49 protein-coding genes and 2 tRNA genes (2 of these 51 running past the window's edge) are annotated in these 57,304 nt (G+C 66.9%); 20 read left to right on the forward strand and 31 right to left on the reverse strand.

Annotated features, from left to right (window positions below; genetic code table 11):
* Positions 1–1,344: the 5' portion of an amino acid permease gene (locus tag AC5RW2_RS05765; protein ID WP_494073750.1), read on the reverse strand. Its footprint begins 63 nt before the window's first position; only the first 1,344 of its 1,407 coding nucleotides appear in the window; it begins with the start codon at positions 1,342–1,344; the stop codon falls past the left edge of the window.
* Between the two features lie 100 nt (positions 1,345–1,444).
* Here AC5RW2_RS05765 and AC5RW2_RS05770 point away from each other — a divergent pair, with 100 nt between their 5' ends.
* The gene (locus AC5RW2_RS05770) at positions 1,445–1,918 is read left to right on the forward strand and encodes an Lrp/AsnC family transcriptional regulator (protein WP_493979767.1); all 474 of its coding nucleotides are present in this window, start codon (positions 1,445–1,447) and stop codon (positions 1,916–1,918) included.
* Here AC5RW2_RS05770 and AC5RW2_RS05775 read toward each other — a convergent pair.
* A complete protein-coding gene (locus AC5RW2_RS05775) occupies positions 1,857–2,432 on the reverse strand; it encodes a hypothetical protein (RefSeq protein WP_494073751.1) in 576 nt (191 codons plus the stop codon). The two genes, AC5RW2_RS05770 and AC5RW2_RS05775, sit on opposite strands and share 62 nt — an antisense overlap.
* Positions 2,433–2,693: 261 nt before the next feature.
* Between AC5RW2_RS05775 and AC5RW2_RS05780 the strand changes: the two genes are divergently transcribed.
* The 6 genes from AC5RW2_RS05780 to AC5RW2_RS05805 all read left to right on the forward strand — a co-directional run bounded on the left by AC5RW2_RS05780 (position 2,694) and on the right by AC5RW2_RS05805 (position 9,484).
* Entirely contained in the window at positions 2,694–3,401 is a 708-nt protein-coding gene (locus tag AC5RW2_RS05780; protein ID WP_494000074.1) for an NUDIX hydrolase, read from the forward strand.
* A 140-nt stretch (positions 3,402–3,541) separates the two neighbouring features.
* Positions 3,542–4,870 (forward strand): quinolinate synthase NadA, encoded by a 1,329-nt coding sequence (nadA, locus tag AC5RW2_RS05785; RefSeq protein WP_494022853.1) that lies wholly within the window; start codon positions 3,542–3,544, stop codon positions 4,868–4,870.
* Complete coding sequence (gene nadB / locus AC5RW2_RS05790) at positions 4,867–6,573, forward strand: L-aspartate oxidase (protein WP_494022854.1); 1,707 nt, start codon at positions 4,867–4,869, stop codon at positions 6,571–6,573. The genes nadA and nadB overlap by 4 nt, the downstream gene beginning before the upstream one ends.
* Positions 6,570–7,472 (forward strand): carboxylating nicotinate-nucleotide diphosphorylase, encoded by a 903-nt coding sequence (gene nadC / locus AC5RW2_RS05795; protein WP_494073752.1) that lies wholly within the window; start codon positions 6,570–6,572, stop codon positions 7,470–7,472. Before nadB ends, nadC begins: the two co-directional genes overlap by 4 nt.
* Positions 7,469–8,611, forward strand: coding sequence for a cysteine desulfurase family protein (locus AC5RW2_RS05800; RefSeq protein WP_494022855.1), 1,143 nt, complete (start codon positions 7,469–7,471; stop codon positions 8,609–8,611). The genes nadC and AC5RW2_RS05800 overlap by 4 nt, the downstream gene beginning before the upstream one ends.
* Before the next feature lie 96 nt (positions 8,612–8,707).
* Positions 8,708–9,484, forward strand: a complete 777-nt coding sequence (locus tag AC5RW2_RS05805; protein ID WP_494022856.1) for a hypothetical protein — start codon at positions 8,708–8,710, stop codon at positions 9,482–9,484.
* A 25-nt stretch (positions 9,485–9,509) separates the two neighbouring features.
* Here the strand turns inward: AC5RW2_RS05805 and AC5RW2_RS05810 are convergent, their stop codons facing one another.
* The 9 genes from AC5RW2_RS05810 to AC5RW2_RS05850 form a co-directional block, all read right to left on the reverse strand.
* A complete protein-coding gene (locus AC5RW2_RS05810; protein WP_494000068.1) occupies positions 9,510–9,968 on the reverse strand; it encodes a MarR family winged helix-turn-helix transcriptional regulator in 459 nt (152 codons plus the stop codon).
* Positions 9,961–11,070, reverse strand: a complete 1,110-nt coding sequence (locus tag AC5RW2_RS05815) for an LLM class flavin-dependent oxidoreductase (RefSeq protein WP_494073753.1) — start codon at positions 11,068–11,070, stop codon at positions 9,961–9,963. Before AC5RW2_RS05815 ends, AC5RW2_RS05810 begins: the two co-directional genes overlap by 8 nt.
* Before the next feature lie 187 nt (positions 11,071–11,257).
* Positions 11,258–12,424 (reverse strand): UDP-galactopyranose mutase, encoded by a 1,167-nt coding sequence (gene glf, locus AC5RW2_RS05820; protein ID WP_494022858.1) that lies wholly within the window; start codon positions 12,422–12,424, stop codon positions 11,258–11,260.
* Positions 12,418–12,726 carry a hypothetical protein gene (locus AC5RW2_RS05825; protein ID WP_494000065.1) on the reverse strand — a complete coding sequence of 103 codons (309 nt, stop codon included), beginning with the start codon at positions 12,724–12,726 and terminating at the stop codon, positions 12,418–12,420. Before AC5RW2_RS05825 ends, glf begins: the two co-directional genes overlap by 7 nt.
* Positions 12,723–15,230 carry a family 1 glycosylhydrolase gene (locus AC5RW2_RS05830; protein WP_494073754.1) on the reverse strand — a complete coding sequence of 836 codons (2,508 nt, stop codon included), beginning with the start codon at positions 15,228–15,230 and terminating at the stop codon, positions 12,723–12,725. Before AC5RW2_RS05830 ends, AC5RW2_RS05825 begins: the two co-directional genes overlap by 4 nt.
* Positions 15,231–15,467: 237 nt before the next feature.
* Complete coding sequence (locus AC5RW2_RS05835) at positions 15,468–16,607, reverse strand: FUSC family protein (RefSeq protein WP_494012382.1); 1,140 nt, start codon at positions 16,605–16,607, stop codon at positions 15,468–15,470.
* A 33-nt stretch (positions 16,608–16,640) separates the two neighbouring features.
* Positions 16,641–19,943 (reverse strand): efflux RND transporter permease subunit, encoded by a 3,303-nt coding sequence (locus tag AC5RW2_RS05840; protein ID WP_494022860.1) that lies wholly within the window; start codon positions 19,941–19,943, stop codon positions 16,641–16,643.
* Positions 19,944–19,985: 42 nt separating this feature from the next.
* The gene (locus AC5RW2_RS05845) at positions 19,986–21,479 is read right to left on the reverse strand and encodes a malate:quinone oxidoreductase (RefSeq protein ID WP_494012380.1); all 1,494 of its coding nucleotides are present in this window, start codon (positions 21,477–21,479) and stop codon (positions 19,986–19,988) included.
* Between the two features lie 175 nt (positions 21,480–21,654).
* Positions 21,655–23,334 (reverse strand): ABC transporter substrate-binding protein, encoded by a 1,680-nt coding sequence (locus AC5RW2_RS05850; RefSeq protein WP_494012379.1) that lies wholly within the window; start codon positions 23,332–23,334, stop codon positions 21,655–21,657.
* Positions 23,335–23,461: 127 nt separating this feature from the next.
* Here AC5RW2_RS05850 and AC5RW2_RS05855 point away from each other — a divergent pair, with 127 nt between their 5' ends.
* Together AC5RW2_RS05855 and AC5RW2_RS05860 are read left to right on the forward strand one after the other, a co-directional pair.
* On the forward strand, positions 23,462–25,192 hold the full coding sequence (locus tag AC5RW2_RS05855) for an ABC transporter ATP-binding protein (protein WP_494022862.1): 1,731 nt from the start codon (positions 23,462–23,464) through the stop codon (positions 25,190–25,192).
* Positions 25,182–25,493: a hypothetical protein gene (locus AC5RW2_RS05860; protein ID WP_494000058.1), complete on the forward strand. Its 312-nt coding sequence runs from the start codon at positions 25,182–25,184 to the stop codon at positions 25,491–25,493. The genes AC5RW2_RS05855 and AC5RW2_RS05860 overlap by 11 nt, the downstream gene beginning before the upstream one ends.
* Before the next feature lie 13 nt (positions 25,494–25,506).
* On the opposite strand, the gene AC5RW2_RS05865 is transcribed toward AC5RW2_RS05860, so the two are convergent.
* The 5 genes from AC5RW2_RS05865 to bcp form a co-directional block, all read right to left on the reverse strand.
* Positions 25,507–26,472, reverse strand: coding sequence for an ABC transporter permease (locus AC5RW2_RS05865; RefSeq protein WP_494000057.1), 966 nt, complete (start codon positions 26,470–26,472; stop codon positions 25,507–25,509).
* The gene (locus AC5RW2_RS05870; protein WP_493979914.1) at positions 26,473–27,474 is read right to left on the reverse strand and encodes an ABC transporter permease; all 1,002 of its coding nucleotides are present in this window, start codon (positions 27,472–27,474) and stop codon (positions 26,473–26,475) included.
* A 147-nt stretch (positions 27,475–27,621) separates the two neighbouring features.
* Positions 27,622–29,313, reverse strand: coding sequence for an ABC transporter substrate-binding protein (locus AC5RW2_RS05875; RefSeq protein WP_494000056.1), 1,692 nt, complete (start codon positions 29,311–29,313; stop codon positions 27,622–27,624).
* 275 nt (positions 29,314–29,588) lie between these two features.
* A tRNA-Leu gene (locus AC5RW2_RS05880) sits at positions 29,589–29,673 on the reverse strand.
* Positions 29,674–29,758: 85 nt separating this feature from the next.
* Entirely contained in the window at positions 29,759–30,232 is a 474-nt protein-coding gene (gene bcp / locus AC5RW2_RS05885; protein ID WP_494012375.1) for a thioredoxin-dependent thiol peroxidase, read from the reverse strand.
* 89 nt (positions 30,233–30,321) lie between these two features.
* Between bcp and AC5RW2_RS05890 the strand changes: the two genes are divergently transcribed.
* Positions 30,322–30,804, forward strand: a complete 483-nt coding sequence (locus AC5RW2_RS05890; RefSeq protein WP_494012374.1) for a MarR family winged helix-turn-helix transcriptional regulator — start codon at positions 30,322–30,324, stop codon at positions 30,802–30,804.
* 146 nt (positions 30,805–30,950) lie between these two features.
* Here the strand turns inward: AC5RW2_RS05890 and AC5RW2_RS05895 are convergent, their stop codons facing one another.
* The 9 genes from AC5RW2_RS05895 to AC5RW2_RS05935 all read right to left on the reverse strand — a co-directional run bounded on the left by AC5RW2_RS05895 (position 30,951) and on the right by AC5RW2_RS05935 (position 40,837).
* Positions 30,951–31,355: a GlcG/HbpS family heme-binding protein gene (locus AC5RW2_RS05895; protein WP_494000053.1), complete on the reverse strand. Its 405-nt coding sequence runs from the start codon at positions 31,353–31,355 to the stop codon at positions 30,951–30,953.
* Positions 31,356–31,391: 36 nt separating this feature from the next.
* Positions 31,392–32,426 carry an aldo/keto reductase gene (locus AC5RW2_RS05900; RefSeq protein ID WP_494073755.1) on the reverse strand — a complete coding sequence of 345 codons (1,035 nt, stop codon included), beginning with the start codon at positions 32,424–32,426 and terminating at the stop codon, positions 31,392–31,394.
* Between the two features lie 133 nt (positions 32,427–32,559).
* Positions 32,560–33,333 carry a cysteine hydrolase family protein gene (locus tag AC5RW2_RS05905; protein WP_494000051.1) on the reverse strand — a complete coding sequence of 258 codons (774 nt, stop codon included), beginning with the start codon at positions 33,331–33,333 and terminating at the stop codon, positions 32,560–32,562.
* Between the two features lie 10 nt (positions 33,334–33,343).
* Positions 33,344–34,138, reverse strand: coding sequence for a gluconate 2-dehydrogenase subunit 3 family protein (locus tag AC5RW2_RS05910; protein WP_494000050.1), 795 nt, complete (start codon positions 34,136–34,138; stop codon positions 33,344–33,346).
* 46 nt (positions 34,139–34,184) lie between these two features.
* The gene (locus AC5RW2_RS05915) at positions 34,185–35,840 is read right to left on the reverse strand and encodes a GMC family oxidoreductase (protein WP_494000049.1); all 1,656 of its coding nucleotides are present in this window, start codon (positions 35,838–35,840) and stop codon (positions 34,185–34,187) included.
* Between the two features lie 37 nt (positions 35,841–35,877).
* Positions 35,878–37,062, reverse strand: a complete 1,185-nt coding sequence (locus tag AC5RW2_RS05920; protein ID WP_494000048.1) for a sugar ABC transporter substrate-binding protein — start codon at positions 37,060–37,062, stop codon at positions 35,878–35,880.
* A gap of 63 nt (positions 37,063–37,125) precedes the next feature.
* Entirely contained in the window at positions 37,126–38,163 is a 1,038-nt protein-coding gene (locus AC5RW2_RS05925) for an ABC transporter permease (protein WP_494073756.1), read from the reverse strand.
* 2 nt (positions 38,164–38,165) lie between these two features.
* On the reverse strand, positions 38,166–39,257 hold the full coding sequence (locus tag AC5RW2_RS05930) for an ABC transporter permease (RefSeq protein ID WP_494000046.1): 1,092 nt from the start codon (positions 39,255–39,257) through the stop codon (positions 38,166–38,168).
* Positions 39,257–40,837: a sugar ABC transporter ATP-binding protein gene (locus tag AC5RW2_RS05935; RefSeq protein ID WP_494073757.1), complete on the reverse strand. Its 1,581-nt coding sequence runs from the start codon at positions 40,835–40,837 to the stop codon at positions 39,257–39,259. The genes AC5RW2_RS05930 and AC5RW2_RS05935 overlap by 1 nt, the downstream gene beginning before the upstream one ends.
* A gap of 297 nt (positions 40,838–41,134) precedes the next feature.
* Here AC5RW2_RS05935 and xylA point away from each other — a divergent pair, with 297 nt between their 5' ends.
* The 3 genes from xylA (at position 41,135) to AC5RW2_RS05950 (ending at position 44,891) form a co-directional block, all read left to right on the forward strand.
* Positions 41,135–42,322: a xylose isomerase gene (gene xylA, locus AC5RW2_RS05940; protein ID WP_494073758.1), complete on the forward strand. Its 1,188-nt coding sequence runs from the start codon at positions 41,135–41,137 to the stop codon at positions 42,320–42,322.
* 89 nt (positions 42,323–42,411) lie between these two features.
* The gene (locus tag AC5RW2_RS05945) at positions 42,412–43,851 is read left to right on the forward strand and encodes an FGGY family carbohydrate kinase (protein ID WP_494073759.1); all 1,440 of its coding nucleotides are present in this window, start codon (positions 42,412–42,414) and stop codon (positions 43,849–43,851) included.
* Complete coding sequence (locus tag AC5RW2_RS05950; RefSeq protein WP_494073760.1) at positions 43,848–44,891, forward strand: aldose epimerase family protein; 1,044 nt, start codon at positions 43,848–43,850, stop codon at positions 44,889–44,891. The genes AC5RW2_RS05945 and AC5RW2_RS05950 overlap by 4 nt, the downstream gene beginning before the upstream one ends.
* A 47-nt stretch (positions 44,892–44,938) precedes the next feature.
* Here AC5RW2_RS05950 and AC5RW2_RS05955 read toward each other — a convergent pair whose 3' ends face one another.
* A complete protein-coding gene (locus tag AC5RW2_RS05955) occupies positions 44,939–46,159 on the reverse strand; it encodes an ROK family protein (RefSeq protein ID WP_494073761.1) in 1,221 nt (406 codons plus the stop codon).
* A 129-nt stretch (positions 46,160–46,288) separates the two neighbouring features.
* Here AC5RW2_RS05955 and AC5RW2_RS05960 point away from each other — a divergent pair, with 129 nt between their 5' ends.
* A complete protein-coding gene (locus tag AC5RW2_RS05960; protein WP_494073762.1) occupies positions 46,289–47,356 on the forward strand; it encodes a Gfo/Idh/MocA family protein in 1,068 nt (355 codons plus the stop codon).
* A gap of 100 nt (positions 47,357–47,456) precedes the next feature.
* Here the strand turns inward: AC5RW2_RS05960 and AC5RW2_RS05965 are convergent.
* The 5 genes from AC5RW2_RS05965 to AC5RW2_RS05985 form a co-directional block, all read right to left on the reverse strand.
* Positions 47,457–47,529, reverse strand: a tRNA-Lys gene (locus tag AC5RW2_RS05965).
* Between the two features lie 111 nt (positions 47,530–47,640).
* Positions 47,641–48,720 carry a PQQ-dependent sugar dehydrogenase gene (locus AC5RW2_RS05970; RefSeq protein WP_494073763.1) on the reverse strand — a complete coding sequence of 360 codons (1,080 nt, stop codon included), beginning with the start codon at positions 48,718–48,720 and terminating at the stop codon, positions 47,641–47,643.
* 3 nt (positions 48,721–48,723) lie between these two features.
* Positions 48,724–49,293: a hypothetical protein gene (locus AC5RW2_RS05975; RefSeq protein ID WP_494073764.1), complete on the reverse strand. Its 570-nt coding sequence runs from the start codon at positions 49,291–49,293 to the stop codon at positions 48,724–48,726.
* A gap of 156 nt (positions 49,294–49,449) precedes the next feature.
* A complete protein-coding gene (locus AC5RW2_RS05980) occupies positions 49,450–49,875 on the reverse strand; it encodes a hypothetical protein (protein WP_494012359.1) in 426 nt (141 codons plus the stop codon).
* Positions 49,876–50,023: 148 nt separating this feature from the next.
* Entirely contained in the window at positions 50,024–50,179 is a 156-nt protein-coding gene (locus AC5RW2_RS05985) for a hypothetical protein (protein ID WP_494000036.1), read from the reverse strand.
* A gap of 72 nt (positions 50,180–50,251) precedes the next feature.
* On the opposite strand from AC5RW2_RS05985, the gene AC5RW2_RS05990 reads away from it, so the two are divergent.
* The 6 genes from AC5RW2_RS05990 to serA form a co-directional block, all read left to right on the forward strand.
* Positions 50,252–51,169, forward strand: a complete 918-nt coding sequence (locus AC5RW2_RS05990; protein WP_494012358.1) for a LysR family transcriptional regulator — start codon at positions 50,252–50,254, stop codon at positions 51,167–51,169.
* A 152-nt stretch (positions 51,170–51,321) separates the two neighbouring features.
* On the forward strand, positions 51,322–53,025 hold the full coding sequence (ilvD, locus tag AC5RW2_RS05995) for a dihydroxy-acid dehydratase (RefSeq protein ID WP_494000034.1): 1,704 nt from the start codon (positions 51,322–51,324) through the stop codon (positions 53,023–53,025).
* Positions 53,026–53,381: 356 nt separating this feature from the next.
* Positions 53,382–55,283 carry an acetolactate synthase large subunit gene (locus AC5RW2_RS06000; protein ID WP_494012357.1) on the forward strand — a complete coding sequence of 634 codons (1,902 nt, stop codon included), beginning with the start codon at positions 53,382–53,384 and terminating at the stop codon, positions 55,281–55,283.
* Between the two features lie 2 nt (positions 55,284–55,285).
* Complete coding sequence (gene ilvN, locus AC5RW2_RS06005) at positions 55,286–55,798, forward strand: acetolactate synthase small subunit (protein WP_493979937.1); 513 nt, start codon at positions 55,286–55,288, stop codon at positions 55,796–55,798.
* A 35-nt stretch (positions 55,799–55,833) separates the two neighbouring features.
* Positions 55,834–56,859, forward strand: coding sequence for a ketol-acid reductoisomerase (ilvC, locus tag AC5RW2_RS06010; protein WP_494025684.1), 1,026 nt, complete (start codon positions 55,834–55,836; stop codon positions 56,857–56,859).
* A gap of 281 nt (positions 56,860–57,140) precedes the next feature.
* Positions 57,141–57,304, forward strand: the start of a protein-coding gene (gene serA / locus AC5RW2_RS06015) for a phosphoglycerate dehydrogenase (protein WP_494073765.1). It continues 1,426 nt past the right edge of the window; only the first 164 of its 1,590 coding nucleotides appear in the window; it begins with the start codon at positions 57,141–57,143; its stop codon lies beyond the right edge, outside the window.

Raw genomic sequence — 57,304 nt, forward strand, 5'->3', positions numbered from 1 at the left:
CGCGGCGATCAGCACCAGGGTCGAGAGCAGCTGGATTCCCGTTGTCGGGGAGAAGAAGCCAAGCACCAGGATGGCGGCCAGCAGGGCAAGGCCCGCGTACGTCATCGCCGGGAAGCCCCGCATCCGGAACGGCAGCTCCGTGCCTTCGCGGTCGGCCCGGCGGCGCAGCACCAGTTGGGACAGCAGGACGATCCCCCAGACCACCAGGCAGGTGGACCCGACGACGTTCAGCAACACCGGCAGGACGCGCTCGGGGAACAACAGCTCGAGAACGGCTGCCACAAAGCCAAACGCCACGGACGCCATCACCGCCCTGACGGGAACCCGCCGGGTGCTGAGCCTCCCGAGGGAAGCGGGCGCCTCGTTCCGTTCCGAGAGAGAAAAGATCATCCTGGATGCGCCGTACAGGTTGGCGTTGAGCGCCGAGAGCAGCGCTACCGCGGCGACCAGGGTGATGGCCACATCTGCGCCGGGGATCTGGGCGATCGAGAGCACCGCGGCAAAGGGCGAGGCCAGTGCCTCCGAATCCCAGGGCACCGTCAGCGCGATCACCAGCACCGAGCCGAAGTAGAACACCAGGATGCGCCAGACGACGGTCCGGATGGCCTTCGCCACGCTGGCTCCCGGGTTTTCCGTTTCCGCGGCCGCAACGGCGACGATCTCGGTCCCGCCAAAGGCGAAGATCACCACCAGCAGCCCGGCGCCGATGCCGGCGATGCCGTTGGGGGCGAAGCCGTCCTCGCCGAAGATGACGCCCAACCCGGGCGACGGGACATTGGGCAGCCAGCCGAACAGCAAGGCGGCGCCGATGGCGAGGAACGCCAGGATGGCGATGACCTTAAAGATGGCGAACCAGAACTCGAATTCTCCGTAGTTGCGCACCCCGAACAGGTTGACCGCGGTGAAGACCACCATGAACACCAGCGCGAGCAGCCAGACGGGCAGCGCCGGCCAGACCGTGGCCAGCAAGCCCGCGGCGCCCACTGCTTCGGCCGCGATCACCACCACTAACTGCAGCCACCAGAGCCAGCCGATGGTGGCGCCGGCGGTGCGGCCCAGCGCCTTCTCGGCGTACGTCGAGAAGGCACCGCTGCTGGGGTTGGCGGCGGCCATCTCGCCCAGCGCCCACATCACGATGATCACCAATGTGCCCGCGAGCAGGTAGGAGATCAACACGGCCGGACCGGCGGCTTGGATGCCCGCTCCGGAGCCCAGGAAGAGCCCGGCACCGATCGCGCTGCCCAGTCCCATCATGATCAGCTGGCGCTGCTTCATCCCGTGGCCGAGCCCGGCGGGCGGTCGGGCGCTCGGGTCGCGGTGGTGAGTGGCGGTAAAACGCGGCATCGACTGTCCTGTCGTTTGGCGAAAGCAGCCCGTAAGCTGACAATTTGTCTAGCAGTTTCCCACAACTGGCGGCACCGAACCCGAAAGGACGCACAGCGTCATGCAGATCGACTCTCTCGATGCCGATATCGTCACGCTGTTCACGGAGGACCCGCGGATGTCCGTTCTGGAAGCGTCCCGGGTGCTGAAAGTAGCGCGTGCCACAGTACAGGCCCGGCTGGACAAGATGCAACGCGCAGGCGTGACGGCGGGCTGGGGGCCGCGGCTTTCGCCCGAGGCACTGGGGTACGTGGTGCGAGCCTATTGTTCGTTCGTGATCCGGCAGGAGTCCGGGCACGACGCCGTGGCCGCCGCGCTCGCCGACATTCCCGAGGTGCTAGAGCTGCACACCGTCTCCGGTGAAAGCGACCTGCTGGCTTGTGTCGTCGCCCGGTCGAACGCGGATTTGCAGCGCGTGCTCGACCAGGTCATGGCGACCAATACGGTGCTGCGTTCGTCGTCCGTGATCGTGCTTAACAGCCACTTCCGGGAGCGGACCCTTCCGTTGGTTCAGGCCGCCGCCGATCCCCGCTGACCCCGGAGGAAAGGGCGGCGCCGCCGTCGTCGACGTCGACGTCCCGGATGACCGCCACACGGCCGAGCCCCGCGGCGGTTCCGGCAATCACCGCGCAAATGGCAGGCAGCGGAGCCGTGCCCGGAGCCAGCAGGGCGGCGGTTCCCCACGTGAGTGCGGCCAGCCCTGCTGCAAATACCAGCACATGCACCCACTGCCGCCGAACCGGGCGCAGCAGCAGGCCCAGCAGCAGCGCGAAGGGGGCGCCCAGCAGGGCGGCGAAGAAAAAGCTGATCGTCAGCACCAGGCCCCAGAAGCTGAGGGCAGCGGAGTGCGGCGACGACAGCTCGTCGATGATGCTCAGGACCAGCGAGATGACGAACCACGCCCCGACGGCGACCAGCCAGCCCTTGATGAAGGCGTAGCGGCCAAGGATGACGCGATGGTGCGGCGGGCGTTCCTTCCTGCCATACCTGCGCCTGAGGATTTCGTTGTTGTCCGGTGGTACGAACCGCCGCCGTCCCCGTGGGTGCATGGCTGAAGCCTAGCCCGGGGAGTCCGGCGCCACGCGGGCGGCCACGCCGGAATGCCGCTGTGCGTCCATTCCCTCGTGTCAGTCGGAGGTCGGTTCCGGCTTGCGGCGAGAGGAGGGCGGGAGGCCTGCCCCGGTCCGCCATAATCCCGGCGCCGTCACAAATCGCTCGCGTTGGGGTGTGATTGGGTCAACATGACCATAACCGGCTAGAATGAGTTCTAGTCACTGTGACTTTTACTCGAAACCGGGGAGGAGGCGGCCATGCCGATTCACGCGGCCAATGTGTCGGAGCGGGCGCAGCAGCCCCCTGAACTGGCCATCTCCACGGTCATCTTCGCCCTCCGTCCGGACCAGGAGGCGGGTCGCCCCACCTTGTGGCTGCCGTTGGTCCGCCGTACCCGCCAGCCCTTCCGGGACCTGTGGGCGCTGCCCGGCGGTCCGTTGAGTGCGGCCGAATCCCTCCAGGACGCCGCGGCCCGGAACCTTGAGGAGACCACCGGCCTGCAGCCGAGCTACCTGGAGCAGTTGTATGCGTTCGGCGGCCTGGACCGCTCACCGGCGCAGCGGGTGGTCTCCATCGTCTATTGGGCGCTGGTGAAGCCGGACGAGGCGGCACTGGCCCGCGAAACCGAGAACGTGCGCTGGGTCCGCGCCGATGAACTTGGCCAACTGGCGTTTGACCACAACCAGATCGTGGACTACGCGCTGTGGCGGCTGCGGAACAAGGTGGAATACAGCTCCATCGCGTATGCCTTCCTGGGATCCACTTTCACACTGGCCCAGGTCCGCGAAGTGTACGAGGCCGTGCTGGGCAAGCAGTTGGATCCCGCCAACTTCCGACGCCAGCTGCGGGCGACCCCGGACATCGAACCGACCGACGAGTACCTGCAGGGCGGCCGGCACCGGCCGCCCCGGCTCTACCGCTACACCGGCAGCGCCGCGCAGCTCAGGGGCAGCCCGCCCGCCTAACCCGCTCCCCAGCGCACCCGTGGCAACAGTCCCGCGGCAACCGCCCCGCAGGCCGGCAAGGCCCCCGCACCCGCCACCCATACCCGCAGTCCGCCACGGATTTCCCCGACCTGACCCCCTGCCCAACAACGGAGAACACCATGTCATCGGTCAACAGCACCATCCAGCTGATCACCCGCGAGGAAGCGCTTGCCGGCTCCCGCGCGCCCGCCGCCTCCACCTGCACGCCTGATCTGGCCAAGGGCCCGTGGGCCTTCGACACCGCCGCGGGCAGTGGTGCCTGGGCGCCCTCCTACGGGCCGGGCGCGTCGATGGCCGATCCGGCGCCGGCCGCCACCCCGCGGCAGGGCGAAATACCGGCAGAATACCGGCTCGCCGGCGACGAGGAGCTCGAGGAGCGGATCCTGGCAGCCAAGGCAAAGCTGGGCGACAAGCTGGTCATCCTCGGCCACTTCTACCAGCGCGACGAAGTGGTCAAGTACGCAGATTTCGTGGGCGACTCGTTCCAGCTGGCGCGGGCCGCCAAGGAAAAGCCGGAGGCCGAAGTCATCGTGTTCTGCGGCGTGCACTTCATGGCGGAAACTGCCGACATGCTCTCCGGCGAAGACCAGGCCGTGATCCTGCCGAACCTGGCCGCCGGCTGCTCCATGGCGGACATGGCGGACATCGACTCGGTGCAGGCCTGCTGGGACCAGCTCGCCGGCGTGCTTGGCAGCGGTCCGGACGCCGACGGCAAGGTCCCAGTCATCCCGGTCACCTACATGAACTCGTCGGCCGCGCTCAAGGGCTTCTGCGGAGAGAACGGCGGGATCGTCTGCACGTCCTCGAACGCCGAGACAGTGCTGGAGTGGGCCTTCGAGCGCGCCCACCGGGTCCTCTTCTTCCCCGACCAGCACCTGGGCCGCAACACGGCCAAGGCCATGGGCGTGCCGCTGGAGCAGATGCCCATGTGGAATCCGCGCCAGCCCCTGGGCGGCAACGACGAGGCGGCGCTGCAGGAGTCGCGCGTGATCCTCTGGCACGGCTTCTGCTCCGTGCACAAGCGCTTCACCGTGGACCAGATCGAGAAGGCACGCGCCGACTACCCGGGCGTCCGGGTGATCGTGCACCCCGAATGCCCCATGCCGGTGGTGGACGCCGCGGATGAGTCCGGTTCCACCGACTACATCCGCAAGGCCGTGGCCGCCGCCACCGAGCCGACCGTCTTCGCGATCGGCACCGAGATCAACATGGTCAACCGGCTGGCCGCCGAGTACCCGCAGCACACCATCTTCTGCCTCGACCCGGTGATCTGTCCATGCTCCACGATGTACCGGATTCACCCGGGCTATCTGGCCTGGGTGCTGGAAGCCTACGCCGGAACCGGCCAGCTGCCCGGCGGTGAAGTCCTCAACCGGATCACCGTGCCCGATTCGGTGGCCGTTCCCGCCCGCGTGGCGCTGGAACGGATGCTGGCAGCCAGGCCGTGAACCTCGAACCGGCCCGGCGCGTGGCGGTGGTGGGGTCCGGCATCGCCGGGCTCTACGCCGCCGCGCTCGCCGCGGAACGCCCGGACACGGCCGTCACCCTGATCACCAAGGGCGGGCTGGCCGAGTCCAACACCTGGCACGCCCAGGGCGGAATCACCGCGGTCACCGCGCAGGGAACCGCGGCCGGCGATTCCGTCGCGGCGCACATCGCCGACACCCTCGCCGCCGGCGCCTTCATGAACGACGACGGCGCCGTGCGCCTGCTGTGCGCAGGTGCGGCGGCGGAAATCGCCACCCTGGAAGAGTGGGGCGTGGACTTCGACCGGCACGGCGGTGAATTGTCGCTCGGGTTGGAAGGGGCCCACTCGGCGCCGCGGATCCTGCATGCCGGCGGTGACCGCACCGGGGCAGGCATCGCCGAAGTGCTGATCCGCGTGGTCCGCGGCCTGGCGGAGGCGGGCCGGCTGGAGATCCTTGAGCACACGATGGTGCGGCGGCTGCTCACGGCCGGCGCGCGCGTGGCGGGCGTGGAGCTGATGCCCATGGGAGCAGGCGCGGTGCCCGACTACCTGGACACCGACGTCGTGATCCTCGCGACCGGCGGCGCCGGGCAGCTGTACCCCGCCACCACCAACCCCGCCGCCGCTACCGGCGACGGCGTGGCGCTGGCCTGGGAAGCCGGTGCGGTCCTGGCTGACCTTGAGTTCATCCAGTTTCACCCCACCCTGCTGGACCCGGCGGCGACCGGCGGCAGGGCCTTCATGATTTCGGAGGCGGTACGCGGCGAAGGCGCCGTGCTGGTGGATGCGGCGGGGGAGCGGTTCATGCCGGCGCTGCATCCGGACGCCGAGCTGGCGCCCCGTGACGTGGTCTCGCGCTGCATCCACAACCAGCTCCGGCTGCAGGAGGACAACGGGCTGCTGCCGCAGGTCTTCCTTGACGCCACCGGACTCGAGCGGGAGAAGGGCGCCGGTTTCCTGGCGGCGAGGTTCCCGATGATCGACGCCACCGTCCGTTCCCTGGGCTTCGACTGGACGCGGCAACCGCTGCCGGTGCGTCCGGCCTCGCACTACTGGATGGGCGGCGTGCGGACCGACCACGACGGCCGGACCTCGGTGCCCGGGCTGCTGGCCGTGGGCGAGGTCGCCCGCACCGGAGTGCACGGGGCCAACCGGCTGGCCTCGAACTCACTGCTGGAAGGCCTGGTTTTCGCCCGCCGTGCCGTGCGCGCGCTGGACCGGCCGGAGGCCGTGCCGGTGTTCGGTGCCGTCCCGCTGGACGTCGGGGCCCCGCCGGGCCGCCCGTTGCGTGCAGGGGCCCGCCCCGGCCGACAGGACGCGCCGGCCCACACCACTGCGTGCACCCGGCAACAGATCCAGGCCGTGATGGCGGCCGCCGCCGGCGTGGTCCGCGATGGGCCCACGCTGCGGGAAGCCGCCCGCCAGCTGGCGCGGTGGCATGTGCCCGTCACCGACGCCGCCTCGGCCGAGGACGCCGCACTGCTGACGGTGGCACGGCTGGTGGTTGCGGCCGCCGCCGCGCGGCGCGACAGCATCGGCGCCCACTACCGCAGCGATCACACCCGGGCCCCGGCGCACCGCCGGCACCTGGCCTATGTGAACGCCGCCGCGGTCCCCGCCCCCGCCACCTTTTCCCCAATGTCTTCCCCCACGTCCCAGCCAGTCCTGCAGGAGCAGCCATGAACCATATCCAGCCGATCGACCGGACCGCCATGGAGCGAATCGTCGCCGGGGCGCTCGCCGAGGACGCGCCGTGGGGCGACGTCACCTCGGCTACGCTGATTCCGACCGACGCCACCGCCACGGCGGAGCTGGCGGCCCGCGAGCCCGGCGTGTTCTCCGGCGGTCCGGTGCTGGCCGAGGTCTTCCGCCAGGTGGATCCCGACGTGCGGGTGGAGCTGAAAACCGGCGACGGCGCCGCCTTCGGCGCCGGCGAGGTGCTGGCCGTCCTGACCGGAAACGCCCGCTCCATCCTGCTGGGTGAACGGGTGGCTTTGAACCTGCTGCAGCGGATGAGCGGCATCGCCACGCAGACCGCGGCCTTCGTCCGGGAAGTGGCCGGCACGGCGGCCCGGGTGGTGGATACCCGCAAGACCACCCCCGGCCTGCGGGCGCTGGAGCGCTATGCCGTGCGCTGCGGCGGCGGACACAACCACCGCTATTCGCTCTCCGACGCAGTGATGGCCAAGGACAACCACCTGGCCGTGCTCACCGCCGACGGCAGCCGGGACCTGACCGAGGCGCTGCTGGAGGCGAAGGCCAGGCTCCCGCACACCGTCCACTTCGAGGTGGAGGTGGACAGGGCCGAGCAGATCGAGCCGGTGCTGGCCGCGGGCGTGGACACCATCATGCTGGACAACTTCAGCGTGGACGAACTCCGCGCAGGCGTTGCCCGGGTGGCCGGACGTGCGATCGTCGAGGCCAGCGGCAACGTGCGGTTGGAGACCGTCGGCCGGATTGCCCGGACCGGGGTTGACGTCATCTCGTCCGGCGCGCTCACCCACAGCGTGCGGTCGCTGGACCTGGGCCTGGACATCCGCATTGCCGCGGGGCAGGCGGCCGAAGGGGCGTCGTCGTCGTGATTTATCTGGACGCTGCGGCGACCGCCCCGGTGCGCCGCGAGGTGCTGGAGGCCATGTGGCCGGCACTGACGCAGGACTTCGGCAATCCCTCGAGCCACCACACCGTGGGAGAGGCGGCGCTGCGGGCACTCGATTATGCCCGGGGCACGGCCGCCGGGGTGCTGGGCTGCCGCCCCGGCGAGATCATCTTCACGTCCGGCGGGACCGAGTCCAACAACCTGGCGGTCAAGGGCATTGCGCTCGCTTCCCCTCGGGGCAGGCACGTCATCACCAGCGCCGTGGAACACCCCTCGGTGCTGGAGGCGGTCGACTACCTGGCCAGGTTCCATGGCTTCGAGGTCACCCGGGTGCCGGTCGATGCCGCGGGCATGGTCCGCGTGGACGAACTGGAAGCCGCGCTGCGCGACGACACCACGCTGTGCACGGTGATGTACGCGAACAACGAGGTGGGCACCATCCAGCCGGTCGGTCGCATCGGCAGGCTTTGCCGGGCCGCCGGGGTCCCGTTTCACACGGATGCCGTGCAGGCGGCCGGCTGGCTGGACCTGGACGTCGCAGAGCTCGGGGCGGACGCGCTCAGCGTGTCCGGCCACAAGCTGGGCGCGCCCAAGGGCTGCGGGCTGCTGTATGTCTCCGGCCGGGTCCCGCTGGAGCCGGTGCTGCACGGCGGCGGGCAGGAGCGCGGCAGGCGGTCCGGCACCGAGAACGTCGCCGGTGCGGTCGCCGTCGCCACCGCGCTGTCGCTGGCCGGGGGCGAGCGGGCGGCCGACGCCGACCGGCTCACGCGCTACCGCGACTACCTCATTGACACCGTCCTGCGGGAACTGCCCGGCACCATGTTGACCGGTCATCGCACCGAACGGCTGCCCGCCAGCGCCTCCTTCTGCTTCCCGGGAACCTCCGGCGAGGCGGTGCTGCTGGAACTGGAACGCCGCGGGGTGGTCTGCTCCAGCGGGTCGGCCTGCGCCGCCGGCTCCGACGAGCCGTCCGCGGTGCTGCTGGCCATGGGAATCGAACCGTCCGTGGCGCAGACCGCGGTGCGGCTGACCTTCACGGCCGGCGTGAAGGAAGCCGAGATCGCCCTGGCGGCCCGCTCCGTCGTCGCCGCCGTCCAAGAGGTCCAGGCGCTGCGGCGCTAAGGTTCCCGACGACGCCCCGGGACACGGCGCGGTCCTATACCGGACCGGTCCTCCCGCTGGGTACGGTGGAGTCCTCGGACCGGAGGGGAGCGCAGCATGATCAGGCGAAGGATGCCGGGCCGGGGTGCCGCCGCGGCGCTGTGCGTGGCGCTCGTGTCCGGCTGCGGCCTGCTGCCCGACGACGGCGGCGCGTCGGCCGGAGCGAGTGCGTCGCCGTCGGGTGCGGCCGGCGGGGACGCAGCCGGACAACCCGCGGCGCCGCCCGGCAAGGAGCCCGTGCGGAAAGCGACGATCGACGGCTGGAAGGTCTACACCGATCCGGACCGAGTGATCAGTTTCGAGGTTCCGGGCGAGTGGGTGGTGCAGCGGCAGGTCAAGCCCACCCAGCCCTCGGACGACGGGCTGCACCTGGACATCCGGGACTCTTCCGGCAAGCTGGCCGCCGAACTGCACACCCGGCTCAAGCTGCCCAAGGCCGCCTGCGAGGGCGCCGTCACCGAACTGCGCGTGCTGGTCAGCGAGCCGGCGAAGGTGCCCGCCGTGCCGTCCGACGACACGGTCGAGCCGCTGTTCGTCTACCGGACGCTGCTGGGCCACCGGTACTTCGGGTCGATGGGGCTGACCGACAAAACGGCCGGCGACGGCTTCCAGGCCTGCCTGGTGGAAAACACCGTCAACGGTCCGGACCCGGTCGGCACCTACTCCTTCGGCACGGCCGTCCGCCACGGCACTCCGGCGCCCGGCGACGAGACCGGGCTGCTGGATGCCTACGGCCTCATCGCGGAGGCGGAGAGCTACGTCTCCGGCAAGCACTTCAAGACGCTGCGGCAGGTCATCATGACCCTGCAGGTCGCTGACGATCCGCCCGCCTGAGCCGCCGGCACCCCGCCGGATAACTTCAATCGTTCGCCAGGCCGGCCCGCAGCTTGTCGGTCAGCTCCTGGAGCTGTCCGAATTCCTCCTCGGACAGCAGCGGGGCGAGCATCGAATGCAGGTGCTTGACGTGCTGCCGGCCGATCTCCTTCTGCAACGCGCGGCCCTCGTCTGTCAGCGAGATCTCGATGCCCCGCTGGTCGTTGCGGGCCGTGCGCCGGAGGACCAGGCCCTTCTTCTCCAAGCGGTCGACCATCCGGCTGAGGCTCGGCTGGCTGATCAACAGTGCCTCGTTCAGCTCGTTCAGCCGGCTCCAGCCGCCCGGGCACCGGCTCAGGTTGAACAGGACGTCGTACTCGCGCATGGCGAGTTTCCTGAACTCGGGCAGCTGCTGCATCCGGCGCATTACCGCCACCTGGGTGCGGAACAGCGATTCCCAAGCAGCCGCCGTCGTCCTGATCTCAGGACCGGATGAATCAGCCATGGGACACCGACTCGGCGGGCGCTTCCTTGGCGTCGCGGGCGGCCTTGCGGCTGGCGTGGGTCGGGGCTTCCGGAACATGCGCCGGCTTGCGGGCGGCGAACTCCTTCTTCAGCACCGGGAGCACCTCTTCGCCGAACAGGTCCAGCTGTTCCAGCACGGTCTTCAGGGGCAGCCCCGCGTGGTCGATCAAGAACAACTGGCGCTGGTAGTCGCCGAAGTAGTCCGCGAAGGCCAGGGTCTTCTCGATCACCTGCTGCGGGCTGCCGACGGTGAGCGGGGTCTGCGCGGTGAAGTCCTCCAGCGACGGTCCGTGGCCGTAGACGGGTGCTTTGTCGAAGTAGGGGCGGAATTCGTTGACCGCGTCCTGCGAGTTCTTGCGCATGAAGAACTGTCCGCCCAGGCCCACGATGGCCTGGTCGGCGGTGCCGTGGCCGTAGTGCTCGTAGCGCTCGCGGTACAGGCCGATGAGCTGCATGTAGTGCTCCTTCGGCCAGAAGATGTTGTTGGCGAAGAAGCCGTCGCCGTAGTAGGCTGCCAGCTCCGCGATCTGGGGCGTGCGGATCGAGCCGTGCCAGACGAAGGGTGCAACGCCGTCCAGTGGCTGGGGCGTGGAGGTGTAGTTGTGCAGCGGGGTGCGGTGCTTGCCCTGCCAGTTGACGACCTCTTCGTCCCAGAGCTTGCGCAGCAGGGCGTAGTTCTCCACCGTCAGCTCCAGCGAGTCCTGGATGTTCTTGCCGAACCAGGGATAGACCGGGGCGGTGTTGCCGCGGCCCAGCACCAGGTCCACGCGGCCGTCGGCCAGCTGCTGGAGCATGGCGAAGTCCTCGGCGATCTTCACGGGATCGTTGGTGGTGATCAGCGTGGTGGCGGTGGACAGCGTGATCCGCTCGGTCTGCGCGGCGATGTAGGCCAGCAGCGTGGTGGGGGAGCTGGAGAAGAACGGCGGGTTGTGGTGCTCACCGATGGCGTAGACATCCATGCCGATGTCTTCGACCTTCTTGGCAATGGCGACCGACGCCTTGATCCGCTCGCGCTCGGTGGGCATGCGGTTGGTGGTCGGGTCCAGGGTGACGTCGCTGACGCTGAATACGCCGAGTTCCATGATGTACCTTTCGTGGTGCTTGCTACGCATCAGTTTACATGCATTTGCATTCACTGTGGTTAACGGCAGGCACGCGGAAAAATTCCGGGACAGGTTGTCGGACCGGTCACCGTGCCGCGGGTGGTCCCGGAATGGCTTTCCCGGCATGCGCACCGCCGGCTTGATGCGGCAAGGAGCGGGGCCGGGGTTACGTCGACGAGCGACCGAGCAGGGGGCCGATCGAGTTGTCGACCAAACCCAGCGCCGACGCTATGGCCATGTGCATGTCCAGGTACTTGTAGGTGCCGAGGCGGCCCCCGAAGAACACGTTCGGTTCCTGCCCCGCGAGGCGACGGTACGTCCTGAGCTTGTCCCGGTCCTGGCTGGTGTTGATCGGGTAGTACGGTTCGTCGTTCGCGCCCGCCGTCCGGGAGTATTCGCGGACGATCACGGTGCGGTCATCGGGGTACTGCCGTTCGGGATGGAAATGGCGGAATTCGTGGATGCGGGTCCACGGGACGTCTTCGTCGGCGTAATTCATCACGGGCGTGCCCTGAAAATCCGCGATCGGCAGGACTTCCTGCTCGAAGTCCAAGGTGCGCCAGGACAAGGCCCCGGCCGAGTATCCGAAGTAGCGGTCCAGCGGCCCCGTGTACACGACGGGCACGTCGGGCGGGAGGTGCGGACGGACGTGGAAAAAATCGGTGTTCAGTTGCAGGTCGATCAAGGGCGACCGGAGAAAGCCGCCAAGGAAGGTGCCGTAGCCCTCCGTCGGCAGGCCCTCGTAGGTGTCGGTGAAGTAGCGGTTGTCGAAGGTGTAGCGCACGGGCAGCCGCGTGATGATGTCGGGGCTCAGGTCCCGCGGGTCGGTCTGCCATTGCTTGGCCGTGTAGCCGCGCACCAGGGCCTCGTACAGCGGTCGGCCGATCAACGAGACGGCCTTCTCTTCCAGGTTGCCGGCCGCCGAGGCCGCTACTTCCTGCGCCTGGTGGCGGATCAACTCCCTGGCCTGGTCCGGCGAGAGGTGGCGGCCGAAATAGGCGCAGATCGTGCCCAGGTTGATGGGCATCGGATACACATTGCCCTTGAAGACCGTAAACACGCGGTGCTGGTAGCCGGTGAACGAAGTGAACCGGTTGACGTAGTTCCAGACCCGTTCATTCGACGTGTGGAACAGGTGCGCCCCGTACCGGTGGACTTCGATCCCGGTCTCCGGTTCCTCCTCGGACCAGGCGTTGCCGCCCGGGTGGGAACGGCGTTCAAGTATCAGCACGCGGGCCCCGTACTCACGTGCGGCGGTTTCGGCAACGGTCAGTCCGAAGAGGCCTGCGCCGACGACAATGAGGTTGGGACCGTGGTCTCCGGCCGCTACCATTTCAGCGCCTCGGCGGTCAGGCACGGGGCCGGGGTGCCGCAGGTTGCGCATTCTCCCTGTTCGTCGCCGGCCGGCGGATGAAGCATGAGGCCGGCGGAAATCCTCGCCAGCAACGGTGCCCGAAGGTACGGCGTGGCCGAACTAACGGCTGCCTCGGCGAGCGCCGGAACGGCAGGGCCGGTCAGGCGTCTCCTGCCCAGCGCGGCGTCCTGCAGGCCGGCTATTGCCGCGCCGACTCCGCGTTCGTGGGCGCGTTCCAAATCCTCCACGTCGGAGCGTTGGCGCTCGGCCCCCGAGCTCATGCCGTTTCTTCTTCCGCCAGTTCTCCGGCCACGGCTCCCTGAGAGATCAAACGGTGCATTTGTCCGGCAATCGCATCCCAGCCGAGGAGTCTCTGCAAGGGCCGCATTCGCCGGTCCCGTTCGGCCGGGGAATCACCCGGCGCGGTCTGGATGGCATCGGCGAAGCCTGCGGCGTCCTCCTGGATGTGGACGAGCCCCCGGTACCCGGCGACCACATCCGGAACGGGCGTCGACACCACGGGAAGGCCGGCGGCCAGATACTCGAGGGTCTTCGTCGGGCTGATCGACCGTGTCGCCTCGTTCATGGCGAAGGGCATCAAGGCAACGTCGAATTCGGCCATGACGGCGGGCAACTCGGCGTATTCCGCCATTCCGGTGTACTCGATGTTTGGAGCCTGCGGCAGCGTGGACGGATCGATCTTGGCGACCGGTCCCACGATCCGAAACAACCAGTCGGGAAGCATCGCGGCGAGCTCCTCCAGCAGGCCAAGATCGAGCCGCTCGTCGATGACGCCCACGTAGCCCGCCACCTTCCGGAGGCCGGGCGCCCGCTCCTCGCGGAGCAGCCGGGAGGTTTCATAGTGCGCGGCGTCCACGCCGCTGGGAAAGAGATGGCAGGAATCGCCCACGTAGCGGCTGACGCTGCGGTGCAAGGAGGCGCCTCCCGCAAAGACCACATCGGATTCCGCCAGCGCCTGGCGTTGCCGGGTCTGCATGGCTTTGGGGGCATGGCGAAACGACGCCAAATCATCCATGACGTCATAGCAGAGGGCCCCGGGCTCGAGCGCGCGCGCTATCTCCAGCGCCATCGGCGTATAGATCAAGACGTCGGGCGAGGCCGGCCGTGCGTGGGTCGCCAGCAAGTGGCGGAACAATGCGCCGTATTCTTCCGCGCCGGGTGCGTCGAATCCCGGGGCGGCCAATTGCCCGTCAACCGAGGGAATTTCAAGCCATACCCTGGTGATGCCGTCCACGTCCTGGTGCCGCAGGACCGGTTGTTCGACCTTGGCCGGCAGTGGTTCCTCCAGAAACCATGTGCGGGCACCGGTCCGGGTGCGGGCGGCGGCAAACCGGGAGACAAGATGTTGCGGGCGCTGCCAGACCCAGGTCCACCTCAGGTGGGACAGCACGACCAAGTCAGGGTCTTCCAAGGGGTTCATCCTGTGTTCCTCTTCGTCGGCGTTGCGGGCGGGCGGGACGATCTCCTCTTCGGGAGGATCGCGCCAGGGCCAGTGGCTCATCTGGGGCAGCAGCCCCCGGAGCTGGCTGTCGCACGGCGGTTGAAATCGGTACGCGGGCAGGTCGCGGCTGGGGGTTCCGGATGCCGCAGCCATCCAGGCGTCCGTGAAGCAGGTGGTGGCCGTCCGGCTTCCCCACGCGGCGGCGCCGACGACGCCGACCGGGTCCGGGCGGCGGGCGGCGCGGGCGAGCATGGAGTCCCAGTCGCAGGAGTCTACGAAGGGAAACCAGCAGTACCCCTCGAGCCGGATCCCGCGGGAGAGAGCCAGTTCGTACTGTTCAAGGGTGTATCGCAACCAGGACGCGCGGTCGGAGGCCGTTCCCCGGATGTTGGTCTCGCTCAGGAGCATCGGCAGCCCGTAGCGGGAGCCGTAGTGCTCGGCCACGGCCGCAAAACCCAGCGGGTGGGGCGATGGCGCGTGGGCGCGGGACTCCTCATACCACCACTCGGAGTGGCAATAATAGTCGAGGCCGAGAACGTCCACCCGAACGGGGTCCAGGTGAAGCAAGTCTTCGCCGCCGTGCTTGACGATCTCCCTCAGGAAGGGGCGGCCCTCGGTCAGATCGTGTCCGAGCACCAGATCCAGCAGCACGTGGCGCCGGTCGTTGGCGAGAGCCGCGTACTCCGCCGGGCCACCCGTAGTTCCGTCATGGTGTTCGCAGGTATCCACCCAGACGTGGCGGGCTTCGGGCAGCAGCTCCGACCAGCACCTGGCCGCCTCCGCGATGGCCGGCAGGACGTTGCGAACGAGGCGCACAAAACCGTCGATTCCCCTGTCGTAGGGCGGCCACAAGGCCTCATGGCCGCAGAGGAAAAGGGTGGCGAAGGGCTCATTGAACAGCGTGTAGGACGTCAGCCAGGGATAGCGCCGGGCCACGGCCTCTGCATACCGCAGGAAAGCGGGCGCAAACCTCCGGTCCCTGAAACCGTCGTCGAGCCACTGCGGGTAGCTCGTGTGGTGCACCAGGTCGACGATTGGCTCCATCCCGCGGACCCGCAGGAACTGGAGCTGCCGGTCGGTCTCGGACCAATCGAACTCGCCTGGCTCTGTTTCCACGCGGTGCCAGCGAATCGGAAACCGCACGCTGCCTACGCCTGCTGTGCGCATGTGGTCCAGGTGGCGGCCCCAGTGGGCGTAGCTTCCGGTCAGCTCCGCCACGTCCCGGCGGTGTACCGGCAGGTACGTACTCTCAAATGCGCCGACAAAGGGAACAGCGGCAACGCGGCCAGGCACGGAAGGGAGGCTCTCGCCCAGATCCGACACATCATTCTCCCGGTCCGGAGGATCTTAGTGCCAGCTGCTCGACACGAGTAGGTACATAAAACTCGAATTTTCCGGCAAGAGGAACCCCTTGCAGCCGGTTCAACGTTTCATCGAAATGGGATTGGCGGGCCGGGCGGGCCGATACCCTCGGGGTAGAGAGAGGGGAAGTACCCGCGCCGCCAGGGGCGTCTCGGCGGGCCGGCACCCTCCGGCTTGAGAGGGGAGGTACCCGCGCCGCTACGGGGCCTGGCCGCCGGAGCGGTCCTTCACGTGCCGGCCAAGCGCGGCCAGTATGCGTTCCAGGCTGACAGCCACGGATCCTGCCGCCGTGGCGGGGGACTCCGCGGACACTGAGCCCGCGACGACTCCGGTGAGGCGGTGCTGTGCATCGCGCGCGGCCTCCAGCTTGTCCGGCAGGTCCTCGGCGGTCATGCTCCTGATGGCCTCGGCCGTGGCGTCCAGGGCGTTGGCCATCGGTGCCAGCACGGGGTCGGGAAGATGCAGTGTCTCGTCCCAAATCACGGCGGCGAGCACCTCGGTCATGTCCTGGGTATGGAAGGCGGCACGCTCCAGCGTGCGTAGATTCCGCCAATCGGTGTCCAGGTCCCGGTCGTGGAACTTGCGCCGCGGATTGGCCTTGCGGCTGCGGTCGGCGGCCTGCACGGCCTGCCGCACCTGGTTGCCCAAGCGGGTGATGCTCTCGCCGTTCGTCGCCCAGTCCTTGTGTTCCGGCGGCCAGTTCTCCCGGAGCGCCTCGGCCATGTCCTCCAGCTGCCGGGCGAGGTCGGACTGCAGCTGCTGCAGGCTGCGTCCCACCGCGTTGAAATTCAACGGCGGGAACAGCAGGAAGTTCACAGCGATGCCGACGGCCACCCCCACCGCCATCTGCACCGCATAGCCGAGCGAGTAGTCGCCGGCATTGGACCCGCCCACCAGCAGGACGAACAGCGCGGCCATGGGAACCCATTCCCGGCCCGCCCCGAGCCGCGGCAGCCCCGCAACCAGCACGCCCAGGAACACCAGCAGGCCCACGGTGACGAAATGCGGGCCGACCGTCAGGAGCAGGAGCATGGCCAGGCCGATGCCCAGCAGCAGCCCGGCCAGCGTCTCCGCGGAGGTCTTGACGGAGTCGGCGACGGTGGAATACATGCTGATCAGCGCGCCCAGCGGCGCGTAATAGGGGTACTGGTCCACCTCGCCGGGCAGCCGCAGGGCGATGAACCAGGCGATGGCGCACGCCAACGCGGTCTTGAACGCCAGCTGGACCCGGCGCCACCCGCCCATCTGCTGGCCATACTTGCGCAGCGGGGCGGGGAGCCGGTCGGTGAGCCGGTCCAGGCGGCCCGGCCCGGCGGGCATGGTTTCCGGTTCTGGCATGTTCAGCACCTCCACGGTTCCGGGTTAGCCGGATCAGCGTCCGGCCGGAACCAGTTCTGCCTCGAGTGTATTGCGCTGGTATGCCCGACGCTCGCGCCGGCCTTCGACCAGCCGGTACAGCACCGGCACCAGCACCAGCGTCAGCGCGGTGGAGGACACCAGGCCGCCGATCACCACTACTGCCAGCGGCTGCGAGATGAAACCGCCCTCACCGGTCAGTCCCAACGCCATCGGCGTGAGCGCAAAGACCGTGGCGAGCGCCGTCATCAAGATGGGCCGCAGCCGGCGCCGTGCGCCGTGCGTGATCGCGTCCGCCACGTTCATGCCGGGCCGGCCGTCGTGGGGGCGCCGGTACTGGTTGATGAGGTCGATCAGCACGATCGCATTCGTCACCACGATGCCCACCAGCATCAGCATGCCGATCAGCGACGGCAGCCCCAGCGGGATCCGCGTGATGACCAGCAGCCCGATGGCCCCCGTGGCCGCAAACGGAATGGAGACGAGCAGGATCAGCGGCTGCACCAAGGACTTGAACGCGGCCACCATGATCACGTAGACAATGGCGACGGCGGCCAGCAGCGCCCAGCCCAGCTGTTCAAAGGACTCGGCCTGCTGGGTGGCCGCGCCGCCCAATTCCGCCGTGACCCCGGCCGGCAGGTCGGTGCCGTCCAGTGCGGCCGCCACCTCGCTGCTGAGGGCACCCAGGTTCTCTCCCTCCGGGGTCACGGAGACGACGGCCGTGCGTTCGCCGCCGCTGGCGCTGATCGACGTCGGCACGTCGGTTTCCTCGACCGTGGCCAGGTCCGTCAGCGGCACCGGCCCGGCCGCCGTGGGCACCTCGACGCCGCGCAGTTCCTCGACGCTGGAGAAGTCGCTGCCTTCCCCGATCAGCACCGGGAAGTCGGTGGTGCCGATCCGCACGGTGCCGCCGGGCAGCGGGCTGATTGAAGACGCCAGCAGGCCCGCGACCTGCTCCTCGTCCAGCCCGGCGGCCACGGCCTTGGCCCGGTCCACGGACACCTGGACCACGGGCTCGGCCGCCGAGAGGTTGCTGGACACCTCTGCGGCCCCCGGCACCTCCCGCAGCAGCTCCACCAGCCGGTCGGAGGCGTCCCTCAGCTCCTCCGGGCCGTTCGCGGAGATCTCCACGTCCACGGTGCTGGAGGTGCCGAAGCCCCCGCCCTGAGTGCCCAGCGTGAACGTCGCCTCGCCGGGCAGCTTTTCGACGGCGGAGCGGACCCGGTCGCGCAGCGCCGCCTGGTCAATGCCTTCCTCGGTGATGACGGTGTACTGGGCCACCGAGGCACCAGCGGAGAGGAACGTCCCCAGGCCGCCGCCGGCGTTTCCCATGGTGACCTGGACCGCCTCGATCCCGTCCATCCCGGCCAGCAGCTCCTCGACCGGGGCGGCCGCCCCGTCGGTGGTCGCCAGGCTGGTCCCGGCCGGCATCTGCTGGCGCAGGCTGAAGCTGTTCTGTCCGCTGTCGCCGAGCAGGTTGGTCTGCAGCAGCGGCACCATGGCGGCGGTGCCGGCCAGCACCAGCAGGGCGGCCACGGTCGTGATCACCGGGTGCCGCTGGGTGCCGGCGAGCACCGGCAGGTAGCCGCGCTGCAGCAGCGAGCGGCGTTCCTTCTCGGAGGCCGCCGCACGCACTGCGGACGTGTCGGGGTGTCGCTCCGCCGCGGGGGATTTGACGAACCAGTAGGCCAGCACCGGCACGATGGTCAGCGACACCGCCAGGGACGCGAGCAGGGCCAGCGCGGTGGTGATGGCGAACGGCCGGAACAGTTCGCCGGCCAGATTCCCGACGAACGCGATCGGCAGGAACACCGCAACGGTCGTCAGGGTGGACGCGGTGATGGCCCCGGCGACCTCGCGGACCGCCGCCAGGATGGCGTCGCCCTTGGGTTCGCCGTAGTTCAGGTGCCGTTTGATGTTCTCGACCACCACGATCGAGTCGTCCACAACGCGCCCGATGGCGATGGTCAGCGCGCCGAGGGTGAGGATGTTGAGCGAGTAGCCCAGCGCATTGAGGCCGATGAACGTGGCCAGGAGCGACAGCGGGATGGAGATCGCCGTGATCAGCGTGGAGCGTACGGAGAGCAGGAAGACCAGGATGATCAGCACCGCGAAGCCCAGCCCCAGCAGGCCCTCGGTGGTCAGGTCCTTGATGGACGTCTCGATGAACGGGGCCTGGTCGAACACCGTGGTGATCTGCGCGCCGTCGCCCAGTTCGGCCTCCAGTTCAGGCAGCAACTCGCCGATGGCGTGGGAGATGGCCACCGTGTCGCCCTCCGGCGTCTTGGTGACGGCCAGGGCAAGCGTCAGCTCGCCGTTGGTCCGGGTGATCGAGGTCTGCTCGTCGTCGGCGATGTCGACGTCGGCCACCTCGCCGATGGTGGCAGGGTCGGCCGGCGCAGGGTCCGGTGCCTGGCCGGGCTGGTCCGGGGCGGGCACGGTGTCGGGCACGGGTACCTGGCCCTGCTCTGTCCCGCTGCCCGGCGGGGCGGGCTGGCCTTGGCCGGGGAACTGCCCGGGTGCCCGTCCCGCCTCCGGTGCGGAGGGCGCGGAGGGCTGCTCCGCCGTCGTCGTTTCAGCGGGGGAGAGCGGCAGGTTTTCGATGGCCGCCAAGCTGTCCAGCGGGCTGCCGATCTGCACGGAGAGGCTCTGGCCGTCCTGTTGCACGGCGCCGGCGGGGACCAGGCCGCCGCTGTTGGCCAGGCTGTCCACAATGGCGGAAACGCCGACGCCGGCCTCCGCCATGGCATCGTCGTCCGGCACTATGGCGATGTGCCGGCCGGGGCCGCCGGAGACCTCGGCCCCGCGCACTCCGGGGATGTTCTGCAGCCGGGGCACCGTGAGGCGGTTCAGCTCGGTGCTCAGCTCGCTCAGGGTCAGGTCGGAGGACACCGCCATGAAGACGATGGGGAAGTCATCGATGCTGCCGGCCAGCGACAGTGGCGAGACGTCGTCGGGCAGTTGCTGGCGGACGTTGGAGATGGCACGGTCCACCTGGCTGCGTGCCCGGTCCAGGTTGGTGCCGTAGACGAACGTCAGGTTGACGTTGGAGAACCCGTTGCGCGACACCGCCGAGGAGGACTCGAGGCCCTCGACGGCGGTGAGCGCGCGTTCGAGCGGTTCGCTGACCTGCTTGTCCACTACCTCCGGCGACGCGCCGGGCATGGAACTGACAACGGTGATCCGCGGGAACTCGAGCGAGGGGATGAGTTCCTGCTTCAGCGAGCCCATGGTGATCACGCCGAAGACGGCCACGAAGACCGTAATCAGCGCGATCAACGCACGATTCGCCAGGGACAGCGTTGCCAGCTTGTGCATGGCTTGAAGCTTAGTTCAGCGGTCGTACGGGGCGGACAGGGATCATGCCAGTTCGAGTACCCGGTCGGTGTCGGCGGTGATTTCGGCCAACAGCGAGGGGTTCTCGTTCAGGTTCACGCCGTAGCCGGGGAGCATGTCCTTCAGCTTGGGTTCCCAGCTCTTGAACTCCAGCGGGAAGCAGCGTTCCAGCAGGCTGATCATGATCGGCGCTGCGGTGGATGCCCCGGGGGAGGCGCCGAGCAGGGCGGAGATGCTGCCGTCGGCGGACGCGATGACCTCGGTGCCGAACTGCAGGGCGCCGCCCCGCTTCGGGTCCTTCTTGATCACCTGGACACGCTGGCCGGCGGTGATCAGCTCCCACTGGTCGCCGGCGACCTCCGGGTGGAAGGCGCGCAGGGCCTCGTTCTTGCCTTCGCGGGTCTTGAGCACCTCGGTGACCAGGTATTTGACGAGGCCGAAGTTGTCCTTGGCCACGGCCAGCATGGGCACCAGGTTGCCCGGGCGCACGGACGTGGGCAGGTCCAGCAGCGAGCCGGTCTTGAGGAACTTCGGCGAGAAGCCGCCGTACGGGCCGAAGAGCAGGGAGCGCTTGCCGTTGACGAAGCGGGTGTCCAGGTGGGGCACCGACATGGGCGGGGCGCCCACGGAGGCCTGGCCGTAGACCTTGGCGTTGTGGGCGTTGATGACGGTCTCGTCCGTGCAGCGGAGGAACTGTCCGGACACCGGGAAACCGCCGTAGCCCTTGGACTCGGGGATGCCCGAGCGCTGCAGCAGGTGCAGGGCGCCGCCGCCGGCTCCGATGAACACGAAGCGGGCGTTGACCTTGGTTTTTTCGCCGGTGGCGTTGTTCCTGATCTCCAGGGTCCAGCGGCCGTCGGTGTTGCGGGAGACGTCCAGCACCCGGTGGCCGTAGTTCAGTTCCACGCCATGGGCGGTCAGGTAGCCCGCGAGCTTCCGGGTCAGGGAGCCGAAGTCCACGTCAGTGCCGCCGGCGACGCGGGATGCGGCCACGCGCTGCTGCGGATCGCGGCCCCGCATGATCAGCGGCGCCCACTCGTTGATGACGGCGTGGTCTTCGGAGAACTCGATCTGCTCGAACAGCGGTTCCTGCTTCAGCGCTTCGTGGCGGCGCTTGAGGTAGTCAGCATGGTCATCGCCCCAGACAAAGCTCATGTGCGGCAGCGGGTTGACGAATTCCCGGGGCGACGAGATGTGGCCCTCGCGGATCATGTGCGACCAGAACTGGCGCGAGACGTTGAACTTCTCGTTGATGCCCACGGCCTTGGCGGTGGGAACGGAACCGTCCGCCGAGGCGGGCGTGTAGTTCAGCTCGCAGAGCGCGGCGTGTCCGGTGCCGGCATTGTTCCACGGGTCCGAGGCTTCCAGACCGACCTCGTCCAGGTTCTCGAACAGGCTAATGCTCCAGTCCGGCTGCAACTGCTTGATGAAGGAGCCGAGGGTGGTGCTCATGATGCCGCCGCCAATCAGCGCGACGTCGACGTTCTTGGATGATCCCGAGGGAATGTTTGCAGTCAACTTCAATCTCCAATAGCAGCTGTGCCAGCAATTAGAAGCCTAGCGCCCTGCGCCAGCGAGACTAAAATCTGCCGTCTTCGATGTGACCCAGTAGACAGACGCGGCGGGATCTCCAACGTTACAATTTTCCGCCCGAGGCGGCCCGTCACCTACGCACCGGGCGCCGCAGCCGGCGTCAATCCTGCCCCAGCTCGATCTTGTTGTAGACCTCGTCGAGCATCGGGCTGGCCGGGTAGCTCACGACCCGGGGCCCCATGGCCAGGGCGGAGATGGGGAACGCGAGCGGCACCGCGGGGACCGCCCGCGCCAGCTGCTCGTTGATGCTGTAGTAGGCCTGCACGCGGTCTTCGCCCTCGGGGAGGGTCTTGGCACGGGCTATCTTGCTGCGGATCTGCGCGCTGTCGTAGCCGAACTCCATCGACTTGCTGCCGAAGAGCGGGCCCACGAAGTTGTCCGGGTCGCGGTAGCTGCCGCTCATGCCGGACAGGTGGAGGGCATGATCGGTGGAGCCCTGGATCGTGTCGAGGTAGCCCTCGTCCCAGGGAATGGGCACCGGCTTGATATTGATTCCGACGGCGGTGAGCTGGCGGCTCAGCTCCGCGTACACCTTTTCGGGGGTCGGCAGGTAGGCCCGCGTGACGCCCAGCGGATAGTAGAAGGTGAGTTCGGCGCCGTCGTACCGGGCGTCGGCCAGCAGTTCGCGCGAACGCTCCGGATTGTATGCGTAGTAGGGGATGGTCTCATTCGTCACGCCCAGGCTGCGCGGGATGAACTGCATGGCCTCCTTGGTGCCCTGCAGGAAGAAGCTGTCGATCAGCGCCTGCCGGTCGATCGCGTGGGCGATGGCCTGGCGCATGGTGATGTCGTCCAGCCCGTCGGCCGCCTGGTTCATGCCGAGGTAGACCACGGAGAACGGGTCACGCTGCAACACCTGCATGCCGGCCCGCGCCAGATCCGCGTACGTGGCCGGGGTGACCAGGTCGTAGCCGTCGATGTCCCCGGCTTCCAAGGCGCGCAACCGCGTCATCGGATGCGGGAGCGCCTTGAACACCACGGTGCGCACGTCGCCGGCGGCACCCCAGTAGCCCGGGTAGGCGGAGAGCACCACGCGGTCCCGTTCCCAGTTGGCGAACGTGAACGGGCCGGTCCCCACCGGGGCCAAGCCGTAGCGGGATACCTTGTGGCCGCCGCGGTCCTCCGTCAGCCGGTCGGCCGCCCCGGCCTTCAGCGCCGCCGGAGAGGAGATGGCAAAGGCCGGCATGGCCAGCGATGCGACCAGGCCGGTGAACCGGCGGGTCAGGTTCAGCTGCACTTCCAGCGGGCCCAGCACCTCGCAGCTGTGGTAGAGCGATTCGTCCTCGTCCTCGGCGAACGCGCCGAAGACCGACCGGAAGGCCAGCCCGCCTTCCACCGGCCGGGCGTCGCCGGGGAGCCGGTACCAGCGTTCGAAATTGGCGCGGACCGCTTCGGCATCGAACGCCGTTCCGTCATGGAAGGTGACACCCGGGCGCAGCCGGAAGCGGTAGGAACGGCCGTCGTCCGCTTCGCTCCATTCGGAGGCCAGCCGCGGCGCCGGAACGCCCGTCGCCGGGTCCACCCCGACGAGTGTTTCGAGGATCTGCCGGGTCACCCGGTAGGACTCGGTATCCAGTGCCAGCGCCGGATCAAGGGTCACCGGGGCGGCGGCAATGCCCATGGTGAAGGTGGTGTCCGCGGGCGAGGCCGTCGGCGGCTCGCTGGCCGGGGCGGTTGACGGGGCGGGCCTGCCCGGTTCGGGGGTGCAGCCGGTGAGCAACACAGCCGCTGCCGCTGCGCCTGCCTTCAGCACGGTGCGGCGCGCGGTGGGTGGTGTCACGCTTCAGGCTCCTCGGGGCAGGCGGGGATGATCCTCAAGTCTAATCGACTCCCGTCCTCGACCCCGCGCGGCGAATTCCCGATGAGAGATAGGCCACATCCGCGCGTCTTTGGGGCAGGATGGGACCATGACCGAACATGCCGACGACGCGGCCCTGCTCGAGGTACGGGACCTGGCCGTTGCTTTCCGCACCACCTACGGGCAAGTCTCTGCGGTGGAGGGCGCCTCGCTGCGCCTGGAACCGGGCAAGACCCTGGCGATCGTGGGTGAATCCGGATCCGGGAAGTCCACCACGGCGATGGCCGTGATCGGGTTGCTGCCGGATAACGGACGGGTGACCGCCGGGAGCATCCGCTTCGACGGCCAGGAGCTCGTGGGGATGCCGGAGCATCGGATGCGCACGATCCGGGGCCGCCAGATTGGCCTGGTCCCGCAGGACCCGATGTCCAACCTGAATCCGGTCACCAGGATCGGCTCGCAGGTGGCGGAGACCCTGCTGGTTCACGGCATGGCGACCAGGCGGGACGTGGACCGGAAGGTTGTGGAGGTCCTGGAGGCTGCCGGACTGCCTAACGCCAGGGAACGCGCCAAGCAGTACCCGCATGAGTTTTCCGGCGGGATGCGCCAGCGCGCCCTGATCGCCATCGGCCTGGCCTGCCAGCCGCGGCTGCTGATCGCCGACGAGCCGACGTCGGCGCTGGATGTGACGGTGCAGCGCACCATCCTGGACCAGATCGAGTCGATGACCCATGAATTGGGGACGGCGGTGCTGCTCATTACCCACGACCTGGGGCTGGCGGCCGAACGGGCGTCGGAACTGGTGGTGATGCACCGCGGCAAGGTGGTGGAGACCGGGCCGGCACGGCAGCTGCTGGAGGATCCGCAGCACCCCTACACCCGGGCGCTGGTGAAGGCGGCGCCCAGCGTCGCCGCCGTGCGCCTGATGCCGGGGGCGTTCACCGGCAACGCGGCGGTGCGGGCCGAACGGGCGGAGCAGGTCTTCCAGGAACACGTCACCGAGGCTCCCGCGGCCGCCGAGGCGCAGAAGACGGACAACATCGTGGAACTGCGCGACCTGACCAAGGTGTACAAGATCCGCGGGCAGGCCGAGGACTTTTACGCGGCGAAGAACGTGACGCTCGACATCCCGCGCGGACACACGGTCGCTATCGTCGGGGAATCGGGCTCCGGCAAGACCACTACCGCCCGGATGCTGCTGAAGCTGATCGAACCGACCAGCGGCACCATGACCTTCGACGGAATGGATGTGGCCAACCTGACCAAGGCGCAGCTGCGGGACTTCCGCCAGCGGGTGCAGCCAGTGTTCCAGGATCCGTATTCGTCCCTGAACCCGATGTTCACCATCGAGCGGATTGTCGAGGAGCCGCTGTCCACCTACAACCGCGGCAGCGCGAGGGAACGCTCGGTCCGCGTGCGCGAGCTGATGGACGAGGTGGCGCTGCCGCAGAACATGCTGCGGCGCTACCCGTCCGAACTCTCCGGCGGCCAGCGCCAACGCGTGGCGATTGCCCGCGCCCTGGCCCTGAAGCCCGAGCTGATCATCTGCGACGAGCCCGTCTCCGCGCTGGATGTGCTGGTGCAGGCGCAGATCCTGAAGCTGCTGGGCGACCTGCAGGCGGAGCTGGGCCTGAGCTACCTCTTCATCTCCCATGACCTGGCCGTGGTGCGGCTGATCTCGGACTACGTCTGCGTGATGAAGGACGGCGAACTGGTGGAGGCGGCCAGCTCGGAGGAAGTGTTCACCAACCCGCGGCACCCCTACACGCGGCGCCTGCTGGCGTCCATACCGGGCAACGAACTGGACATCCAGGCGGAGGATCCGGAGATTGCGTCCTGAGGATACCGGGCCCGGGGCCGTCCCGGAGCCCGACGACCACCGGCCGGAAGGCTTCGGCTTCCGGACCGGGGTGCGCAGCGCCGCGGTGGCCATCGGCTTCGCGGTCTTCGTGCTGGTGATCGGCACGGTGCTGCTGGCGGTCGGGGCCGTCATCTTCATCGGCGAGGGCAGGTGGGGCGCCCTCTGGTGGCTGGCGGCGCTGGAAGTGCTGTTCATCGCCGGCTTCGCCGCCATGATGCACATGGCCCGCCAGCGACGGCGCCAGGACGGCGGAGCCCCGCCGGCCACCCTGGCCGGCTGATCGGCAGCTGCCGCTACTTGGCCCGCGTCTTGGGATCCAGCGCTTCCCGCAGGGACTCGCCCAGCAGCGTGAAGCCCAACGCGGTGACGGCGATGCACAGGCCGGGCAGGAACGCCAGCTGCGGCGCGATGCCCAGTTCTGCCTGGGCGTAGGTGAGCATGCGGCCCCACTCGGCGGTCTGCGGGCGCCCGCCGCCCAGGCCGAGGAAGGAAAGCGCCGCGGCGTCGATGACGGCGGTGGCCAGCGTCAGCGTGGCCTGCACGATGACCGGACCCACACTGTTGGGCAGCTGGTGGCTCATGATGATGGTGCCCCGGCTCAGGCCCAGCGTCTGCGCCGCCAGCATGTAGTCCGCACTGCGTTGCGAGATCATCGACGACCGCAGCAGCCGCGCGAAGATCGGCAGCTGGGCCACGCCGATGGCGATCATCACCGCGTACGCCCCCTGCCCCAGGATGGCCGCGATGGATACCGCCAGCAGCAGGTTCGGCACGGAGAGCAGGATGTCGACGCCGCGCATGATCACGCTGTCGATCCAGCCGCCGAAGCCGCCGGCGAGGATGCCCAGCAGCATGCCCCCGGCCAGCCCCATCGCGGTTGAGACGACGCCGATCAACAGCGAGGCCTGCGCGCCCCAGATGAGTTTGCTGAACAGGTCCCCGCCGAAACGGTCCAGCCCCAGCGGAAATCCTTCCACCTCGCCGAAGCCGGGAATGTGCGTGGGTGTGATGTACGTGCGGCCGGGCAGATCCTGGCCGCCATAGGGTGCCAGCACCGGCGCCAGCACGGCGGTCAGCACGAACAGGCCCACGATGACGGCGCCGGTGATGGCCTGCGGATTCCGACGGAGCCGCCGGAACGCGTCCTTCCACAGGCTGGTGCCGCCGGGCCCGGTGCCGGCGGGAGCGCCGGGTGCACCCGGTGGCTCCGGGGTGGTGCGGATGTCGCCGCCTGACTGCGGCGGAAGCGTTGTGCTCATTTAAACACGCACCCTCGGGTCGATGATGCTGTAGGAAACGTCCACGACCAGGTTGATCAGCGAATACAGCACGGCGATGAAGATGATGAACCCCTGCAGGACGGGGTAGTCCAGGTTGAAAATGGCGTCGCGCAGGAACCGCCCGATGCCGTTGAAGGCGAAGACCGTCTCGGTCAGCACGGCCCCGGAAATCAGCAGCCCCAGCTGCAGGCCGATGGTGGTGGTGACCGGCAGCATCGCGTTGCGCAGGATGAACCGGTTGCGGATGGTCTTCTGCAGCAGGCCCTTGGCGCGGGCGGTGCGCACGTAGTCAGCATTCTGCACCTCGAGGACAGACGCCCGGGTGATGCGCACGATGATGGCCAGCGGGATGGTGCCCAGCGCGATCCCGGGCAGCGCCAGGTGCAGCAGCGCATCCCAGGCGGCATCCCATTCGCGGGTGAGCAAACCGTCGAGCACATAGAAGTCGGTGACGTGCGTGGCGTTGATCCTGGGGTTCTGCCGGCCGTCGGTAGGGAACCACGGCAGCTGGATGGCGAACAACCACTTGAGGATGAAGGCCAGGAAGAAGACCGGGACGGTGATCCCCACCAGCGACAGCACGACGGAGGAGTGGTCGGGCCACTTGCCGTAGTACCTCGCGGCCTGGTAGCCCAGCGGAATGCCGATGCCGACGGCGATGATGAGGGCGACGATCGTCAGCTCCACCGTCGCCGGGAAACGGGTGGCGAACTCCGTCAGCACGGGCCGGCCGGTGAGGATCGAGGTGCCGAAATCGCCCTGGAGCAGCTTGCCCATGTAGACGAAGTACTGCTCGATCAGGGGCCGGTCGAAGCCGTAGAGTTCGTTGATCCGTGCCACCGCCTCGGGTGTGGCACGGTCGCCGAGCAGCGCCGTGGCGGGCCCGCCGGGCAGGCTGCGGACCCACAGGAACAGCAGCAGGGAAAGCCCGAAGAGCGTCGGGATGAGCAGCGCGATGCGCTTGATAATGACTCTGAGCACAGCGTCCTTCCGGATCCCGGTCCCGGCGTTGCGCCGGATGCGGTGGAAATTGCCTCTTCGGCGGCAGGCCCGGCGCCGCCCGCTCGTAGTTTGGGCCGGGGGCCTGCCTGCCGGGATCCGCGGTATGCGGACCCCGGCAGGACGGGGTTACTCGCTGAGCTCGATGGCGTTGAACACCTCGTCGTTCACCGGGCTGGCCGGGTAGGAGGTAACCCGCGGGGCGAACGCGAGCGACGGCGCCGGGTGTGCCAGCGGGATCGCCGGGAGGTACTGCGCGATGTCCTCGTTGATCTCCTCGTACAGCGGCGTCGCCTCTTCGATGCTGCTGGTCTCACGTGCCTTGGACAGCTTGCCGAAGAGCTCCTTGTTGTTGAAGCCGAACTCCGGCTTCTCCTGGCCGAAGAAAACCCCGACAAAGTTGTCGGTGTCGTTGTAGTCGCCGGTCCAGCCGAGCAAGTGGATGTCGTGGTCGGCGCTGGCCTGGATGCGGTCCAGGTAGTCCGGGGACCACTTGTCCGGCTGGGCCTCGATGGTGATGCCGACCTCCTCGAGCTGGGCGCTCAGGTTGGTGAACACCTGTTCCGGCGTCGGCATGTACGGCCGGGACACCCCGGTCGGGTAGTTGAACATCAGCTCCAGGCCGTCGCCGTAGCCGGCCTCTTTGAGCAGCGCCCGCGCCTTCTCCGGGTCGTACTCGTAGGTGGTGACGTCGTCGTTGTAACCGTTGACCGTGTCCGGAACGAATTGCGTGGCGACCTTGGTGCCCTCGGGCAGCGTCTGGCGGACCAGCGCGTCCTTGTCGATCGCGTGGGCGATCGCCTGCCGGACCTTGAGGTCCTTCAGCGCCTCCTGCTCCTGGTTCATGCCCAGGTACAGAATGGTGAAGGGATCGCGTGCAATGACGTTGAATCCGGCGTCGGCCAGCGACTGCGTGTCGGCCGGCGCCACCAGGTCGTAGCCGTCGATGTCCCCGGCCTCCAGCGCCTGCCGGCGGGCATTGGGGTCTTCGATAATGCGGAAGATGATCTCCTGGACCTGGCCCTGTTCGCCCCAGTAGCCGTCGAAGGCGGACAGCTGCAGGGACTCGCCGACCGACCAGCTGTCGAACTTGAACGGGCCGGTCCCCACCGGGTGGCCCATGGCATATTCGCTCAGCTCCGGCGCCTCCTCCGAACCCCCGACGTCGTCGGCTTTGAACTTCTCCAGGGCGGTGGGGCTCTGCATCGCGAAAGCCGGCAGCGACAACGCCGGAATGAAACCGGCGAAGGGCTGGGCCAGGTTCACCGTCACCTCGGTGTCACTGACCGCCTCGCAGGAGTCGTAGACTGCGGTCTCGGGGGAGTCCGAGTAGCCGCGGAACAGCGAGCCGTAGTAGTAACTCACCGACTGGGACTGCTGGATCCCCTCGAAGTTGTACCAGCGGTCGAAGTTGAAGCAGACGGCATCGGCATTGAAGTCGGTGTCGTCGTGGAACTTCACGCCCTCCTTGAGCTGGAAGGTGTAGGAGAGCCCGTCGTCGGACATCTCCCAGGATTCAGCCAGCAAGGGTTCAGGGTCCGGCGTTCCTTCTTTGACGCCGACCAAGCCCTCGAAGATCTGGCGGCTGACGCGGAAGGACTCGCCGTCGCTGGCGAAGGCCGGATCCAGCGACTTGGGATCCGACGACGCGGCGAACACGAAGGTCGGATTGACTCCCTCCGTCTCGCCCTGTGCTCCGCCGCCGCGCTCGCTCTCGGCACAGCCGGACAGGACGAGTGCGCCGGCGGCCAAGCCGGCAATGACCGCTCCGGCGCGCCGGCCGCTTCGCTGGCCTCCGGAAAAGATGTCAGTAAATGACATGGACTGCTCCTCGGGGACGTGAGGTGTGACGCCGACTTTGTGTACGGCAGCCGGCGGAGGCGCGGTGGCGCGTCCGCTTGATGAGAGCTTAGTCACATGTCTGATTGAAAGCATCGGTTTCAGGTTCGGCGGTTGGGCCAAAACCATCACAATTTGGTGACGAGTCCCGTGCCTGATGGCGCGACGACGGAGGTGGAGGCCTCCGGGCCCCTGGGCCCGGAGCGGGCCGTGGAACGCCAGGAGCCCCGCAACGTACGTGGCGGGGCTCCTGGTGATGGTGCGCAAGGCGGGACTTGAACCCGCACGTCCGAGGACACTGGAACCTAAATCCAGCGCGTCTACCAATTCCGCCACTCGCGCATGCATTCCGGGCATGCCGGAACAGGAATCAGTCTACCGGCACGGCGGCACTCGTCTGGCGGGGACTTGTGCCTCGCGCAGACACCTAATTGTCCAGGCCGAGGTCGCGGCGCAGCTTGGCCACGTGGCCGGTGGCCCGGACGTTGTACTGGGCCAGCGCCACCTTGCCCTCGGGATCCACCACGACCGTGGAACGGATCAAACCCTCGTAGACCTTGCCGTAGTTCTTCTTTTCGCCCCAGGCCGCGTACGCCTCGGCTACGGCATGGTCTTCGTCTGAGAGCAACGGAAAGTTCAGTTCTTCCGTCTCCGCGAACTTCACCAGCTTCGGCAGCGGATCGGGGGAGACTCCCAGCACCGCGTATCCGGCGCCCTTCAACGAGTCGAGGCTGTCGCGGAAGTCGCAGGCCTGCTTGGTGCAGCCCGGTGTCGAAGCTGCGGGATAGAAGTAAACCACAACGTTTTGGCCACGATAATCGGCCAGCGAGACGGTGTTGCCCGCCGAGTCCTGCAGCGTGAAATCCGGCGCGGTGTCGCCGGTCGACAGTCGTTCGGCCATGGGGCAGCTCCTTAGGGATCCGGGGTTTCACACCAGCATAGCCAAGACAGTCCTCCGGCCGTTCCGACTACGTACGTATACTTGAGTGCATGCCGGATTTGAAGAATTGGCCGATGCCACGGTTGCTCTCCACCGCCGCCCGGCTCGTCGAGCACGAATGGAACGACAAACTGGCCGGCCTTGGCCTGACCCACGCCGGCGTCATTGCCCTTGAGGTGCTGGCCGCCGAAGGGGAAATGACGCAGGCGCAGCTGGCGACCCGCGTCCGGGTGCAGGCACAGACCATGGGCAAGACCCTGGGCAGGCTGGAGGTCCACGGGCACATCATCCGTGCCCGCAGCGATGTGGACCGCCGGCGGCAGATCGTGCAGATAACCGACGAGGGCAAGCGGGCCCTCAAGCATGCCGCCGAACTGGAGCGGCTGCTCAGCAGCGGCAGCGGCGACCAGATGGATGAGCTCAAGGAGCGGCTGACGGTGATCATCCGCAGGCTGGGCAACAGCCGCTTCGGTATCGGCGCGGTGGAAACCATCGACATCGCCGAGATCGACGGCTACGAGGACGGCGACTGACCCGCCGGCGTCCCGGTCGGCCGGAACCCGGCATCCTCAAGGCGTAGCCGGCGCTGCACCAGGCGCTCCCTTGCTGCCAACCGGACGCGGCAGCGTAGGGCCATGGAAAACGCTGCCCCCTTCGGCAGAGGAGAGTCGCAGCGGGTTTAGGGAATGGTGCGGGGTGCAGTAAGAGCGGTCTTGAGGATATGAATGTCTTGTTCAGTCGTTCCTCCCGAGATCCCGACACCGACTCTTTCGCCTCGTTGGAGCTGTACAGGTGCCCCACCGCCGAAGGCGATGAGTTTGCTGCCCGAGTTCACGGCCAGGCCGTAAAGGGGCTGCCCTGGTTGTACTTGCGACGTGAGTTCTTCTGTTTCCACGTTGAACGAGGCGGCTGTGTAGGCCTTGCGGAAGGCCATGTCCAAAGAGTGGAGGGGTGCGCCGTCCATGCGATGGAGAAGCACCGGGTTGCCGTGGATGTCAACGACACTGACGACGATGCGGATTGCCAGTTGTTCGGCTGCTTCTTCGGCGATGGCGGCGATCTTGATGACTTCCTGCAGCATCATGGGGGCCTTCCTGGATTTGCTGATCCTTAGTCGTCCTCATGGGGAGGTTCCGGGTGTGGGGGAGGCGGAGCTGATGAGTTGCCGGTGCTTCAGTTCCTGCCACACCTCGACGGGGATCCGCTGACTCAGCCAATGGTAGTTCTGCTCTTGTTGCATGATGGTGCGGGCGCCGAGGCAGACGTTGGTGACGGCGGGGTGGGCGGCGCCAAATTGCAATGCCACCGCGCCCAGAGGCACTCCGTGGCGGTCGGCTACCTCATGGTAAGGACGGATCTCGCTGAGGGTTTCACGCGTTGCCGGAGCGTAGTCCATGCGGGCTCCGGGTTTAGGGCCGGTGGCTAAGATGCCCGATCCAAAGATTCTGCCGTTGATGACGGCGATCCCGCGTCGCAGGCAGAGTGGGAGAAGCTCGTCCTGCGCCTCGGTGTTCAGTAGGTTGTAAGTACCGGCGATCAGAATGCAGTCAATGTCGGCTGATTCTGCCGCTGCCATGCAGACATCGACCTCGTTGACGCCTATGCCCACGGCCCGCACTACCTTTTGGTCCCGCAGGGATAACAAGGCTTTGAACGCGCCGTTTAGGGCTTCCTGAAATCGGCGGGGTTGGTCGGCGCCGTGAGTCCAACGGTCCGTGTCGTGAACCAGGAGCACGTCGAAGTAATCCGTCCCCATCCGCTGCATGCTGTCTTCGACCTGGCGCATCACACCGTCGTAGGAGTAGTCGTATTCGATGCGGAACGGCGGGGTGTTGCACCAGGGGGCGGTACTGAAGGTCCCCGGGCTTGCGGGTTTTAGGGTTCGCCCGACTTTTGTGGCCAAGACGAACGTTTCTCTGTCCTCATCGGCGAGGACATCGGCCAGCCGGTATTCGGCAAGGCCATGGCCGTACATGGGTGCAGTATCGAAGAACCGGACGCCCGCGTCCCAGGCATGACGTACCAGTGCCCGGGCATCCTCTGTAGGTATGGGGGTGCGCATGTTTCCAAGAGCCACTGAACCGAATCCGGCAAGTGTGCAAGACCAGTCGAGCCGCCCGAACCTGCGCCGTTGCGTGGGAGCGTACGGTGCCATGGGTGTCTTCCTCAAGGTGGATCAACGTGCTGGGTGCCCGGGGAGGTGGTGCCGCGTCGTTGGCCGTGGGGAACCTTCACCGGTTCCTTCGGCGGCCCATTTCATAACGGTCCCACCTCCCCTGTACCGCGGTTTAGCGGGCTGAGGCGTCTGCACTTACTGAGGCTTCCTGTCCCGCCGCCTGGGATGAGCGTTCGACGAGGGCCGCGAACTCGTCGCTGGACATCACGTCCGCGTACTGAGCCTGGATGTTGCGCAGGGATTCCCAGTACTGCCCGTATCCTTCGGGTGTTTCGTGGTCGAACTCGGGGTTGCGGCCGTGGGTGTTGAGGGGAATGGCCGTGCCGGTATCGGCCACGACGATCACTTTGTATCCCCTGTCGAAACCGTCGCGTGCCGTGGTCGGTACGCAGTTGGCGGTCGAGGAGCCCACGATCACGAGGTACTCGGCGCCGTCCTGCTGGAGGTACTCGTTGAAGGCCGTTCCGTAGAAGCTGCTGTTGCGGTGCTTTTGGAAGACCGGTTCGCCCTTTTGCGGTTCGAAACCTTTGCAGAGTGCGCCGTTCCACGTCCCGTGGTTGAAGGGCGAATCGGACTCTCTCCAGGACGGGTACTTCAGCCCCCAGATGCCGATGTCGTAGCCTTCGGGGTGCATGCCCCACATGGACCAGACGACCTTGATTCCCTTTTCGCGTGCGAGTTCGATCATTCTCTTGGCCGGCCCGAGGGATTCCTGCCCGGAGGGCGCTCCACCGACGCTCTGAATGTAGTCTGCCCCCTCCGGATCGAGGCAGAGATTTTGGATGTCGAGCGCATGGACCACGGTCTTGCTTAGATCTATGGTCTCGGGGATGAAGGTGTAGGAACGGTCGACGTATTTGTTGAGCTTGTCTTCGTAGGCGGTCATTGTCTTTCCTTTACTTACTGGATTCCTCGGTACGGTCCGATGAAGCTGAAGCCGCCTCGGCGGCTTGGCTACCGGCAGGGTCTTCGCCACCGTCAGTCACGTCTTGTTCCGGGCCGTGCTTGAAGCCCGGGACCAGTTCCTCCCAGTCGTATTCCTGGATGAAGTACTCGGCCGTGCTGTAGGTGCCGTCCATGGTGTCGCGCAGGTTTTTTGGCCCGTCGAAACCGACCATTTTCCAACCCATCTGGTCCTTGTTTCCGCCGTAAACCGGGTCGGCATAGAAACCTTGGCGGACATGCAGGCACAGGGTGTCAAAGAAACTTTTGTCTTCATCGGTGTTTCCCTGAAGCCGCGAGTAGTACACCTCCATCGAGGTCAGCGAGACCGGCACCGGTTTGGGAGCGCCGCTGACCTGTTCCAGCACCTGGTCTTGGACTTCTTCGGTCGCGTCCTTGAAGGACTCCGCCCGCAACTCGCGCGACCGGCGGTCGAGTTCATGGACCCCTTCGCGGTAGAGCCGCTGCAGGTCGGCGATGCGTGCCCGGGCGGATCGTGCTTCCGGACCGGCCAGGGCCAGGAAGCCGGTCCCGTCAGCCGCCGCATAGAGGTAGTCGATGCCTGAGAGGTAGCGGTCGATGAAGACGATCACCCTCGCCTCGCGTGCCCCTGGATCATGGTCGGTGGGCATGACGCGTGCGCCGGCGGCTTCTATGGTTTCCCACTCGTGGTCGGTGAAGAACAGTTTTTCGTCCGAGTCGGGGTCGATGTGGATCGGGACGATTTCCCAGTCGGCTTTCGAAACCATCGTGTCTTCCTTTCTGCGATTCTCTAACGCGCGGCAGTTACAGCCGCTAGCTGCGGCCCTTGAGGTAGGTGCCGGCGATGTAGTCTGCGCAGCGCCAGGAGTGGGCCATGATCGTGAGCGTGGGGTTGACGCCCATGGCGGTGGGGAAGCCCGCGCCGTCAAGCACGAAGACGTTGTCCACCGAGTGAGCCTGGCCCCATCCGTTCAGCACCGACTTGCCGGGGTCGGTTCCCATTCGGACCGTGCCCTGCTGGTGGCAGGCGTTGCCGGTGAATTCGTCTCCCAGGTAAACGGGGGTGGTTTTCGTTGCCCCGGCCGCCTGGAGGATTTCCACGTTTTTGTCGATCTGCCATTTGCTCATGGCGATGTCGTTGGCGTGGGGCTTGTTCGTGATCCGCGCTACGGGCAGGCCCCAGGCATCCTTGATGTTGGGGTCGAGGTCGACCCGGTTGGTCTCCTGGGGCATGTCCTGGAGGATGAACCCAATCTTCATGGAGTAGTCGAAGTAATTTCGGTCGGCGTCCTTCATGGCTTGGCCCCAGGTCGGGCGGCCGGGCATGATCGCGTTGATGGCCTGTCCGATCTGCGTGGTGGCGATGATGCCGCCGCCGATGTGGCCCCTGCTTTCGTCCGTCTCGTAAAAATGCGTGGAGCCGCCGCTTTGGTAGTTTCCCGTCCAGCCGCGCAGCGGTTCCTCGATGTCCTTGTCGAACAGTCCGACCGCGAAAATGTATTCGTGGAAGGTGGCGTTCTTGCCGACAAGGCCGGAATCGTTCGCGAGACCTTCGGGGAACCGGTTCGACGTGGACAGCAGCATGAGCCGCGCCGACTCGATGGCGCCGAGCGCCAAGACAACTACGGCGGCGTCCTGTTCCACCTCACGGCCCTCGGGGTCGATGTAGACGACGCCGGTGGCCCGGCCGTCCTTGCCCAGTTTGACTTCCCTGACGTAACTGTCGGCCCGTACTTCCAGGTTGCCGGTGGCGAGGGCTTCGGGGATGTACGTCGTCGCCACGCTGGACCGGGTTTGGGTGGGGTCACCGTACTGGTTCCAGAAACTGGTCCGGTTCACCGCCGCCCTGCCCAGGGCGTTGCCTTCGGTCAGGTGGGACATCGGCAGCGGGAAGGAATTGATGCCCAGCTTGTTGGAGCCCTCATAGAATTTCTTGCCGAACCGGGTCGGAGGCAACGGCCCGCTGGGGTACGGCTTGCTGCGGAAGCCTTCCCCCCGGTCGGCACCGGTAAGGCCCGAGATGCCGTAGCTCCATTCAACCTTGGTGAGGTATGGTTCCAGGTCCTCGTAGCGGTAGGGCCAGTCGGCCAGGCTCGCGCCTTCCAGATCCCCGTGGAGGGAGTGGAAAATGAAGTCCGATTCCCTCGGCCGGGGCATCCAGCCGGCCATGTGGCTCGTTCCGCCGCCGACGTTTGAGGGCACGGGGGAGAAATTGAAGATCCGGGCTTCCGAGTTTTCGTCCCGGCGCACCGTCCTGGGCATCAGCTTCACGTCCGGCCACAGGTAGCTGCGGTTCTGGAACTTCAGTTCGTCGCCGGAGTAGTGTTCCTCCGGGCGCAGCCACGGGCCCTTGTCGAATCCAACAACTTTGTAGCCGGCTTCGCTGAGAACCTTGACGGCGGGCCCGCCCCCCGCTCCCAGTCCGACGACGACGACGTCCACCGGGTCCATTTTTCGATTGCTGCTCACAGTAGAACCTCTCAGTTCGGTCGTTGTTGGGGAAGGCCTAGTAACTTCCCTCGCCCTGCTGGCTTTCCTGCAGGACGGCTTGGTGCCACTCGACGTTCGTCTTGTCGACGACATCGGTCGGGATGCGGACGAACTGGTTTACTTCCATGCCCAGAAGCTCATGCGCGAAAAGGGTTTCGATCATGCTGTGGCCCATTTCGACGCTGTTCACATCGACGGTGGCGGTGAGTTTGCCGGCTTTGATGGAGTCCATCCCCGAAATCAGGCCGTCAGCACCGATGGTGATGATGCCTTCCTGCCCGTCCCAATGCTTGAGACCGCGTGCGTCGATGGCCTGGGACGCGCCGAGCGCCATGTCTTCGTTTTCACCGTAGATCGCGTTGACATCGGGGTTTTTGGTCAGCAGGTCCTGTGCGGCCCGGAGACCTTTGTCCCGTACGTAGCCGCCGTCGGCCTGTCCGACGATCTCGATGCCGGGGTACTCCGAGATGGCTTTCTTGAAGCCCTGCTGGCGCAGCTTGGTCCAGTCCGATCCGGAGGGCCCCATGATCTGGATGACCTTGCCTTTGCCCTTGAGTTGGTCGCCGATGTATTGCCCGGCGATGTAGCCGGACTGCCAGCGGTCGTCATAACCGATGTTCGAGACGGTGTTAAGACCTCCGGTGGGGTCCTCGGCTTGGGAAGGATTGGCCAGTTCTTCAGTGGAGTTGAACTGGTAGAAGTCGACGCCCTCTTCCTGTCCGCGGCCGTACAGTTCCTGCATGGTCGCGGCGTTGGCGGCAGAGCAGACGAAGACCGCATCGAAGTCCCGGGCGATATACCCCTGGACAATGCCAAGGGTTTCCGTGCCTGAATGGGCGTCGTTGAGGGCGCCCTGCCGCTCCCAGGTCCATTTCACACCGAACCGGTCCTCGTATTCCTTCATCTTGTTGAAGGCCGCTTTTTCGACCTGGGTGTAGAACTCGGAGAGGATCGGGGGAGCAAAGCCGACTTTGATTTCACGGCCGTCCACTATTTCGCGGATGGCGGCATCGGCGGCCGAGTCCGGGTTGACCGCGGCACCGGCGCCTCCGCCCCCGCCTCCACCGGTGCCGGTCGGCGTCTCGACCGTGGTGCAGCCGGTCAGGATGAGGGCTGCCGCGACTGCTCCGGAGGCGAGGGCGCTGCGGGTCCGGGCGTACCGACGGCGGCCTGCGGGCCCGGTGGTGTCAGTTGTGGACATTGTCTTGCCTTTCATTTTTGATGGTCCCCGCAGCAACGGGGAGACCGGGGAAGCTGGTTTCGGCTACACGGGGGCGACGTCGAGCACAACGGCCCGCCGTTGCCGGACCCGGGCGTTGATGATGGCGCTGATCCGGTTCGCGAGGACGGCGATGATTAGAATCGAGCCAATGACGATCTTTTGATAGCTGGACGGAACGCCCGCGAGGTTGATGATGTTGATGGTTGCGGCCAGCGTGATGGCGCCGAGCACGGCTCCCAGGATGCGGCCCCTGCCGCCACTGAGCGCCGCACCGCCGATGACGGCGGCAGCGATGGCCTGGATCTCGTAACCGACACCGAGGTCGGCCGGGACGTTGGTATTACGGCCCGCCAGGATGACGCCGGCGATCGCGGCGCTTAGCCCGCTGATGACGTAGGCGATGATACGGACCCGGTCCACCCGCACGCCGGACTGTACGGCGCCGGTCCGGCTGCTTCCGACCGCGAAGAGGTGTGTCCCCAGGCGGGAGGATCCCAAAATCCCGCCAAGGAGCAGCGCCACGATGAGGGATATCACCATGGGCAGGGTGAGGGCTCCGGCCAGCGGGCTCAGGCCGCCGATGACATAGAACTCGGGGACCATGTAGCCGATGATGGGAACGCCCTGGGTCCAGATGTAGAGGATGCCGCCGGCGAAGCCGAGCATTGCGAGCGTGGCAATGAAGTCGGGCAGCCCGACCCGGGTGACAAGCAGGCCGTTGCCGATCCCGATCAAGGCCCCGGCAAGCAGCGCTGCGAGGATCGCGGCGAACAGCGGCATTCCGGATTTCATCGTCTCGGCTGCCACCCCCGCGCAGAGTGCCATGGCTGCGCCGATCGAGAGGTCGATGCCTCCCGCGATCAGGACGACGGTCATGCCCATGGCCAGGATCATGACCGTGATGCTGCTGTTGAGGATGTTGAACAGGTTTGACGGAGCCAGGAACACCGGCAACGTGAACGCCGCAATCAAACAGGCCAGTACCAGCATGGCCAGGACGCCGAGGGTGGGGTCCAGCAGGATCCGGTCGACGATGCGGCCGACCAGGCCGGTGTTGCGTTTGGGGGTTGAAGTGCTCATGGTCAGTCCTGCTGTTCGGTCACGAACGGACGGGAACCCGCGGCCGGCTTCTGTGCCTGCTGCTGGGCCGGGGCCGGGGGAGTGTCGTGCGGAGTGTCGTGCCTGGGGGGCGCGTCAAGACGGGAGCGTTTGCCCATATTGAGTGCGTATTGCTGGACGCGGCGGTCGAAGACCACCCCGGCGACGATGCAAAGGCCGGTAACGATGCTGAAGTAGACGGGGTCGACGCCGTTGAGGCGCAGGCCCTGCTGCAGGGTTGCCAGCAAAAGGCCGCCGACGACAGCGGCCCAGACCGAACCGCGGCCGCCGGCAAGGCTCACGCCTCCCAGAACGGCGCCGGCGATGGCAATGAATTCGTAGCCGCCGCCCAGGAAGGCCTGTACGGCGCCGAGGCGGGAGGCAATGAGGACGCCGGCTGCTCCGGCGAGCATGCCGGAGACGATGAAGGTGCCCATCCTGACGCGGAGGACGTTGACGCCGGCGACGTTCGCCGCGTCGGCGCCGATGCCGATGGCATATATGCGCCGGCCGAATACCGTCTTGGCCAGGAAAAGCTGCATGATGACCAGCAGGATTGCGGCGATCCAAAAGGCGCTCGGGATGCCCAGGAAACTGCCGTAGACGATATCCGAAAAGCCCGGCGTCGTCACGCCTTGGAGAGGTACCTGTTCTGTCAGGACGATGAGCAGCCCGCTGGCGATGTTCAGCGTGGCCAGCGTGACGATGAAGTCGTTGATACCGAACTTTGTAATGAGCCATCCGTTGAACAGGCCGAATGCCGTGCCGGTGGCGACGCCCACGAGGACGCCCACCAGCGTCGGCGCCCCGCTGAGCAAAGCCCACATGGTCGTTCCGGCACTCAGCCCGGCTACCGTGCCGACGGACAGGTCGATGCCTCCGGCCACGATGACGATTGCCACCCCGACGGTAATCAGCAAGACGGGGATGGCGTTGTTAATGTAATCGGTGAGGCTTTCCGGTTGCAGGAAGACCGGCGACATCAGTTGGAACACGATGACCAGGACGATCAGGGCGACCGCGATCGGAACGCCGCTGGTCGAAAGTGTGCGGGATACGGCCCGTTGAAATTTCATCATTCGCTCCTGCCGGCGGATAGCGCCAGAATTCTGTTCTTCACGCCCTCAAAGTTTCCGGCGGCCAGTTCCTGTTGCAGCGAGGTCACCGAACCCACCAGCCGGCCTTTTTTCAGGATCAGGACACGGTGGCTGAGTTCCAGCAGTTCGGCGATTTCCGAGGCAATCACGATGGCGGCCCCGCCAGCGGCGACGAAATCGCGGATGAGGTTGTGAACCTCCACCTTGGCCGAGACGTCGATACCCTGGGTCGGTTCGTCGAAGATCAGCAGTGAGGGCTTGGTGTTCAGGCAGCGGGCCACGATGGCCTTCTGCTGATTTCCGCCGCTCAGGTTTCGAATCTTTTCCCTGACGCTTGGGGCACGGATTGCCAAGCGCTGCCGGTAGCTCTCGGCCTGGTCCATTTCATCGCGGTTTTTGACCAAAAAACCAAGCTGCGTGACGCCACCCAAGCTGGAGATGGAGATGTTTTCGGCAACGGAAAACTCCGGCAGAATGCCCAGCTGCTTGCGGTCTTCCGGCAGCATGGCCAACCCGTGACGGTATGCCGAGCTCGAATCGCGGAGGCGCAGGGGTTGCCCGTTGAGGTGCATTGTTCCGCTGCTCATCTTGTCCAAGCCCATGATGACCCTGGCCAACTCGGTCCGCCCGGCACCGGCCAGGCCCGCTATGCCCAGGATCTCGCCCTTACGAACGGACAGCGAAATGTCCTTCAAGACGTGGCTGCGGTGCACATTCTCCAGTCGCAGCACTTCCTCGCCGGTGTCGGCCGCGGCGTGCGGCGGCGTGCCGCTGGCCGCACCGAATTCGCCGGCTGCGATTCCAAACATCATGCCAAGCAGTTCATCGACGTCCGTCTCTGCGATGGCGGCAGTCCCGGCGTTGGCCCCGTCGCGGAAGACGGTGGCGGTGTCCGCCAGACCGAACAGTTCCTCCAGGTGGTGGGTTACCCACAGCAGTGGCACGCCCCGCGCCCTGAGCTTGCGCATGTGTTCGAATAGGTGCCGCTTTTCTTCTTCTTCGAGCCCGGACGTCGGCTCGTCCAAAATCAGGACGCGGGGGTCGAAGGCCAGTGCCTTGACGATCTCCACCACACGCTTTTTCAAAGCACCGAACTCCCCAACGGGAAGCTTCAAGTCCTCAGGGGTGAGCCCGAAGTCGGCGGCGAGTTGCAAAACGCGCTCTTCCATCCCCTTGCGGTCAAGCCGGACCTTCAGGCCGAGGAATCGGGCATTGACCTCGCGGCCCAGGAAGATGTTGTCGAGTGCCGTGAGCGCCGGAACGAGCGACAGCTCCTGATGGATGGTCGTGATGCCTGCGTTGAGGGCGTCGCTGGGATGGCGGAACTGCACTTCTTCCCCGGCCAGGGTAACTGTGCCCGCGTCCGGCGAGACCACGCCGGACAGCACATTGATCAGCGTGGATTTGCCGGCCCCGTTGCCTCCCAGCAGGGCATGGATCTCGTCGGGGCGGATGTCCAGGCTCACCCCGCGCAGGGCGGTCACGCCTTGGTACTGCTTCACCACGCCCTCAACTTTGAGCAGCGGCGAATGGCCGCCAGGTTCGGTGGGATGCGCCATGGGATCGCTCCTGTTCTTGGAGGTTTGGCGGCAGGTGACGCTCGGTGTGTGAGCAACATCATGTGAAAACTCAATATAGTAATCAGTCACAACAAATGCAATAGCCTTTTTCGCTTGAGGGGCGGGGCACGGCTTCAGTCCGCAGGCCAGTGCAGGCACCGCCGTGGGTGTGTGGCCGCAAGGTGTCAGCGACTCGGCAGGGTGTGTGCGGCCTTGGATGGGCGCTGGTCGTTGACTTGGGCCGCCGCGGCTAATATGTTGTTGCTCACTACTATTGCTTCCTGATGGGAGAAGGCAATGAGGCAACCGAGCCGCGAAGACAAGTTTTCCTTCGGCCTATGGACGGTGGGGTACACGGGGGCCGACCCCTTCGGCGGCCCTACCCGGTCGCACGTGGATGTCGTAGAAGTGGTGGAACGGCTGACGGGTCTCGGCGCCTACGGATTGACGTTCCACGATGATGACCTCTTCGCCTTCGGCAGCAGCGAGGGGGAGCGGCAGAAGCAGATCGACCGCCTGAAAGGTGCACTCGAGGACACGGGCCTTCAGGTTCCGATGGTCACGACGAACCTTTTCAGCCCCCCGGTTTTCAAGGACGGTGGGTTTACCTCCAACGACAGGGCCGTCCGGCGGTTCGCCCTTCGAAAGGTCCTGCGGAACATTGAGTTGGCCGCAGAGCTCGGGGCCCGGACTTTCGTCATGTGGGGAGGCCGCGAGGGCGCTGAGTACGACGCTGCCAAGGACGTCCGGACAGCCCTTGAACGGTACCGCGAGGCACTGGACGTTTTGGCGGCCTACGTGACCGATCAGGGGTACGACCTGCAGTTCGCCATTGAGCCCAAGCCGAACGAGCCCCGCGGCGACATCTTGCTGCCGACGGTGGGCCACGCGCTGGCGTTCATCGAAACCCTGGAGCGGTCCGAACTTTTCGGTGTCAACCCCGAGGTCGGACATGAACAGATGGCGGGCCTGAATTTCACCGCCGGCGTTGCCCAGGCGCTGTACCACGGCAAGCTGTTCCATGTTGACCTCAACGGCCAGCGGGGGGTTAAGTACGACCAGGATCTGGTCTTCGGCCATGGCGACCTGCAAAACGCTTTCTCTCTCGTGGACCTGTTGGAAAACGGCGGCCCGAACGGTGGCCGGGCTTACGACGGTCCGCGCCACTTCGACTACAAGCCGTCGCGGACCGAGGACGCCGGGGGAGTGTGGGATTCGGCTGCGGCGAACATGCGGATGTACCTGTTGCTGAAAGAGCGGGCCGCCGCCTTCCGCTCGGACCCGGAGGTCCAGGAAGCGATGCGCGCCTCCCGCGTCACCGAACTGGAGCAGCCGACCCTTGCCGATGGAGAGTCCTACGCCGAGCTGCTCCAAGACCGTTCCTCGTACGAGGATTTTGCCCCGGAGGGGTACTTTGACGGCTCCGGGTTCGGGTTCGTCAGGCTTCAGCAGTTGGCTATGGAACATCTGCTGAACGCGCGCTGAGCTGCGGAACCGTTGAGGCTCGGAACCGTTAAGGTTCTGAGCTGCGGAACCGGCGAGGTCCAGGCTCGGCCGACGTATCTGGAGGCATCATGACACTAGTCGCGGGTGTTGATTCTTCGACGCAAAGCTGCAAAGTGGTCTTCCGGGATGCCCGCTCCGGTCGGGTGGTTTCTGCGGGACGGGCCACCCATCCGGCGGGCACCGAAGTTGACCCGGAGGCCTGGTGGAGAGCGCTGCAGGCGGCGCTCGCAGAGGCGGGAGGTCTCGGCTCGGTCAGCTGCCTTTCCGTAGCGGCACAGCAGCACGGCATGGTGGCCCTCGATCAGGAGGGCCGGGTGATCCGGCCGGCCTTGCTCTGGAACGACACCCGCAGCGCGGGCGCTGCGGCTGCACTGGTGGGCGAAGTGGGCGCCGATGAATACGTGCAACGGACGGGATCGATTCCGGTGGCGTCTTTCACCGCTAGCAAGCTCCGCTGGTTGCGTGACGCCGAGCCCGCCAATGCAGCAAAGGTAGCCGCGGTCGCTCTTCCCCACGACTGGCTCACCTGGCGGTTGCGCGGGTATGGGCCGGCCGCTTCCAGCCCGCTGGGGCCGGTCCTTGAAGAACTCACGACAGACCGGTCGGATGCCAGCGGTACCGGCTATTGGGATCCGGAGGCGAACCGGTACGACATGGATCTGTTCGCCTTGGCCCTCGGACATGCTGCCATCGTGCCCCGTGTCCTTCGCCCCCATGAGCCGGCGGGAAAGACGCCCGGGGGAGTCCTTCTGGGCGCGGGAGCCGGAGACAATGCCGCTGCGGCCCTGGGCCTCAACGCTTCCGGCCGGGAGGCCCTCGTTTCGATCGGCACCAGCGGAACCGTGTTCGCCTCATCCGCCGAACTGCGCCGGGACAGGACAGGTTCCGTCGCCGGGTTCGCGGACGCTGCCGGCGCCTTCCTCCCGATTGCCACCACGCTCAATGCAGCCCGCATCCTGACGTCGGTCGCCGAGGTGCTCGGCGTCGACAACGACGAGCTCTCGCGTCTCGCCCTGGAAGCTCCCGCCGCGGCCGGGGGAGCCGTCCTGGTCCCTTGGTTCGAAGGGGAACGCACCCCAAACCTGCCCAACGCGACGGGCAGTCTTCACGGGCTGTCGCTGACCGCAATGACAAGGCCCAACCTTGCGCGCGCTGCCATTGAAGGAATGCTGTGCAGTCTCGCCGGCGGGCTTGACGCGCTGCGGAAGGCCGGTGCCCTTCCCGAGCGGGTCCTTCTGATCGGCGGGGGCGCGCAGAACCGGGCCGTGCGGTCGATTGCCGCGCAGGTCTTCGATATGCCGGTCTCGGTTCCGGTACCCGGCGAGTACGTGGCCGAGGGGGCCGCGGTGCAGGCCGCCTGGGTCCTGGGCGGAGTACGCCCTGACTGGCCGCCGCACTTCGATGCGGAGCTGCGACCCGATCCGCGGCCTCTTATCCGGGACCAGTATCGCAGCCATGCCGAAGCGCAGGAGGCGTGGTTCCGCCGTCACAACGAAGGCGCGGCGTGAAGAAGCAGGCAGGCGCCGGCAGCCAGGAGACGGGACCGGTCCTCGCCAATGCGCGCAGCACGCGCCTGACACTCGACTGCTACGGTGCCAGGATCGTTGAACTGCTCCTGCCGGACAGGGGCGGCAAGCTCGAAAACGTGGTGCTTGGGTTCGACTCTGTGGATGACTATCGCCGCCACGCGGACTGCTACTTAGGGGCCACGATCGGCCGGACAGCGGGCCGCATCCCGGGCGGCCGGTTTTCCTCGGCAGGGGTCACCTTTCCCGTTGCCGCGAACGAGGGACGGAACCACCTTCATGGAGGACCCAGCCGAAGTTTCGACCGCGTCCTGTGGTCCCGTTCGGATGCGTCCCCGGAACGGGCGCAGGACGACTTTGTCAGTCTGGACTACCGCAGCCCCGAAGGCGAAGAAGGCTATCCCGGAAACCTCTCCGCGCGGGTTAGCTACTCACTCTCCGAAGCCAACGAGCTGTCGATTCTCTTCACGGCCAGGGCCGACGCGGACACCCCGGTCAATATGACCAATCACGCTTACTGGAATATGGACGGAGACGGGGCGAGGCCTGTCACCGATCAGCAGCTGATGGTTGACGCGGATTACATCCTGGCGACGGACTGGGAACGCATTCCGACAGGCAGCCACCTGCCTGTCGCCGGGTCGCCCTTCGACTTCCGCAAGCTAAGGCGGATCGGAGCCTTCCTGCCGAAGTCGGGCACCGAGCCGTGGCCGGGCATCGACAACACGTTCCTGTTCAATCCGGGCAGGGACAACACCAAGCCCGCGGCAGTACTTTATTCTCCGGAAACCGGACGTCTCATGGAGCTCTACACCACGGAGTTCTGTCTTCAGGTCTATACAGCGAACCGGCTGCCTCCGCTGGTCGGCCGCGGGGGAACCTTGTACGGGCCCGGCAGCGGCATATGCCTCGAACCCCAAAAGATCACCGATACCAGCCGTTTCCCCGACTTTCCGTCCGTGGTCCTTCCGGCCGGAACGGAGTACCGGCATCTCAGCCGATACCGTTTCTCGACAGCGTGAGCCGATCAAGCAGAAGCGGCCCCTCGTCGGGATACGCGACGCCCCTGTCAGGCGACGAAGGAGTAGGCAGCGGGGTCGGCCAGGAGGTCTGCAAATACCAGTTCAGCCGCGCCGACCATGAGAAGATTGGCGCCCAGCTGAGGTCGGGAAATGTGAACACTTTGGCGTGAAACCGGCAGCGATTCCCGGGAGACGAGGTGCTCCAGCCGCTCCGGATCGGCTGCATGCAAGGAACCCAGAAAGCCGCCCAGAATGATCAACTCCGGATTCAGGATGTTGATTGCGTTGCCCAGGGCAATGGCGAGGTATTCCTGCTGCCGGTCCACAACAGCCCGAACCTCGGCAGAAGTGGATGAAAGCAGCGCCTCCTCCAGTTCGTCCACGTCCGCGGATGCCAATCCGAGGGCGGCAAGCAGGGCATCGCGGGTAACTTCGGATTCCAAGGTGCCTCGGGCGTGCGCGGTGTCAAGCCCTCCGCCGCTTCTGATCCGGGTGTGGCCCAGCTCCCCGGCATGACCGGCGACGCCTGTCACGGCGTGGCCTCCGCTGATGATGCCGCCACCGATGCCGCTGGCCCCGCCGTTGAGGTAAATCATGTCGCTGACCCGTCGGGCGGACCCAAAGGTCCTTTCGGCGAGAGCACCAAGGCTCGCATCGTTGGCGGCTTTCACGGGATACCCGGTGGCAGCGGCCAGCATCTCGGCAATCGGTTCATCGGTCCACTCCAGGTGCGGGGCCAGCCGCACGAGCCCGTCCCGTGTCCTCACCAAACCCGGGACAGCGACGCCGATCCCTGCGATCCGGGTCCCGTCAGTCTTCATTCCTTCGATGATCGCCGCACTGATGTTGACCGCTTCCCGGACGCTGGGGGCCCTGTCCGTTTCATAGCGGACCCGTTTCTGGACAACGCCGCCCAGGCAGACGGCACCGACGGTCACCGCGTCGATCTCGGGATTGACCGCGATCGCCACTGTCGCCGGGTTGGGGCGCACCACGGCACTCGGCCGCCCGACACCGTTACTTGAGTCGGGGCTCGTTTCCAAGACCAGTCCGAGCTCGGCAAGCTCGCCGACCAAGGCACCGATTGTCGACCTGTTCAGCCCTGTTTTCCGGGTCAGCTCGGAGCGGGGAACGGGGCCGGCATGATGCACGAACTGAAGAATGGTTGAGAGGTTATGCCGGCGAATGCTGTCGAGGTTGTTCCCAGCCCGCGGGGCCGGCAGCGGCCGCCCGTGGCTGGTGCCAACCTGCGCGTCTGATGAATTCAACCAAGCCTCCCTGGATTCTGGACAAGAAACAACTGCGTAACTTATCGTTCAACCGCAGGCTACTCCATCCCCATTGCTCCCAATTGTTAATTCCTTGAACAAATTATGGCACAAGAGTAATCTTCCGGTATGTTGAACGCCCAAGGCCCTCCGCGGCCTGTCCGCACCGGCTTGGTGGGCTACGGGCTGGCCGGAAAAGTCTTTCATGGGCCCTTCCTCGGCGCCCTGCCGGAGTTCTCCCTGGACGTCATCGCGACGGCCCACCCGGAACGGAGGCTGCAGGCCGCCAAGGACCATCCCGCTGCAGAGATTGTTGCAGACGCCAACGAAATGCTGGCGGGGGGCCTGGATCTGGAATTGGTGGTGCTAGCCGGCCCTCCCCACACCCATGTGGATCAAGCGCTGGCAGCACTGGACGCGGGCTTGGCGGTGATCGTGGACAAGCCCTTCGTGCCAACGGTCGGCGACGGCGAGCAACTGATAGAACGGGCAGAACGCGTCGGGAAACCCCTGATCGTGTTCCAGAACCGGAGGTGGGACGGGGACTTCCGAACGGTGCGGAAGATGCTGGCCGAGGGGCACCTGGGACGGGTCTATCAGTTTGAATCGAACTTTGAGCACTGGGCGCCCAAAGTCGTTGACCGCTGGCAGGATACGACGCCTCCGCACCTGGCCGGCGGGATCACGTTTGATCTGGGCAGCCACCTCATAGACCAGGCCTTGGTGCTGTTCGGTCCGGTTGAAGAGGTCCGTGCCGACGTGCGCACCGTTCGTGATGGCGGCGGCAACGACGACGTCAGCCTCATTGAGCTATTCCACTCGAACGGCGTGCATTCGCGGCTCTGGATGAGCCGGGTGGCGGCGCAAGCCGGACCCCGCTTCCGCGTTCTGGGGACCGAAAGCGCCTATGTCAGCTATGGCCTGGACGGCCAGGAACCGGCCTTGGCGGCGGGGGCAGTCCCAACTGATCCAGGGTTCGGCGCCGAGCCCGAAAGCACGTGGGGCACGCTCGGCATCCGGGCGCCGGGCCATCCCGCCCCCATTGCGGTGCCGACCGAACGAGGCGACTACCTTGGGTTTTACCGGGCTGCGGCTCTGGCGGTCCGGGGAAGCGGGCCCATCCCGGTTAATCCCCGGGAGGCTTTGGAGGTCGTCCGGGTGATCGAACGAATCCATCAGTTGGCGAAGCCCGGCTAGGGATGCTGCGGGCGTGTCGCTTCCGAAGACCTTGTCCCGCCGTCAAAGAACGGAAAACCCCGCCTGACCGGGCTTTCGCCAATCAGACGGGGTTTGTCTGTGCACCCCCCGGGACTCGAACCCGGAACCCATTGATTAAGAGTCAATTGCTCTGCCAGTTGAGCTAGAGGTGCAGCTGTCGGTGAGGGGCCGGCGCCGGTTTCCCGGGCGCTTTCTCCCTCGCAACGACATGTAACTCTAGCAGGACTTTTCCGCGAATGTGAAATTGAGGCGGCCTTTGTCGCCTACTTCACAGAAACCGCCAGCATCCGGTCCTCGTCGGTGCCGTTGGTGAGTACCCAGAGCCGGCCGTCCGGGGCAGCGGCCACGTCGCGCAGCCGGCCGTATTCTCCTTCGTAAAAGGCCTCGGGCTCTCCGGCCTCGGTGCCGTCGAGCTCCACCCGCCAGAGCCGCTGGCCGCGCAGCGCGGCGATCCACGCCGTCCCGTCCACCAGGGCCATGCCGCTGGGGGAGGCCTCGGCCGTGGACGGCCAGACCACCTTGGCGTCGATGAACCGCTCGTCGCCGGGGGCTCCGGTAACGTCCGGCCAGCCGTAGTTGCCGCCGGGCTCGATCAGGTTCAGCTCGTCGTCCCGGTCGGGGCCGAACTCCGTAATCCAGAGCCTGCCGTCGGCGTCCCACGCCAGCCCCTGCACATTGCGGTGGCCGAAGCTGTAGACCGGGCTGTCGCCGAAGGGGTTGCCGGGGGCAGGGTCGCCGTCGGGCGTGACCCGTAGGATCTTGCCGCCCAGAGAGGAGAGATCCTGGGAGCGGGAGGAATCGGCGGCGTCGCCGGTGGCGATGTACAAGTAGCCGTCCGGGCCGAACTTGAGCCGCCCGCCGTTGTGGATCCCGGCTTTGGGAATGCCCGTGACGATTTCCTGCCCGTCGCTGAGCCGGCCGTCGTCCCAGCGGTAGCTGAGAACCCTGTTGTCCTCCGGCGAGGTGAGGTAGACGTAGAGCCGGGCGTCGGCGTCGAAATCGGGGCTGGGCTCCAGCCCCAGCAGGCCGGCCTCGCCGGTGGTTTCCAGCGCGGAGTCCACGGGCACGGCGGCAACCGTTTCGCCGTCGACCACGTGTTTGATCAGGCCGGTGTCGTTCTCGGAAATGAGGGCACTGCCGTCGGGCAGTACGGCTATGGACCACGGTTCGGCCAGGCCCGAGGCTGCCGCTTCCACGTCCGGGCTGGTAGCGGCGCCGCCGCTAGTGTCCGGCCGGCCGCTGCCGCCGACGCTGCAACCGGCCAGGACGGCCGCCAGCGCTACGGCCAGGGCCAAGGGGGCAAACCGAAGCGGCAGGATGCGCCGATCCGCTTGGTCGTCCATCCGTCAGCCTCGTTTCCGGTCCGCTCCGTTCCCATCCTCGGCCTCCACGGACGGTTCGATGACCGCCTCGCCCGCGTAACCGAGCCATTCGGTCTCATCGTAGAGCGGTTTCTCCGTGACCGCCGCCTGCTCCGCTGCCGCGTCCTCGACATCGGCCGGCACCGGCTCGTCCGCGCCGAAGCCGCCGGCAGCCGACGTGCCGGTGTCGCCCGGGGACTCCGGCATGGTCTCCTCCACCATCAGGTCCTCGTCGAATGCCCGCGGCGTGCGGCCGGTCGTTGGGTTCCCGCTGGCAGTGCCGGAGGGGGCGTGCATCAGGTTCGACGGCGTGGGGGCGGCCTCGGAGGGGGCGTGCATCAGGTTCGACGGCGTGGGGGCGGTCTCGGAGGGCGCGTGCGCCAGGTTCGACGGCGTGGGGGCGGGTCCGGAGGGGGCGTGCGCCGGATTCGCCGGCGCGGAGGCGGCCAGGGATCCGGCCTTCGTGGAGCGGGACTTGCGGCTGAACAACCGGCACAGCAGGGCGGTCGCGAGGGTGGCTGCGACGGCGGTCCTGATTCCCCATCTCCGGTCCATGGCCTTCACCTTCGGTTGATGGTTGTGCTGCATCCGGTCCCGACGTTACGTGCGGGACACGGCAGTGTCTATAGCCTCCCGTGGCCGGTTCCGTCTCCGAAAACGTGAGGTGGACCGGCAGGTTGAGGCGATGCTTTGCAGGCCCGGGGCGGGCCGCTAGGCCCGGAAGATCAGCTCCGCCATGAAGCTGTGGAAGTCGGGCTGGTCTTCGGACTGGTCGATCGTGTGGCCCTCGGCGGGCAGCCTGCCTTCGGCCTGGACGCCGAACCGGAACGTCCTGCCGGTGCTGGTGCCCACTTCGTATTCCCCGCCGCCGAGCTGGACTGCGTGGGACATGTTGGTCATGTTGATCGCGACGGGGGTGCCGCCGGCCGTCAGCGCGGAGCCGTCGAACGGCGCGATGACCAGTTCCTGCGGCCGCCAGCGGTAACCGATCACGTAAAAGTCTTCGGTCCCGCCCTGCGTCCGGTGCGCATCGTCCTGGCGGCCGCTGGCGAAGACGAGGTTGTAGTCGCCGTAGTTGGGAATCTGGGAGTCAAAGATGGCGCTAAGCGCGTCCTTGAGTTCGTCGCTGGTGGGCATGTGGCCTTCGGAAGGTGCGTAATCGGGCGGGAGTGCTGGGCGCCTGCGGCGCCGGAAGCGCGGGGCGCTGCCGTCAGCCTAAGGAACCGGACCCACAAAAAAGCGCCTGGCCCATGTGGTGCCCGGCGCTTGATTGTAAAGGTGGAAGTCAGACGGCGTCGACCGCTTTCACCGGCATGGCCGAATGGTCGGTCTCCCACGTGTGGCTGCGGGGAACCGGGCCATGGTCGCGGCGGACAACGACGGCGAGGCGCGCCAAGACGGCGGCCATCCCTACTGCGGTCAGGGCAACTGAGACTGTCATGCCGCTATTGTCAACCGGGGCAACCGTCAAGTTCAAGCTAACGTTACTTACCTCACTATGTAGTATCTCTTTATGGACATGAGGCGGCTGCAGATTCTGCGGGAACTGGGCGACCGCGGGTCAGTCGTCGCCACCGCCGCTGCGATGAAGATCACAGCCTCGGCCGTCTCCCAGCAGCTGAAGGCGCTGCAGCGGGAGGTGGGCGTCACGCTGGTGGAGAAAGCCGGCAGGGGAGTGCGGCTGACCGAGGCCGGGCTGGCCATGGCAGCAGCCGCCGCGGACGTCTCCGCGGCGATGGAGCGGGCGCAGGCCACCGTGGACGGCTACCGCAGCGGCTGGCAAAACCAAATCCGTGCCGCGTTCTTTCCCAGTGCGGCGGAAATGTTCCTGCCGGGCCTGATGTACCGGCTGCAGGACATCGAGGGGCTGCACTTCGACCCCTGCCTGGAAGACCCGTCCGTCGAGGGGTTCCTGCCGCTGGCGGCCGACTACGACCTGGTGCTGGCCCACAGCCAGCAGGGCGTTGAGGCCTTCGCCCGCAACGGCATCACCGTGCTGCCGTTGCTGGACGAACCACTGGACGTGGCCATGCCCGCCGGCCATCCGCTGGCGGCACTGGACGTCCTCCGGCCCGAGGACGTGGTGGACCACCCGTGGATCGGCGTCCCGCAGGGCTTTCCCTTCGAGCAGGTGCTGCGCCAGATCGAAGCGCGCACCGGCAGGCTCGCCAAGCGCACCACACGCTACGCCGACCTGCGCGTGATGGAGGCCATGGTGGCCGCCGGGCACGGGCTCGCCGTGGTCCCGCGCTTTACCTCCCGGAAGGCGCAGTCCACCCGCGGCTTCGTGATGCGCCCGCTGGAGGGGATCCGCGCCCGCCGGACCATCGTGGTGCTGGCCCGCAGCGACGTGGCCGAGCGCAGCAGCGTGCACCGCGTGATCGGAATGCTGCAGCAGGAGGCGGCGGCGATCGCCAGCCAGCAGGGCTGAGGGCGGCCGGATCCGGGCAGCCCCGGCGCGCGGCAGGGCGGCCGGATCCGGGCAGCCCGGCGGCGGCCCGGGCCGGGGGGCGCCGGGCCAGCCGAGGCACCGCCGTCGTAATATGGCCCTGCCATGGCGGCGCGGGTCATAGAATCGATGCCATGAGTGCGGACGCAACCCCAGACATCAAGCCCCGTAGCCGGGTAGTAACCGATGGCATCCACGCCGCTCCGGCGCGCGGCATGCTCCGAGCCGTAGGGATGGGCGACGAGGACTTCGCCAAGCCGCAGATTGGCATCGCGAGCTCCTGGAACGAAATCACCCCCTGCAACCTGTCGCTGAACCGGCTGGCCCAGGGCGCCAAGGAAGGCGTCCACGCCGGCGGCGGTTTCCCGATGCAGTTCGGCACCATCTCCGTCTCCGACGGCATTTCCATGGGGCACGAGGGCATGCACTTCTCGCTGGTCTCCCGCGAGGTCATCGCCGACTCGGTGGAAACGGTCATGATGGCCGAGCGCCTCGACGGTTCCGTGCTGCTGGCCGGCTGCGACAAGTCGCTGCCGGGCATGCTGATGGCCGCCGCCCGCCTGAACCTCTCCTCGGTGTTCCTCTACGCCGGCACGATCATGCCGGGCTTCGCGAAGATGGAGGACGGTTCGGAGAAGGAAGTCACGCTGATCGACGCCTTCGAGGCCGTGGGTGCCTGCGCCGCCGGCAAGATGAGCCGCAAGGACTTGGACTCGATCGAACGCGCCATCTGCCCGGGCGAAGGCGCCTGCGGCGGCATGTACACGGCCAACACCATGGCCTCCATCGGCGAGGCCATGGGAATGTCCCTGCCGGGCTCGGCCGCGCCGCCCTCGGCGGACCGCCGCCGCGACAACTTCGCGCACAAGTCCGGCGAGGCCGTGGTGAACCTGCTGCGCAAGGGCATCCGCGCCCGCGACATCATGACCAAGAAGGCCTTCGAGAACGCCATCGCGGTGACCATGGCCTTCGGCGGCTCCACCAACGCCGTGCTGCACCTGCTGGCGATCGCCCGCGAGGCGGAGGTGGACCTGACGCTGGACGACTTCAACCGGATCGGCGACAAGGTCCCGCACCTGGCCGACATGAAGCCCTTCGGCCGCCACGTGATGTTCGACCTGGACAAGATCGGCGGCGTCCCGGTGGTCATGAAGGCGCTGCTGGATGCGGGCCTGCTGCACGGCGACTGCCTGACCGTGACCGGCAAGACCGTGGCCGAGAACCTGGCGGCCATCAACCCGCCGGACCCGGACGGCAAGATCCTGCGCGCCTTGGACAACCCCATCCACAAGACCGGCGGCGTGACCATCCTGCACGGTTCGCTGGCTCCCGAGGGCGCCGTGGTCAAGTCCGCGGGCTTCGACGCCGACGTCTTCGAGGGCACCGCCCGCGTGTTCGAACGCGAGCAGGGCGCCCTGGACGCGCTGGACAACGGGCAGATCAAGGCCGGCGACGTGGTGGTCATCCGCTACGAGGGCCCCAAGGGCGGCCCGGGCATGCGCGAGATGCTGGCCATCACGGGCGCCATCAAGGGCGCCGGCCTCGGCAAGGACGTGCTGCTGCTCACCGACGGCCGGTTCTCCGGCGGCACCACCGGCCTGTGCATCGGGCACGTGGCGCCGGAAGCGGTCGACGGCGGCCCCATCGCGTTCGTGCGCGACGGCGATCTGATCCGCGTGGACATCGCCGCCCGCAGCTTCGACCTGCTGGTCGACGAGGCCGAACTGGAAGCGCGCCGGGTGGGCTGGGAACCGCTGGCGCCGAAGTTCACCACCGGCGTGCTGGCCAAGTACGTCAAGCTCGTGAACTCCGCCTCCACCGGCGCGTACTGCAGCTGAACCACGACGGCGGGCGCCTCCCCTCCGCGAGGCGGGCGCCCGCCGTCGTGACCCTCCCGGGCGCCGGGAGTCCATTCTTTGGACTCAAGTGCCCAAATAATGAGACGGCGACGTCTCAGGTTGACACTGATATCCGCGTGGCACGAGACTGAAGCCATGCAAAGCGTATCCGTGGTCGTCCTTACCAAGCGCGTGGCGTAAACGCCCGTCTGGCACGACCACGTCACGCGCGAAACCCCATCGGAGCCAACCGGCTCGACGGGGTTTTTTTATTTGCAGAAGAGAACAGGGCCGTTCCCCGCTCGCGGAGGACGGCAAGCACATCAGAGAACATCAAGATCCGCAAAGGAAATCCGATGACTAAGGGATCGCCAATCAGCCCCTCGCTGATGGCCAATAAGGCGCCGGCCTCGCCCGACGCTGTCAAAACCAAAGATGTAGCTGCCTCTGTCTCTTCCGTCGTGGACGGCCTCAGCCCGGTAGTCGGGCCGAACAACATCGTGCCGCCCACGGAAATGACCGGCTCACAAGCCGTTGTCCGTTCGCTGGAAGAACTGGGCGTCGATGACGTCTTCGGGTTGCCGGGCGGGGCCATCCTCCCCACCTACGACCCGCTCATGGATTCGGCCAAGATCAACCACGTCTTGGTCCGTCATGAACAGGGTGCAGGCCACGCCGCACAGGGTTATGCCATGGTCACCGGCCGCCCCGGTGTCTGCATTGTCACCTCCGGCCCGGGGGCCACCAACCTGGTCACCGCCATTGCCGACGCGCACATGGACTCGGTGCCGATGGTGGCGATCACCGGGCAGGTCTCCTCGGCCGTGATCGGCTCGGACGCGTTCCAGGAAGCGGACATCGTCGGCATCACCATGCCGATCACCAAGCACTCCTACCTGGTCACCAAGGCGCAGGACATTCCCCGCGCCCTGGCCGAGGCGTTCCATATCGCCACCACCGGCCGCCCCGGCCCGGTGCTGGTGGACATCACCAAGGACGCCCAGCAGTCCACGATGAGCTTTTCGTGGCCGCCGAAGATCGACATCCCCGGCTACCGCACCGTGGTCCGCGGGCACTCCAAGCAGGTCCGCGAGGCCGCCAAGCTGATCGCCGCGGCGGAGCGCCCGGCCTTCTACGTGGGCGGCGGCGTGATCAAGGCCCACGCGTCGCAGGAGCTGCGCGAGCTGGCCGAGCTGGTGGGCGCCCCGGTGGCCACCACGCTGATGGCCCGCGGCGTGTTCCCGGACTCGCACCCGCAGCACGTGGGGATGCCGGGCATGCACGGCTCCGTCTCGGCGGTGACTGCGCTGCAGCAGGCCGACCTGCTGATCACGCTCGGCGCCCGCTTCGACGACCGCGTCACCGGCGTGCTGAGCAGCTTCGCCCCGGGTGCCAAGGTGATCCACGCGGACATCGACCCGGCGGAGATCTCCAAGAACCGCACCGCCGACGTGCCGATCGTCGGTTCGGTCAAGGAGATCATTCCGGAACTGGCCGAGGCCTGCCGCGAGCGGTTCGCCGCCGAGGGAACCCCGGACCTCTCCGCCTGGTGGGCCACGCTGGAGCGGCTGCGCGAGACCTACCCGCTGGGCTTCGCCGAGCCCGACGACGGCCTGATGGCCCCGCAGCAGGTGATCCAGCGGATCGGCGAGCTGACCGGGCCGGAAGGCGTCTACGTCGCCGGGGTGGGCCAGCACCAGATGTGGAGCGCGCAGTTCATCAAGTACGAGCGCCCGCACGCCTGGCTGAACTCCGGCGGCCTGGGCACCATGGGCTACTCGGTGCCGGCCGCCATGGGCGCCAAGGTGGGCAACCCGGACCGCGTGGTCTGGGCCATCGACGGCGACGGCTGCTTCCAGATGACCAACCAGGAACTGGCCACCTGCCGGCTGAACAACATCCCCATCAAGGTCGCGGTGATCAACAACTCCTCGCTGGGCATGGTCCGCCAGTGGCAGACCCTGTTCTACGACGGCCGGTACTCCAACACCGACCTGAACACCGGCCACGACACCGTGCGGGTGCCGGACTTCGTGAAGATGGCCGACGCCTACGACTGCGTGGGCCTGCGCTGCGAACGTCCGGAGGACATCGACGCCACCATCCAGCAGGCGCTGGCGATCAACGACCGCCCCGTGGTGATCGACTTCGTGGTCAGCCCCAACGCCATGGTGTGGCCGATGGTCCCCTCCGGCGTGAGCAACGACCTGATCCAGATTGCCCGCGACATGACCCCCGAGTGGGAAGAGGAGGACTAGGAATGTCCCGCCATACCCTTTCAGTGCTGGTGGAGGACGTCCCGGGCGTGCTGACCCGCGTCGCCAGCCTCTTCGCCCGCCGGGCGTTCAACATCCATTCTCTGGCCGTCGGCCCCACGGAAGCAGACGGGTTCTCCCGCATTACCGTGGTGGTCGAGGCCGAGGGCGACCTGCTGGAGCAGGTCACCAAACAACTGAACAAGCTCATCAACGTCATCAAGATTGTCGAGCTGGTTCCCGAAACTTCCGTGCAACGCGACCACATCCTGGTCAAGGTCCGCGCGGATGCCGCAACACGGCTGCAGGTAACCCAGGCAGCAGACTTGTTCCGCGCCTCCGTGGTCGACGTGTCCACCGACTCGTTGGTCCTGGAGGCCACCGGCACCGCCGATAAGCTCGAGGCCCTGCTTGCAGTGCTGGAGCCGTTTGGCATCCGCGAAATAGTCCAATCCGGAACGCTGGCCATTGGCCGCGGCTCCCGCTCCATGAGCGACCGCGCGCTGCGTTCCGCCTGATTCCTTTCCACGCAATCCCAACAGGAGAAACCTAAGTGACTGAGCTGTATTACGACGACGACGCCGACCTTTCGATCATCCAGGGCCGCAAGGTCGCTGTCATTGGCTACGGCAGCCAGGGCCATGCCCATGCCCTGAGCCTGCGCGACTCCGGCGTCGACGTCCGCGTCGGCCTGGCCGAGGGCTCCAAGTCCCGCGCCAAGGCCGAGGCCGAGGGCCTGAAGGTCCTCTCCGTCGCCGACGCTGCCGCCGAGGCCGACGTCATCATGATCCTGACCCCGGACCAGGTCCAGGCGAAGGTCTACGCCGAGTCCATCGCCGACAAGCTCGAAGAGGGCAACGCCCTGTTCTTCGGCCACGGCTTCAACATCCGCTACGGCTTCATCCAGCCGCCGGCCAACGTCGACGTCGCCCTGGTCGCCCCGAAGGGCCCGGGCCACATCGTGCGCCGCGAGTTCGAGGCCGGCCGCGGTGTCCCGGACCTGATCGCCATCGAGCAGGACTTCACCGGCAGCGCCAAGGCCCTGGCGCTCTCCTACGCCAAGGGCATCGGCGGCACCCGCGCCGGCGTCATCGAGACCACCTTCACCGAAGAGACCGAGACCGACCTGTTCGGCGAGCAGGCAGTGCTCTGCGGCGGCGCCTCGCAGCTGGTGCAGTACGGCTTCGAGACCCTGACCGAGGCCGGCTACAAGCCGGAGATCGCCTACTTCGAGGTGCTGCACGAGCTCAAGCTGATCGTTGACCTGATGGTCGAAGGCGGCATCGCCAAGCAGCGCTGGTCTGTCTCCGACACCGCCGAGTTCGGCGACTACGTCTCCGGCCCCCGCGTGATCACCCCGGAGGTGAAGGAGAACATGAAGGCAGTCCTGGCCGACATCCAGAACGGCTCCTTCGCCAAGCGCTTCATGGACGACCAGGCCAACGGCGCCAAGGAGTTCCTGGAGCTGCGCCAGAAGGGCGAAGACCACCCGATCGAGGCCACCGGGCGCGAGCTGCGCAAGCTGTTCTCCTGGATCAAGTCCGACGACGACTACACCGAGGGCGTAGCAGCCCGCTAGGTCAGTCCGACGGCCGGCGCCCACTGCGGGCGCCGGCCGTCGCGTTTCCGGAAGGCCCCGCCGTCGTCGTCACGGCTCCCGAGGCGCGCCGTCGTCGTCGTCATGTTTCCGTGGCGCCCGCCGTCGTCGTCACGATTCCCATGGCCCGCCGTTTCGCCGGGCCGGTGCCGGCCGGCCGGTACCGGTAACAACTGGGGGACAGGGCCGCAGCCGTTCTAGACTGGAGTCACCCCCATCTATACGCACGGCCATCACCATGCTTGCAGCGAAGGAACACCCCTGTGGAAAAACCAGTAGTCCTGCTGGCGGAGGAACTCTCCCCGGCGACCATCGAAGCCCTTGGGCCCGACTTCGAGATCCGGCAGACCGATGGAGCCGACAGGTCCCAGCTGCTGGCCGCGATTGCCGACGTCGACGCCATCCTGGTCCGCTCCGCCACCAAGGT

It is taken from the genome of Arthrobacter sp. B0316-1-20 (assembly GCF_059091865.1).

What these genes read in the sequence shown, in the direction of transcription:
- AC5RW2_RS05775 (WP_494073751.1), bottom strand. Translation starts at nt 2,432, where the DNA reads ATGCACCCACGGGGACGGCGGCGGTTCGTACCACCGGACAACAACGAA.
- AC5RW2_RS05920 (WP_494000048.1), bottom strand. Translation starts at nt 37,062, where the DNA reads ATGTCCACAACTGACACCACCGGGCCCGCAGGCCGCCGTCGGTACGCC.
- AC5RW2_RS05930 (WP_494000046.1), bottom strand. Translation starts at nt 39,257, where the DNA reads ATGAAATTTCAACGGGCCGTATCCCGCACACTTTCGACCAGCGGCGTT.
- AC5RW2_RS05960 (WP_494073762.1), top strand. Translation starts at nt 46,289, where the DNA reads ATGTTGAACGCCCAAGGCCCTCCGCGGCCTGTCCGCACCGGCTTGGTG.
- AC5RW2_RS05770 (WP_493979767.1), top strand. Translation starts at nt 1,445, where the DNA reads ATGCAGATCGACTCTCTCGATGCCGATATCGTCACGCTGTTCACGGAG.
- AC5RW2_RS05855 (WP_494022862.1), top strand. Translation starts at nt 23,462, where the DNA reads ATGACCGAACATGCCGACGACGCGGCCCTGCTCGAGGTACGGGACCTG.
- AC5RW2_RS05875 (WP_494000056.1), bottom strand. Translation starts at nt 29,313, where the DNA reads ATGTCATTTACTGACATCTTTTCCGGAGGCCAGCGAAGCGGCCGGCGC.
- AC5RW2_RS05890 (WP_494012374.1), top strand. Translation starts at nt 30,322, where the DNA reads ATGCCGGATTTGAAGAATTGGCCGATGCCACGGTTGCTCTCCACCGCC.
- bcp (WP_494012375.1), bottom strand. Translation starts at nt 30,232, where the DNA reads ATGGCCGAACGACTGTCGACCGGCGACACCGCGCCGGATTTCACGCTG.
- nadA (WP_494022853.1), top strand. Translation starts at nt 3,542, where the DNA reads ATGTCATCGGTCAACAGCACCATCCAGCTGATCACCCGCGAGGAAGCG.
- AC5RW2_RS05975 (WP_494073764.1), bottom strand. Translation starts at nt 49,293, where the DNA reads ATGGACCGGAGATGGGGAATCAGGACCGCCGTCGCAGCCACCCTCGCG.
- AC5RW2_RS05840 (WP_494022860.1), bottom strand. Translation starts at nt 19,943, where the DNA reads ATGCACAAGCTGGCAACGCTGTCCCTGGCGAATCGTGCGTTGATCGCG.
- AC5RW2_RS05980 (WP_494012359.1), bottom strand. Translation starts at nt 49,875, where the DNA reads ATGCCCACCAGCGACGAACTCAAGGACGCGCTTAGCGCCATCTTTGAC.
- AC5RW2_RS05990 (WP_494012358.1), top strand. Translation starts at nt 50,252, where the DNA reads ATGGACATGAGGCGGCTGCAGATTCTGCGGGAACTGGGCGACCGCGGG.
- AC5RW2_RS05945 (WP_494073759.1), top strand. Translation starts at nt 42,412, where the DNA reads ATGACACTAGTCGCGGGTGTTGATTCTTCGACGCAAAGCTGCAAAGTG.
- AC5RW2_RS05865 (WP_494000057.1), bottom strand. Translation starts at nt 26,472, where the DNA reads ATGAGCACAACGCTTCCGCCGCAGTCAGGCGGCGACATCCGCACCACC.
- nadC (WP_494073752.1), top strand. Translation starts at nt 6,570, where the DNA reads ATGAACCATATCCAGCCGATCGACCGGACCGCCATGGAGCGAATCGTC.
- xylA (WP_494073758.1), top strand. Translation starts at nt 41,135, where the DNA reads ATGAGGCAACCGAGCCGCGAAGACAAGTTTTCCTTCGGCCTATGGACG.
- AC5RW2_RS05925 (WP_494073756.1), bottom strand. Translation starts at nt 38,163, where the DNA reads ATGAGCACTTCAACCCCCAAACGCAACACCGGCCTGGTCGGCCGCATC.
- AC5RW2_RS05900 (WP_494073755.1), bottom strand. Translation starts at nt 32,426, where the DNA reads ATGGCACCGTACGCTCCCACGCAACGGCGCAGGTTCGGGCGGCTCGAC.
- AC5RW2_RS05825 (WP_494000065.1), bottom strand. Translation starts at nt 12,726, where the DNA reads ATGAGCTCGGGGGCCGAGCGCCAACGCTCCGACGTGGAGGATTTGGAA.
- AC5RW2_RS05985 (WP_494000036.1), bottom strand. Translation starts at nt 50,179, where the DNA reads ATGACAGTCTCAGTTGCCCTGACCGCAGTAGGGATGGCCGCCGTCTTG.
- ilvD (WP_494000034.1), top strand. Translation starts at nt 51,322, where the DNA reads ATGAGTGCGGACGCAACCCCAGACATCAAGCCCCGTAGCCGGGTAGTA.
- ilvN (WP_493979937.1), top strand. Translation starts at nt 55,286, where the DNA reads ATGTCCCGCCATACCCTTTCAGTGCTGGTGGAGGACGTCCCGGGCGTG.
- AC5RW2_RS05810 (WP_494000068.1), bottom strand. Translation starts at nt 9,968, where the DNA reads ATGGCTGATTCATCCGGTCCTGAGATCAGGACGACGGCGGCTGCTTGG.
- AC5RW2_RS05815 (WP_494073753.1), bottom strand. Translation starts at nt 11,070, where the DNA reads ATGGAACTCGGCGTATTCAGCGTCAGCGACGTCACCCTGGACCCGACC.
- AC5RW2_RS05780 (WP_494000074.1), top strand. Translation starts at nt 2,694, where the DNA reads ATGCCGATTCACGCGGCCAATGTGTCGGAGCGGGCGCAGCAGCCCCCT.
- AC5RW2_RS05935 (WP_494073757.1), bottom strand. Translation starts at nt 40,837, where the DNA reads ATGGCGCATCCCACCGAACCTGGCGGCCATTCGCCGCTGCTCAAAGTT.
- AC5RW2_RS06000 (WP_494012357.1), top strand. Translation starts at nt 53,382, where the DNA reads ATGACTAAGGGATCGCCAATCAGCCCCTCGCTGATGGCCAATAAGGCG.
- glf (WP_494022858.1), bottom strand. Translation starts at nt 12,424, where the DNA reads ATGGTAGCGGCCGGAGACCACGGTCCCAACCTCATTGTCGTCGGCGCA.
- AC5RW2_RS05895 (WP_494000053.1), bottom strand. Translation starts at nt 31,355, where the DNA reads ATGATGCTGCAGGAAGTCATCAAGATCGCCGCCATCGCCGAAGAAGCA.
- AC5RW2_RS05910 (WP_494000050.1), bottom strand. Translation starts at nt 34,138, where the DNA reads ATGGTTTCGAAAGCCGACTGGGAAATCGTCCCGATCCACATCGACCCC.
- AC5RW2_RS05835 (WP_494012382.1), bottom strand. Translation starts at nt 16,607, where the DNA reads ATGCCAGAACCGGAAACCATGCCCGCCGGGCCGGGCCGCCTGGACCGG.
- AC5RW2_RS05970 (WP_494073763.1), bottom strand. Translation starts at nt 48,720, where the DNA reads ATGGACGACCAAGCGGATCGGCGCATCCTGCCGCTTCGGTTTGCCCCC.
- AC5RW2_RS05805 (WP_494022856.1), top strand. Translation starts at nt 8,708, where the DNA reads ATGATCAGGCGAAGGATGCCGGGCCGGGGTGCCGCCGCGGCGCTGTGC.
- AC5RW2_RS05905 (WP_494000051.1), bottom strand. Translation starts at nt 33,333, where the DNA reads ATGACCGCCTACGAAGACAAGCTCAACAAATACGTCGACCGTTCCTAC.